The organism is Phenylobacterium sp., assembly GCF_016793285.1.
Lineage (GTDB): Bacteria > Pseudomonadota > Alphaproteobacteria > Caulobacterales > Caulobacteraceae > Phenylobacterium.
On the sequence record NZ_JAEUMO010000207.1, the window covers coordinates 1 to 57,671 of the forward strand.

The 57,671-nt window shown below is 70.4% G+C and carries 44 protein-coding genes and 1 riboswitch (1 of these 45 running past the window's edge); of the genes, 24 read left to right on the top strand and 20 right to left on the bottom strand.

The features are described 5' to 3' along the window. The 3 genes from JNL41_RS17935 to JNL41_RS17945 all read right to left on the bottom strand — a co-directional run. Positions 1 to 2,506 (bottom strand): zinc-dependent metalloprotease (locus JNL41_RS17935; RefSeq protein ID WP_293477323.1); only part of this gene is annotated, 2,506 nt, incomplete at its 3' end. Between the two features lie 24 nt (positions 2,507 to 2,530). Beyond that, a complete protein-coding gene (locus JNL41_RS17940; protein WP_293477325.1) occupies positions 2,531 to 3,847 on the bottom strand; it encodes an MFS transporter in 1,317 nt (438 codons plus the stop codon). A gap of 7 nt (positions 3,848 to 3,854) precedes the next feature. After that, positions 3,855 to 4,595, bottom strand: coding sequence for an SDR family NAD(P)-dependent oxidoreductase (locus JNL41_RS17945; protein ID WP_293477327.1), 741 nt, complete (start codon positions 4,593 to 4,595; stop codon positions 3,855 to 3,857). A gap of 350 nt (positions 4,596 to 4,945) precedes the next feature. Between JNL41_RS17945 and JNL41_RS17950 the strand changes: the two genes are divergently transcribed. Both JNL41_RS17950 and JNL41_RS17955 read left to right on the top strand, forming a co-directional pair. After that, positions 4,946 to 5,695 (top strand): amino acid racemase, encoded by a 750-nt coding sequence (locus tag JNL41_RS17950; protein ID WP_293477329.1) that lies wholly within the window; start codon positions 4,946 to 4,948, stop codon positions 5,693 to 5,695. A 330-nt stretch (positions 5,696 to 6,025) separates the two neighbouring features. Continuing rightward, positions 6,026 to 6,946, top strand: coding sequence for a LysR substrate-binding domain-containing protein (locus JNL41_RS17955; protein ID WP_293477331.1), 921 nt, complete (start codon positions 6,026 to 6,028; stop codon positions 6,944 to 6,946). 39 nt (positions 6,947 to 6,985) lie between these two features. Here the strand turns inward: JNL41_RS17955 and ggt are convergent, their stop codons facing one another. Next, complete coding sequence (gene ggt, locus JNL41_RS17960) at positions 6,986 to 8,740, bottom strand: gamma-glutamyltransferase (protein WP_293477333.1); 1,755 nt, start codon at positions 8,738 to 8,740, stop codon at positions 6,986 to 6,988. A gap of 60 nt (positions 8,741 to 8,800) precedes the next feature. Then, positions 8,801 to 11,860 carry a TonB-dependent receptor gene (locus JNL41_RS17965; RefSeq protein ID WP_293477336.1) on the bottom strand — a complete coding sequence of 1,020 codons (3,060 nt, stop codon included), beginning with the start codon at positions 11,858 to 11,860 and terminating at the stop codon, positions 8,801 to 8,803. Between the two features lie 407 nt (positions 11,861 to 12,267). Between JNL41_RS17965 and JNL41_RS17970 the strand changes: the two genes are divergently transcribed. From JNL41_RS17970 to JNL41_RS17980, 3 genes are read left to right on the top strand one after another with little or no spacing between them, the layout of a single operon-like run. Further along, entirely contained in the window at positions 12,268 to 13,056 is a 789-nt protein-coding gene (locus JNL41_RS17970; RefSeq protein WP_293477338.1) for an IclR family transcriptional regulator, read from the top strand. Next, positions 13,053 to 13,808, top strand: a complete 756-nt coding sequence (locus JNL41_RS17975) for an SDR family NAD(P)-dependent oxidoreductase (RefSeq protein ID WP_293477340.1) — start codon at positions 13,053 to 13,055, stop codon at positions 13,806 to 13,808. Before JNL41_RS17970 ends, JNL41_RS17975 begins: the two co-directional genes overlap by 4 nt. Continuing rightward, a complete protein-coding gene (locus JNL41_RS17980; protein WP_293477342.1) occupies positions 13,808 to 14,728 on the top strand; it encodes a polysaccharide deacetylase in 921 nt (306 codons plus the stop codon). Before JNL41_RS17975 ends, JNL41_RS17980 begins: the two co-directional genes overlap by 1 nt. 89 nt (positions 14,729 to 14,817) lie before the next feature. Here the strand turns inward: JNL41_RS17980 and JNL41_RS17985 are convergent, their stop codons facing one another. The 4 genes from JNL41_RS17985 to JNL41_RS18000 all read right to left on the bottom strand — a co-directional run bounded on the left by JNL41_RS17985 (position 14,818) and on the right by JNL41_RS18000 (position 21,762). Continuing rightward, complete coding sequence (locus JNL41_RS17985; protein WP_293477344.1) at positions 14,818 to 16,299, bottom strand: amidohydrolase; 1,482 nt, start codon at positions 16,297 to 16,299, stop codon at positions 14,818 to 14,820. Between the two features lie 33 nt (positions 16,300 to 16,332). Next, positions 16,333 to 19,059 carry a M14 metallopeptidase family protein gene (locus JNL41_RS17990; RefSeq protein ID WP_293477346.1) on the bottom strand — a complete coding sequence of 909 codons (2,727 nt, stop codon included), beginning with the start codon at positions 19,057 to 19,059 and terminating at the stop codon, positions 16,333 to 16,335. 15 nt (positions 19,060 to 19,074) lie between these two features. Next, positions 19,075 to 20,871, bottom strand: a complete 1,797-nt coding sequence (locus tag JNL41_RS17995) for a CIA30 family protein (protein WP_293477348.1) — start codon at positions 20,869 to 20,871, stop codon at positions 19,075 to 19,077. A 504-nt stretch (positions 20,872 to 21,375) separates the two neighbouring features. Then, positions 21,376 to 21,762, bottom strand: a complete 387-nt coding sequence (locus JNL41_RS18000) for a GreA/GreB family elongation factor (RefSeq protein WP_293477350.1) — start codon at positions 21,760 to 21,762, stop codon at positions 21,376 to 21,378. Between the two features lie 621 nt (positions 21,763 to 22,383). On the opposite strand from JNL41_RS18000, the gene ctaD reads away from it, so the two are divergent. After that, the gene (gene ctaD, locus JNL41_RS18005) at positions 22,384 to 24,039 is read left to right on the top strand and encodes a cytochrome c oxidase subunit I (RefSeq protein ID WP_293477411.1); all 1,656 of its coding nucleotides are present in this window, start codon (positions 22,384 to 22,386) and stop codon (positions 24,037 to 24,039) included. A 13-nt stretch (positions 24,040 to 24,052) separates the two neighbouring features. Here ctaD and JNL41_RS18010 read toward each other — a convergent pair whose 3' ends face one another. Then, entirely contained in the window at positions 24,053 to 24,412 is a 360-nt protein-coding gene (locus JNL41_RS18010) for a plasmid stabilization protein (protein ID WP_293477352.1), read from the bottom strand. After that, positions 24,381 to 24,902 (bottom strand): DUF4142 domain-containing protein, encoded by a 522-nt coding sequence (locus tag JNL41_RS18015; protein WP_293477354.1) that lies wholly within the window; start codon positions 24,900 to 24,902, stop codon positions 24,381 to 24,383. Before JNL41_RS18015 ends, JNL41_RS18010 begins: the two co-directional genes overlap by 32 nt. A gap of 126 nt (positions 24,903 to 25,028) precedes the next feature. Between JNL41_RS18015 and JNL41_RS18020 the strand changes: the two genes are divergently transcribed. After that, positions 25,029 to 25,715: an RNA polymerase sigma factor gene (locus JNL41_RS18020; protein ID WP_293477356.1), complete on the top strand. Its 687-nt coding sequence runs from the start codon at positions 25,029 to 25,031 to the stop codon at positions 25,713 to 25,715. Between the two features lie 139 nt (positions 25,716 to 25,854). Here JNL41_RS18020 and JNL41_RS18025 read toward each other — a convergent pair whose 3' ends face one another. Continuing rightward, on the bottom strand, positions 25,855 to 26,304 hold the full coding sequence (locus JNL41_RS18025; RefSeq protein ID WP_293477358.1) for a MarR family transcriptional regulator: 450 nt from the start codon (positions 26,302 to 26,304) through the stop codon (positions 25,855 to 25,857). A 260-nt stretch (positions 26,305 to 26,564) separates the two neighbouring features. On the opposite strand from JNL41_RS18025, the gene JNL41_RS18030 reads away from it, so the two are divergent. After that, positions 26,565 to 27,212: a superoxide dismutase gene (locus tag JNL41_RS18030; RefSeq protein ID WP_293477359.1), complete on the top strand. Its 648-nt coding sequence runs from the start codon at positions 26,565 to 26,567 to the stop codon at positions 27,210 to 27,212. 37 nt (positions 27,213 to 27,249) lie between these two features. Then, positions 27,250 to 28,743: a nitronate monooxygenase gene (locus JNL41_RS18035; RefSeq protein WP_293477360.1), complete on the top strand. Its 1,494-nt coding sequence runs from the start codon at positions 27,250 to 27,252 to the stop codon at positions 28,741 to 28,743. A 12-nt stretch (positions 28,744 to 28,755) separates the two neighbouring features. Here the strand turns inward: JNL41_RS18035 and JNL41_RS18040 are convergent, their stop codons facing one another. Next, positions 28,756 to 29,268 (bottom strand): PRC-barrel domain-containing protein, encoded by a 513-nt coding sequence (locus JNL41_RS18040; protein ID WP_293477362.1) that lies wholly within the window; start codon positions 29,266 to 29,268, stop codon positions 28,756 to 28,758. A 133-nt stretch (positions 29,269 to 29,401) separates the two neighbouring features. Then, positions 29,402 to 29,881, bottom strand: a complete 480-nt coding sequence (locus tag JNL41_RS18045) for a hypothetical protein (RefSeq protein ID WP_293477364.1) — start codon at positions 29,879 to 29,881, stop codon at positions 29,402 to 29,404. A gap of 57 nt (positions 29,882 to 29,938) precedes the next feature. Here JNL41_RS18045 and JNL41_RS18050 point away from each other — a divergent pair, with 57 nt between their 5' ends. Both JNL41_RS18050 and moaB read left to right on the top strand, forming a co-directional pair. Beyond that, a complete protein-coding gene (locus tag JNL41_RS18050; protein WP_293477366.1) occupies positions 29,939 to 30,226 on the top strand; it encodes a MoaD/ThiS family protein in 288 nt (95 codons plus the stop codon). A gap of 13 nt (positions 30,227 to 30,239) precedes the next feature. Continuing rightward, positions 30,240 to 30,791, top strand: coding sequence for a molybdenum cofactor biosynthesis protein B (moaB, locus tag JNL41_RS18055; protein WP_293477368.1), 552 nt, complete (start codon positions 30,240 to 30,242; stop codon positions 30,789 to 30,791). A gap of 98 nt (positions 30,792 to 30,889) precedes the next feature. Here the strand turns inward: moaB and JNL41_RS18060 are convergent, their stop codons facing one another. Beyond that, a complete protein-coding gene (locus JNL41_RS18060) occupies positions 30,890 to 31,438 on the bottom strand; it encodes a hemerythrin domain-containing protein (protein WP_293477370.1) in 549 nt (182 codons plus the stop codon). 167 nt (positions 31,439 to 31,605) lie between these two features. Here JNL41_RS18060 and JNL41_RS18065 point away from each other — a divergent pair, with 167 nt between their 5' ends. Together JNL41_RS18065 and moaA are read left to right on the top strand one after the other, a co-directional pair. Further along, positions 31,606 to 32,775: an NnrS family protein gene (locus JNL41_RS18065; protein WP_293477372.1), complete on the top strand. Its 1,170-nt coding sequence runs from the start codon at positions 31,606 to 31,608 to the stop codon at positions 32,773 to 32,775. A 58-nt stretch (positions 32,776 to 32,833) separates the two neighbouring features. Continuing rightward, positions 32,834 to 32,972: riboswitch (molybdenum cofactor riboswitch) on the top strand. Next, entirely contained in the window at positions 32,962 to 33,939 is a 978-nt protein-coding gene (gene moaA, locus JNL41_RS18070; RefSeq protein ID WP_293477374.1) for a GTP 3',8-cyclase MoaA, read from the top strand. (Overlaps the previous riboswitch by 11 nt.) A gap of 113 nt (positions 33,940 to 34,052) precedes the next feature. Here the strand turns inward: moaA and JNL41_RS18075 are convergent, their stop codons facing one another. Further along, positions 34,053 to 34,829 carry a cyclic nucleotide-binding domain-containing protein gene (locus JNL41_RS18075; RefSeq protein WP_293477376.1) on the bottom strand — a complete coding sequence of 259 codons (777 nt, stop codon included), beginning with the start codon at positions 34,827 to 34,829 and terminating at the stop codon, positions 34,053 to 34,055. Positions 34,830 to 35,189: 360 nt separating this feature from the next. On the opposite strand from JNL41_RS18075, the gene JNL41_RS18080 reads away from it, so the two are divergent. Genes JNL41_RS18080 through JNL41_RS18125 form a run of 10 tightly spaced genes read left to right on the top strand, consistent with a single transcriptional unit; the run spans position 35,190 to position 48,149 of the window. Further along, on the top strand, positions 35,190 to 36,494 hold the full coding sequence (locus JNL41_RS18080) for a nitrate/nitrite transporter (protein WP_293477378.1): 1,305 nt from the start codon (positions 35,190 to 35,192) through the stop codon (positions 36,492 to 36,494). Positions 36,495 to 36,516: 22 nt separating this feature from the next. Further along, on the top strand, positions 36,517 to 37,935 hold the full coding sequence (locus JNL41_RS18085; protein WP_293477380.1) for an MFS transporter: 1,419 nt from the start codon (positions 36,517 to 36,519) through the stop codon (positions 37,933 to 37,935). Continuing rightward, positions 37,932 to 41,660 (top strand): nitrate reductase subunit alpha, encoded by a 3,729-nt coding sequence (locus JNL41_RS18090; RefSeq protein WP_293477382.1) that lies wholly within the window; start codon positions 37,932 to 37,934, stop codon positions 41,658 to 41,660. Before JNL41_RS18085 ends, JNL41_RS18090 begins: the two co-directional genes overlap by 4 nt. Further along, positions 41,660 to 43,186: a nitrate reductase subunit beta gene (gene narH / locus JNL41_RS18095; protein WP_293477384.1), complete on the top strand. Its 1,527-nt coding sequence runs from the start codon at positions 41,660 to 41,662 to the stop codon at positions 43,184 to 43,186. Before JNL41_RS18090 ends, narH begins: the two co-directional genes overlap by 1 nt. After that, positions 43,187 to 43,894 (top strand): nitrate reductase molybdenum cofactor assembly chaperone, encoded by a 708-nt coding sequence (gene narJ, locus JNL41_RS18100; protein WP_293477386.1) that lies wholly within the window; start codon positions 43,187 to 43,189, stop codon positions 43,892 to 43,894. It abuts the gene before it with no gap. An 11-nt stretch (positions 43,895 to 43,905) separates the two neighbouring features. Next, on the top strand, positions 43,906 to 44,679 hold the full coding sequence (gene narI, locus JNL41_RS18105; RefSeq protein ID WP_293477388.1) for a respiratory nitrate reductase subunit gamma: 774 nt from the start codon (positions 43,906 to 43,908) through the stop codon (positions 44,677 to 44,679). Further along, positions 44,676 to 45,791, top strand: a complete 1,116-nt coding sequence (locus JNL41_RS18110; RefSeq protein WP_293477390.1) for a peptidylprolyl isomerase — start codon at positions 44,676 to 44,678, stop codon at positions 45,789 to 45,791. The genes narI and JNL41_RS18110 overlap by 4 nt, the downstream gene beginning before the upstream one ends. Continuing rightward, positions 45,791 to 46,987 carry a hypothetical protein gene (locus JNL41_RS18115; RefSeq protein ID WP_293477392.1) on the top strand — a complete coding sequence of 399 codons (1,197 nt, stop codon included), beginning with the start codon at positions 45,791 to 45,793 and terminating at the stop codon, positions 46,985 to 46,987. Before JNL41_RS18110 ends, JNL41_RS18115 begins: the two co-directional genes overlap by 1 nt. Positions 46,988 to 47,010: 23 nt before the next feature. Continuing rightward, positions 47,011 to 47,565: a hemerythrin domain-containing protein gene (locus JNL41_RS18120; RefSeq protein ID WP_293477394.1), complete on the top strand. Its 555-nt coding sequence runs from the start codon at positions 47,011 to 47,013 to the stop codon at positions 47,563 to 47,565. Next, positions 47,562 to 48,149 (top strand): molybdenum cofactor guanylyltransferase, encoded by a 588-nt coding sequence (locus JNL41_RS18125; protein WP_293477395.1) that lies wholly within the window; start codon positions 47,562 to 47,564, stop codon positions 48,147 to 48,149. The genes JNL41_RS18120 and JNL41_RS18125 overlap by 4 nt, the downstream gene beginning before the upstream one ends. Positions 48,150 to 48,248: 99 nt before the next feature. Here the strand turns inward: JNL41_RS18125 and JNL41_RS18130 are convergent, their stop codons facing one another. After that, positions 48,249 to 49,520: an acyl-CoA dehydrogenase family protein gene (locus JNL41_RS18130; RefSeq protein ID WP_293477396.1), complete on the bottom strand. Its 1,272-nt coding sequence runs from the start codon at positions 49,518 to 49,520 to the stop codon at positions 48,249 to 48,251. 244 nt (positions 49,521 to 49,764) lie between these two features. On the opposite strand from JNL41_RS18130, the gene glp reads away from it, so the two are divergent. Continuing rightward, the gene (gene glp, locus JNL41_RS18135; RefSeq protein WP_293477397.1) at positions 49,765 to 50,955 is read left to right on the top strand and encodes a gephyrin-like molybdotransferase Glp; all 1,191 of its coding nucleotides are present in this window, start codon (positions 49,765 to 49,767) and stop codon (positions 50,953 to 50,955) included. A 24-nt stretch (positions 50,956 to 50,979) separates the two neighbouring features. Here glp and JNL41_RS18140 read toward each other — a convergent pair whose 3' ends face one another. From JNL41_RS18140 to JNL41_RS18150, 3 genes are all read right to left on the bottom strand, one after another. Further along, positions 50,980 to 54,309 (bottom strand): AAA family ATPase, encoded by a 3,330-nt coding sequence (locus tag JNL41_RS18140; RefSeq protein WP_293477398.1) that lies wholly within the window; start codon positions 54,307 to 54,309, stop codon positions 50,980 to 50,982. 144 nt (positions 54,310 to 54,453) lie between these two features. After that, entirely contained in the window at positions 54,454 to 57,585 is a 3,132-nt protein-coding gene (locus JNL41_RS18145) for a CusA/CzcA family heavy metal efflux RND transporter (protein ID WP_293477400.1), read from the bottom strand. A gap of 13 nt (positions 57,586 to 57,598) precedes the next feature. After that, positions 57,599 to 57,671, bottom strand: the 3' portion of a protein-coding gene (locus JNL41_RS18150) for an HlyD family efflux transporter periplasmic adaptor subunit (protein WP_293477402.1). Its footprint extends 1,187 nt past the window's final position; the window shows 73 of its 1,260 coding nt (coding positions 1,188-1,260); its start codon lies off the right edge, out of view; its stop codon occupies positions 57,599 to 57,601.

A 57,671-nucleotide genomic window follows, 5' to 3' on the forward strand; every position in this document is an offset into this window, starting at 1 on the left:
CGGGGCCGGTTGCGACCGACGCCGCCTGGGGCGCGCAGAACCAGCAATCCTCGCCGATGGGACTGCCCGGCGGGGTCCGCGGGGCCGGCGCGACATCCGAGGCCAGGAGCTTCAGCGCCTCGTGGTCGCCCTTGCCGATCAGGTCCGCCATGCGCCGGTTGAAGGCGACGCTCTCCGGACCGCCCGCTTTGGTGTCCAGGCCAGCGGCGAAGGCGCGAAGGCTGTCCTCGATCAGCCCCGCCGCGGTCGGCGAGAGCGACTTGTCGCCCAGCACGTCCACGAGGTCGCCGACGAGCCGGGCCTGCTGACGCCGGCGCAGCTCCGCGGCGCGCGGCGTGTCGGCAGCCTGCGCCCGCACGCTCGCGAAGATCCACGACAGGAGCTCGTCCACGCCGAGCTGGTCCGCATCGCGCCGGTGCTGCTCCAGCACGCGGTTCAGCCGCGGCGCCTCGACGAGCTGGCGGAGCGTCATGTCGGAGGCCACGACCGCCGCGCCCATGGGATCGAACACCGGACCGCCCAGGGTCTCGAACACCTCGATCTCGAACTGCCGGTCGGGCGTGCCCGACTGGGCCTGCGACAGGAGACCCGCGAGTTCGTCGGAGACGTCCAGGCGCGCGGGCGAAAGCGTCTCGCCCAGCGCCTTCAGGGCGCGGCGTTGAGCTGCGGCCGAGATCGGAACGGCCCGCTCCTGCCCGCCGCCGCTGACGGCGTAGCCGTAGTCGACGCCGCCCACCTGCTTCGCCACCGCGTCGATCTGGTAGCGGTGGAACAGGTAGACCGGCACGAACACCCGGCGCAGGTCGGCGACGGCGGCGCCCTTCGGGATGTTGTTCAGCCCGAACCGCTTCAGCGCGATCTCCCGCACCTCCAGCACATGCGCCAGTTCGGCGACCGGGTCGGCGCCGTTGTCCCACTGGGTGCTGGACGGGTGCTCGTCGTCGGCGATGAAGCGCATGCCCTGGGCCGAGGCCTCGCGGGCGATGCCGTCCAGGTACTTGGCCTCGTCGGCGCCGGGCGGGACCTGGCTGTAGAGCCATCGGACCGAGAACCTGTCCCAGGCGCCCGCGCCGCGGACGTAGGCGTCGCTGAAGTCGAGCCGGCCGTTCCTCACGTGGATCAGCGGCGCGGGATAGTCGAGCGTCGAGGCCCGGCCGAACGTGCTGCCCGCGAAGTTGTGCGAAAAGCCCAGCGCATGACCAGTTTCGTGCATTCCGAGCTGGCGGATGCGGCTGAGCGCGATCTGGACGGGATCGTCCGCGCCGCCCTTGCCCGTCCCGTCGGCGCCGAGGAGGCCCTCGAAGATCAGGCGGTCCTGGCGGACGCGCAGCGAGCCCAGTTGCACGACGCCGCGCACGATCTCGCCGGTGCGCGGATCGACGATCGTCTGGCCGGTGGACCAGCCGCGGGTCTGGCGGTGGATCCAGTTGATGACGTTGTAGCGCGCATCCATCGGATCGGCGCCCTCGGGCAGCACCTCGACGCGGAAGGCGTCGATGAAGCCCGCGGCCTCGAACGCCTGCTTCCACCAGCCGGCGCCCTCGACCAGCGCGCTGCGGATCGGCTCGGGCGCGGCGCGGTCGACATAGAAGACGATCGGCTTCTTCACCCGCGAGCGCGCGGCGGTCGGGTCGACCTTCTCCAGGCGGAAGCGGCGGGCCAGGCGGTAGACCACCGGCTCGTCCAGGGCCGCGCCATAGTCGTTCACCAGCACCTGCACCGACGTGCCGGTCCGGGGATCGTGGCGGCGGGGCGTGAAGCCCGGTCCCGGCAGCTTCACGAACGAGTGGTGGACCGTGAGCGTGACCGCGCGGGGATCCGGCGTCACCGCGCGCACCTCGGCGCCGGGTTCGTCGGTCGTGAAGGTCTGCACCGCCTCGAACTCGAGGTTCTCGGGGAACACCCCCACGTGGCCGGCGTCGGCGTAGCTGAGCGGCGCCGAGGCGCGGTACGTCCCCTGCCGCCGCGCCTTCAGGCGCGCGGCGACGTCGAGCGTGTCCTGGGTGAGGAAGCTGGTGAAGTCGACCAGGACCGATCCATCCGGCCCCTCCGCGACCACGTCGCCCGACCAGAGGTTGGAGACCGCAAACGAATCGCGCACCGCGCGGGCCTCGTCGCGATTGCCGTTGCCGGCACGGAAGGTCGGGTTCTCGGCCTGCAGGATCACCTTCTTCCCCGCGCGACGGAACGCCACGAGCAGCGGGCGCGCGGTCTCGGCCCGGTCCAGTCCGGCCGGCGTCGACCCCAGGCCGGTCGTCAGGCTGGCCTGGTAGATGAAGCGGCCCGAGACACCCTCCGCGTCGGCGCGCGGCAGGCGTAGCTGTATGCGGTTCGCCTTGCGGTCGACGAGGACGCGGATCAGGCCCTCCTGGGCCTCGAAGCCGGCCGTCGCCTTGGACCACGCGTCGCCCGCCGGAGGATCGGCGGCGTGCGCTGCGGGCGCGCCCATGGCCAGGACGGTGGCGAGGACGCTCGCCGCGAGGCGGCGACGGAGCAGAGGACGCATCGGAAATCTCCCGGGCAGGTCGAACTAGTAGGCGTAGGCGTCGCGGCGGCGCGGCCAGGCGAGCACGGCGAGGCTCAGGATCGCGCAGGCGGTGACGTAGAAGCTGGGCGCGATCGTCGAGCCGGTCGCGCGCACGAGGAAGGTCGAAACGAAGGGCGCAAAACCTCCGAAGATCATCACCGCGCCGTTGTAGCCGACCGACAGCGCCGTGTAGCGGACGGAGGTCGGGAACAGCAGGCTGAGCACCGTGGGCGCCGAGCCGTTGTAGATTCCGTAGAGCACGCCGGAGATCACCGCGACGCACACCAGCGAGGCGAACGTCGGCTCCGTCGCGAGCAGCGTGAAGAGCGGGATGCTCAGGACGGCGAAGCCCGACGCCGACAACAGCAGCGGCCCGCGGCCGCCCCAGCGGTCGAGTGCGAGGCCCGAGAGCGGCGCCACGAGCACGTTGACGATCGAGCCGCAGATGACGGCCGAGAGCGCCACGACGGGCGCGATCCCCAGCGACTGCGCTGCGAACGTCGGCATGAAGGTGGTGAACACATAGCTGGAGACCGTCCAGACCATCGTCATGCCGAAGCAGAGGAGGACGGCGTTGCGGTGCGTCGTCAGGGCCGTCCGCAGCGGCGCGACGGGCGGCCCGCCGAGCTTGCGATTGGCGACGTACTCCGGCGACTCCTCGACCCGCGAGCGCAGGTAGTAGCCGATCGGCGCCAGGATGAAGCCGACGAGGAACGGCAGTCGCCAGCCCCACGCCTCGAGGTCCGGCGTGGAGAGCACGCTGTTCAAGAGCAGCGCCGAACCGATCGACAGGATCTGGGCGAGCCCCGTGCTGACCTGCTGCAGGCTGCCGTAGAGGCCGCGGCGCCCGGGCGGCGCATGCTCTACGAGGAAGGTGGTCGCGCCACCCCACTCGCCGCCCGTCGAGAAGCCCTGCAGCAGGCGGCAGACCACCAGCAGCACCGGCGCCCAGAGCCCGATCGCGGCATAGGACGGCACCATGCCGGTGAGCCCCGTCGCGAGCGCCATCAGGGTGATCGTCAGCGCCAGCGCGGCCTTCCGCCCGTGGCGGTCGCCGTAGCTGCCCAGCACCATCGCGCCCACCGGACGCATCAGGAAGCCCACGCCGTAGGTGGCGAAACTCGCCAGGACCGACACCACGGGATCGACCGAGGGGAAGACGGCCTTGCCGATCTGGACTGCGAAGTAACCGTAGACGCCGAAGTCGAAGAGCTCGAAGAGGTTGCCCAGCAGGCACGCCACGATCGCGCGCCGCCGGGTCGCCCGGCTGAGGGGCTCGGGCGCGTCGTGCGGCGGCAGATGCTCGGTGGGCGCGGTCAAGGGCGGGTCAGACCTGGAACTGGAATCCGTCGACGACGAAGTCCTGGCCGGTGATGAAGCATGGTTCGGAAGTCGCCAGGAAGCGAACCAGCTCGGCGATGTCGTCGGGCACGCCGACGCGCGCGAGCGCGATGCCGTTCCTGGCGATCTGGTCGCCGCGCTCGCGGATCACGATGTTGCCGTTCACTTCGGTCTGGATGAGACCGGGGCAGATTGCATTGATCAGGATGTGCGGACCCAACTCCTTGGCGAGCGCGCGCGTCATGCCCAGGATGCCGGCCTTGGCGGAGGCGTAGGCGAAGCGGCTGACCGCGGCCGTGACGCCACCGGAGTGGGCGTTCAGCGACGAGATGCTCACGATGCGCCCGCCACCCTGCGCGATCATGATCGGCGCCGCGGCCTGGATGTAGTTGAAGCAGCCCTTCAGGTTGACGGCGATCGTGCGGTCGAAGTCGGCCTCCCCGATCTCCAGGATGCCCTTCGGCTGCGGCTTGCCCGCGTTGTTGACCAACACATCGAGGCGTCCGAGCGCGTCACGCGCCGCGTCCACCACGGTCTTCGCGCGCGCGTGGTCCGACACGTCGGCGTGGTGCGCGACCACGCGCCGGCCCAGCGCCTCGATCTCCCGCGAGGTGGCCGCCATCTCCGGCTCGAGCAGATCGACGAGACAGATGTCGAGGCCCGCACGCGCCAGCGTGAGCGCACAGGCCCGGCCGATCCCCCGCGCGCCCCCCGTGACCAGCGCCACTCGAGTCCCCTGCACGCCGCTCATGGAAATCCTTGCGCCCAACCCGTCAATACATGAACGATGGAGGAATTGTGCTACAGAAACAACAGATCAACATTCGTTGTTTTCTTAATTAGTCTGAGTTTTGCTTACTACAAATTCTGCTGATGATTGTTGAGCGCTGCGCGGCGAGGTGGGCGTTCGAGGTCACGCCCTGCAGCGGCGCCGCTGCCGCGCGAGCGGGTCGTGTGCTACGACGGCCGTGTCGGGCCGGGATGCTCGCCACTGACGCCGGAGATGATCGAGACCGTGGCGCTCGCCGCCGACTTCGGAGGGATTCTGCACTGCGCCGGCCAGCCGCACTCCTGCCGATGAGCGCGCCGAAGACGGTCGGCATCCTTGGCGGCATGGGCCACGCCGCCGCCATCGACCTGATGGCGCGGATCCACCGGCTCACCCCGCGCACGCGGGAGCAGGACGGGATCCGGCTCATCGTCGACAGCAATCCCGCGACGCCCGACGGCAACGACGCGCTTCTGCGCGGCGGTCCCTCGCCGGCCCCGATGCTTGCCGCGATGGCGCGCGGCCTGGAGACCCGGGGCGCCGAGTTCGTGGCGATGGCCAGCAGCACCGCCCACGCCTTTCAGTTCGACATCGAGCGCGCGATCGGCGTGCCGTTCGTGAGCATGATCGAGGAAGCCGGCGCGGCGCTCGCGGCCCGAGCGCCGGGGCCCGGGACGACGATCGGCCTGCTCGCGGCCGAAGGATGCCTGCACTCCGGGCTCTACCAGAGCGAACTCGCGCGGCGCGGCCTCTCCAGCGTGGTCCCGGAGGGCGCGGCGCGCGACGAGTTCATGGACCTGCTCCACGCGATCGGGGCCGGCGACACCGGCCCACGCAGCACCCGGCGACTGGCTGGGGTCGGAGCGCGTCTGGCGCGCGATGGCGCCACCCTCCTCCTGGCCGCCTGCACGGAGGCCTCCCTCGTGCTGACGCCTGAAACCGCGCCGGCGCCGCTGATCGACGCGATGGAGGTCCTGGCCGTAGCCGTGGTCGACTACGCCCTGGGTCGGCGCGCCCTGCCGCCGCCGTTCGCCTGGACCGAGACCGGTCCGGCCTAGGCCATTCGGCTTCCCACCCCGGACCGACCTCTGCGCCGAGTGAACCAGGCTCCGGCGCCTCAGAATTGGGCGCCGCCCTGCCTCGCCCCGCAGCAACGGAGCACGGTCGCCGCAACGCGACTGGCAGCATCATGGCTGAGTACGCGCCGTTTTTCGACGCAAGATCAGTGCGCTCGTCCCATACCGGATCGTGGGATTCCGCGTCTTCGCCCCGACGATCATGGTCGCGGCGCCACATCAATCGGCGTTCGACAGGGTGAACGATATTCTCTTTGGTGAACGCCGGGGCTTATGTCTACGCTGTGACGAGGGGAAGATGCGGGGTTCATCATGACTCTGGAGCAGCTCAGGATTTTCGTCTGCGTGGCGGAGCGCCTGAACATGACGCGGGCGGCGGAAGCCCTCCACATCACCCAGTCCGGCGTCAGCGCATCGATCAGCGCCCTGGAGAACGCCTACGGCACCGCCCTTTTCGACCGCGTGGGCCGCAGGATCGAACTGTCTGTCGCCGGCGAGGCCTTCCTGGTCGAGGCCGAGAAGGTGCTGCGCCAGGTCCAGCACGCGCAGCAGGCGCTCTCCGATCTCAGCAACCTGCGCCGCGGCACGGTTTCGATCGGCGCGAGTCAGACCATCGGCAACTACTGGCTCCCGGGTCTGATCGCAGATTTCCACACCCGCTTCCCCCGGCTGCGGATCGAGATGCACATCTCCAACACGGCGGGGGTCGCCCGGATGATCCATGGCGGCGAGGCCGAGCTCGGCTTCGTCGAGGGCGCGCACGCCGACGCGGCCCTGACCGGCGCCGACGTCGCGGACGACCGGCTCTGCGTCTTCGTCCGCCCCGACCACGCCTGGGCGCGGCGCGCCCCGAACCTGCGCGAACTCGTGGAAGCCCGCTGGGTGCTGCGTGAGTCGGGCTCCGGGAGCCGGTCCCGGTTCGTGGCGGGCCTGCAGGCGCTGGGGGCCGACGTTCGCGACCTGGAGGTCGGCCTCGAACTGCCGACGAACGAGTCGGTGCGCTCGGCGGTGATCGCCGGCGGCGGACCGGGCGCCCTGTCGGAACTGGTGGTGCGCGACGCCGAAGCGGCCGGCGTGGTGGTGCGCGTGCCGGTGAACCTGCCGCGCCAGGCTTTCCGCATGCTGCGCCACACCGAGCGGAAGCTCAGCCGCGCCGCCGAGATGTTCGTGAAGGGGCTTTCGCAGGCGCCCCGCACCGAGGTCCCGGACCTGCGCCTCGTCGCCAACGCCTGAGGAGTCGGGGCCGCCCGCGCGGCGGCCCGCGACGTCACTTCAGAACTGACGCACGGCGACCGCGCCCGAGTCGGGCCGGCGGGTGTCGGCGGCCCCGTACATCGTGCCATCCGGACCGATCATGATCGATTGCGTGCTGCCGATGATCTGCGAGCGCTCGACCTTGTGGCCCTTGGCGACGAGCCCCGCGACCAGGTCCTCGGGGATCGACTCTTCGAGCTGCAGCGGGCCGTCCACGCCGGCCTGGTAGACCCGCGGACGCTGAGCGGCCTCGGCGATGTTGAGCTTGTGGTCGATGACGTTGCTGATCATCTGGACCATCGTCGCCAGGATGGTGCCGCCGCCCGGCGTGCCGGTGGCCACCCAGGGCTTGCCCTCCTTGAAGATGATGATCGGCGAGATCGTCGATTGCGCCCGCTTCCCAGGCTCGATCTTGTTGCCGAGGCTGGTCGGCCGCGGGTTCCAGTCGAAGTTGCCGAGCGAGTTGTTGAGCAGGAAGCCGGTGCCGGGCGCGACCACGTGCGCACCGAAGGACGCGGTCAGCGTGAAGGTGTTCGACACGACGTTGCCGTTCTTGTCGGCGATCGAGAAGTGGGTCGTGTCGGGCCCCTCGAAGGGGTGCGGATCGAGCCCCGGCAGAGTTTTGGAATCCAGCGACCTGTCCATGGAGATCAGCTTGGCGCGCTCCTTGGCGAACGCCTTGCTGGCGATCCCCTTGGCGGGCGTCGTCCATTGCGGGCCCCCGCCGGAGTAGCGGCGGTCCACCACCGCGATCTTCAGCGCTTCGGATATCAGGTGCATGGAGGCGACGTTGCCCTGCCCGAGCTGTTCCATCGGAAACTGCTCGAGGATGTTCATCGCCTCGGCGACGCTGGACGCGGCCGAGGTCGGCGGCATGTAGGCGATGGTGTAGCCGCGATAGGTCGACCAGATGGGCTCCAGGACGTTGGCCTTGTAGGCCGCGAGGTCGTCCATCGAGACGATGCCGCCGTTGGCCTTCATGGCCGCGACGAGGCGTTCGGCGACCGGACCCTTGTAGAAGCCGTCGGCGCCGCGCGCCTGGATCTGCTTCAGCGTCCAGGCGAGGTCCGGGTTCCTGAACACGTCGCCGGCCTGGTAGGCCGACCCGTCGGCCTTGAAGTAGACCTTCAGCGCGCCCTTGGGGTCCTTCGACATGGCGCTCTTGCGCGACGCCAGGGCGCGGGCCTCGTCGTCGCTCATGACGACGCCCTTCTGCGCCAGGTCGATCGTCGGCTGCACCAGGGCCTTCCAGGGCAGCTTGCCGAAGCGCTTGTGCGCTTCGTACAGGCCCGCGATCGTCCCGGGCACGGTCACGCCCTTGAAGGACTGGACCTTGTCCGGCGACACCCTGTTGTCGGGCCCGAGCAGGAAGTCTGGCGTCACCGCGCGCGGCGCCTCGCCGTAGTATTCGATCGCCGTCGTCTTCTTGCTGGCAGCGTCGTAGACCAGCATGTAGCCGCCGCCGCCGATGTTCCCCGCCCGCGGCAGCGTCAGGGTTTCGGCGATGCCCACCGCGACCGCCGCGTCCACCGCGTTGCCGCCCTTGGCCAGGATGTCGGCCCCGATGCGCGACGCGATCTTGTTCTGCGACACCACCATGCCGTCACGCCCGACCACCGGATGGTGGATCGACGCATAGCCGATGAGATCGCCGCCGGTCCGCTCGAGGCGGCCCGCGCCGGATTCCTCCTGTGCGACCCCCGCGAGCGGCCAGGCCAGCGCAAGCGACAGGGTGAGAACCCCGCTCAGGGCGGTGCGCGCGACTTTACCCATGACTGGCTCCCTGAAAGGAAAACCCCTCCCGCCCGGCGGGAGGGGTCCTGATCACCCGGCTCAGAATTCCTTGCGGATGTTGAAGTAGAGGTAGCGGCCGTAGGGGTTGTAGACGGACGCTTGGTAGCCATCGGCGGTGAGCGGCGGGTCCTTGTCGAACACGTTGCGCGCGCCGATCAGGACACGGGTGTTCTCCAGGTACTTGTTGCCGTCCTCGAAGGTGTACGAGACCGACAGGTTATGCACCCAGGTGTCCGGCACCTTGTAGAACCCTCCCGCCGCGTAGGTCAGGGCGGTCGAGTAGAACTTGCCCGTGTAGGTCGTGAACCAGTTGGCCGTGAAGTTCTTGTAGCGCCAGTTCAGCGAGCCCGAGCCGCGCCACTCCGGCGTGCCGTTCTGGCCGACGAGGTCCTGACCGCCCGTGATGATCGTGCCCGCGTTGATCTGGCCGGCATCGCGGGCGGCGATGAGCAGGGCCAGGCCTTCGGTCGGGGACTGATACAGCTTGTCCAGGCGCGCCACGTTCACGTCGACGCTGAAGTCGCCGAAGCTCTCGGTGCTGAGCCGGTAGTTCACGCCGACGTCGACGCCCTGGGCCACCTGGGGCAGTTGGTTGACGTACTTGTCGTCCGCGTATTCCACGAAACCCACGGGCGTCAGGCCGGTGCCGGCGAAGACGGCGATGTTGTCGGGGGTCGGCGCCAGGCGGTGGACAGCCGGGTTCGAGGAGCCCTGAAGGCGCAGCAGGTAGTCGAGGATGACCGCGTTGCCTTCGCCGAACAGGCCGATGATGCCCTTCTGTTTGATCTTCCAGACATCGACCGTGAAGATCAGGCGACCAATCTCCGGCGGCAGGAATTCCGGCTGGAACACGATGCCGTAGGACAGGCTCTCGGACGTCTCGGGCTTCAGGTCCGGGTTGCCGGCCCGCACGGCGCGCGTGGTCCGCGACTGGGTGCATTGCGTGAAGCTGGTGATACGGCGGGCGCGAAGGTCGGCTTCGCAGAAGTAGTAGTCCTGCCGGTTGTTGGTGCGGCTGACCGTCGTGACGTTGATCTGCTCAAGGTTGGGCGCCTTGAACCCCTGCGACCACGATCCGCGCAGGCGGAAGCCCGGGATGACGTCCCAGGCGGCGGCCACCTTCGGCTTCGCGATGCTGCCGACGTCGCTGTAGTCCTCGGCCCGTCCGGCGAGCTGCACCTCCAGGCGATCCACCAGCGGGATGTTCATCTCGGGCGAGACCAGCGGGATCGCGAGTTCGGCGTAGGCCGACTTGACGGTGCGGTGGCCGCTCACGTCCGGCGACACCGAGGTGCCGGGGATGTTGCTGAGCGCCACGGCGCCGCCCACGATGGGCCCGGTGACGGCGTCGATGTAGGGGACCGTGCCGTCGACGTTCTTGTCGCGGTTGTCCCGGTAGGTCTCGCGTCGCACCTCGACACCGGCGGCGATGCCGATGTCGCCCGCCCACATCGTCAGGAGGTCGGGGCGGTTCACCTTGAAGTCCCACAAGGCCAGCGTGGTCTTGTTCGAGCGCGTGATCGGGATGATGAGCCCGGCGATCGCGGCCGCGCTCGACGGGGTTTGGTCGCCGCCCGTCAGCAGGTTCGTGCCCGCACCGATACCGTTGAAGGGGTTGTAGGCGTCGGGCGTGGTGCGATTGACGGCCGCCGAGAAGGCCGTGCCGTCCACCGCGTAGGAGAGGTCGTCGACCGTCGCTTCGGAGTAGAGGGCGGCGCTTTCCCAGTTGAACCCGAACTTCTTGCCCTTCAGCCCACCCAGGACGCGGTACTGGTCGTTCGTCACGATGACCTGGGACGCGCCCAGATCCAGCAGACCCACCGTGTTGAACGTCAGGCGCAGCCCCCCGGCGGGCACGCCGACGAGGTTCGGAAGGCGATTTGGGTTCGGTTGCCCGTTGGCCAGCGTGGTCGCGCCGAAGGGGTTGTAGTAGGCGTTCGGCCCGATGCTGATCGTCGGCGACGTGCCGATGGCGTTGAAGGCGGCGACGTTGCCCTCGGTACGGGCGTGATAGTAGCCGGCCTCGCCGAAGAACGTGACGTCCTCGGTGATGTCGTAGTGACCGGTCAGGAACAGGTTCTGGCGATCGGCCTGCGGGATGACCGAAGACTTTGTCGAGGCCAGGTTGTCGACCCGGAACGCGCGGTCGGTGGTCGTGTTGATGGCCCCCGGCACGACGCAGAGGCCCGGGCCGACCACGACGGTGCAGCTCACCGACTGCGGCGAGAAGTGGAAGATGCCGGTGGCGCCGGTGATGGCGGTCGTGCCCTGCCGGATCGCCGTGGTGACGCCCGCGGCCTGGAACGCGCCGAAACCCGTCGTCGCCGAACGCGCATCGAGGCTCACGGTGTTGGCGAATTCCGTGCCGGCGAACAGCGGCTGCTTGTTGGACGAGGCCGTGTAGTCCTGGTCCGAGGCCAGCAGGGCCGAGCGCTTGTCCAGCGAACCGAAGAGCGTCAGGTTGCCGCGGCCCTCCTGGAAGTTCTGGCCGATCAGGCCGGTGAGGCGGCCCTCGCGCAGGTTGGTGCCGGTGGCCGTGCCATACTGGAACTCGAGCTGGGCGCCGTCGTAGTCGGTGCGGAGCACGGTGTTGATCACGCCGGCCACGGCGTCGGTGCCGTAGATGGCCGCCGCGCCGTCGCGCAGGACCTCGACGCTCTTCAGACCGGCGATCGGGATGGCGTTGGTGTTGTAGGTGAAGGTGGGAACCAGCGACTCGGCCTGGGTCGTCGGGTGGTAGACCGTCCGCCGGCCGTTGATCAGCACCAGGGTGTTGCCGGCGCCGAGGTTGCGCAGGCTGATCGAGTTCACGTCGCCGCGCGCCGAGTTGGACGAACCCGGCAGGAAGCTCGAGTTGAACGTCACGTTGCCGGCCTGCGGTATGGTCCGGAAGAGCTCGTCGCCCGACCCGGCGGCGGTCGCCTGGATCTGGGTCGCGTCCACCACCGTCACCGGCAGCGCCGCCGTCACCTTGCTCCCCTGGATCTGCGAGCCGACGACCACCAGCTCCGCGACTTCGCCGTCTTTTGCGGCGTCGGTCTGAGCCGCCGCCGGCGCGGCGACCGCGCTGATGGCGCAGAACGCGCTCGTGGCGAGCATGAAGGCGCGCCGGCGGGATGCAGATCCCCTCATCATGACTTGTTGTCCCCTCTGTCTACCCGTCGTGAAGGACGCCGGGCGATTGGGGACTGTGAAGCAGCTAACGCGCTTCGCGTCCAACAACTGTTCTTGGATCGAACAATAAAGCGCAGTGATGGATGAGTTCTGAGGCGCCCGGCCCGTGTCCGGCCTGCGCCCACGCCGCGCCATTCGGTAGCAGGCGGCTGCGCCATGAGCGTTGCGAACCGTCCGCAAGTCTCGGCGGCCGCGCGCCGTTCAGTCTCACGCCGACATCACGCCCGCGCCTTCTCGATACGACAACCAAAAGGCGTTTCTGTCCCGACTTCCGGTTGGCTATATGCAAAGGCCCTGCCGGCGCGCCCGGTGACTGACGGCGGTTCGCGGGCATGACCGACAATGTGCTCTCCGCCGCGCGGGTCCTCGACCTGATCGAGCTGATCGCGGCCGCTTCGGACGGCGTCCTGCTGCGCGAGGCGACGGTGCGGCTGAATGCGCCGAAGAGCAGCACGCTCATGCTGCTGCGGACCCTCGTGAACCGGGGCTACGTCGCGCGCGACCCGCTCAGCGACCGCTATGCGCTGACCGACACGTTCCGCGCGGGCGGGTACGGCTGGCACGTGGACCCGCACGCCGCCCTGGTCGCCGCCGCCCGGCCGATCATGGAGGAACTGGTCGTCGCGCTGGGCGAGTCGACCACCTTCGGGGTCTTCCACGCCGCCGGCCAGGCGAAGGTGGTCGCCCAGGTCGTGGCGGACGTGGAGGTGCGATACGCCGCCGACACCGACCGGCCGATCCCCTTCTACTGCACGGCGATCGGGCGCGTGCTGGTGTCCGGCCGCCCCGAGTCCGACTGGTCGCAGATGATCGGCGACGGCCCTTTGCCGGCGGTGACGCGGCATACCGTGACGGACAAGGGCGCGATCTTGGAGATCCTCGGGCGGGTTCGGCGGCAGGGTCACGCGGTGGTGGTGGAGGAGTTCGCGCTGGGCGGGACCGGCGTCGCCGCCCCGGTCTTCGACCGCGAGGGTCGCGTGGTGGCCGCCCTCAACGCCGGCTGCGTCACCAACCGCTTCGAAGACAAGCGCGACCGCGTGATCGCCGCGGTGAAGGCCGCCGCCGGCGCGGTCAGCGAGCAACTGGGCCACCCCGCGCGCGCACCGGATGCAGTGACGTGAGCCGCAGCTTCGACGGTCGCATCGTCGTCGTCAGCGGGGCGGCCATCGGGTTCGGCCGCGCGATCGCCGAGACGTTCGCCGCCCGCGGAGCCATCGTTCACGGTTGCGACGTGCGCGCCCCGGAGCTGACGGCCCTCGCCGCCGCGACGGGCGCGTGGACCAGTGTCGTCGACCTGACCGACCGCAATGCCGCCCGCGCGTGGATCGCGGGCGTGGAAGCCGATGCCGGGCGCGCCGTGGACGTGCTCGTCAACAACGCCGGCGGGGTCGCCGGCCAGGCGCACGCCCCGATCGAGACCGTCAGCGACGCGGACTGGGACCGGGTCCTGGAGATCAACCTGGGGGCGGCCATGGCGCTCAGCCGCGCCTGTGTCCCAGGCATGAAAGCGGCCGGCGCCGGGGCCATCGTCAACATCGCGTCGGGCGCCGCCTTCAAGGCCTCGCTGACCGGCGTGCAGGCCTACTGCGCGGCCAAGCATGCCGTTCTGGGCCTCACGCGCCAGCTCTGCCACGAGCTCGGGCCCTTCGGAATCCGCGTCAACGCCGTCGCCCCGGGCTTCGTCCGCAGCAACGAGGCCGCCGAGCGGCAGTGGGCCGGCTACAGCCCCGAACGCCAGCGGCAGATCGTGGAGGGCGTCGCGCTGCGGCGCCTGGGCGCCCCGCAAGACATCGCCAACGCCGTCGCGTTCCTGGCTTCGGACAAGGCTTCCTTCATCTCGGGAGAGATCCTGTCGGTCAACGGAGGCCATTGATGGGCGAGGCGCCGGAACCCTGGGAATGGCCCGAAAGCCACTGGCGGGGCCTGGTGCAGCGCGTGCGCGCGGGCCGCAGCCTCGCGCCCGACCAATGGCCGGGCGGCGCGCCGTTCGCGGTAGCGCTGTCGTTCGACAGCGACCACGAGACCAACGACCTGCGTGACGGCGGCGGATCGATCAGCCGCCAGAGCTGGGGCCAGTTCGGCGCGCGCAAGGGCGCGCCGCGGATCATGGACATCCTGGCGCGCCACCAGGCGCCGGCGTCGTTCTACGTACCGGCCGTGTCGGCGCTCCTGCATCCGGAGGAGCAGCGACGCCTCGTCGACGAGGGCCACGAGATCGGCATCCACGGCTGGATCCACGAGTTGAACTCGACGCTGCCCTACGATGCCGAACGCGACCTGATGCTCCGGGCCCGCGACACCCTCGAGCAGGTGTCGCGGCAGCGGCCCGTCGGCATCCGCACGCCGTCCTGGGACTTCAGCCCCAACACCTTGCGGATCATCTGCGAGATGGGCCTCGCCTACGACAGCTCGCTGATGGCCGACGACGACTGCTACGAACTCGAGATGGACGGCCAACCCACGGGGGTGGTCGAGCTGCCGGTCGAATGGATCCGCGACGACGCCGTCTACTTCGGCATGAACCGCTTCTCGGGCCTGCGGCCCTACACCGCCCCCGAAGCCGTGCTCGATATCTTCCGTCGGGAACTCGAGGGCGCGGCGGCGGACGGCGGCCTGTTCCAGCTCACGATGCATCCGCACATCATCGGCGCCCGCTCGCGCATCTGGATCCTGGACGAGGTGATCCGGCTGGCGAAGTCGAAGGGCGCCTGGTTCGCCACCCACGCCCAGGTCGTCGCGCACGTCGCCGCCCGTTGCGGGCTGCAGGGCAAGACCGGCGCCGCGGCGGCCTGAGGCGCGCCGTCAGAACGGCCCGACGGCTGAAGGCGGGCCCGGCGACGCGCGCCGGGCCTGTTCAGCGCCGGCGGCGACGCCGATCCTCCCTACGGCTGGGCCTCACCGGACTTGCGCCGGTAGTCCAGCGGCGGTGGCCGGTCGCCGACCATGGCCTTGTAGGTGAAGTCGGCGCCGCGCTTCTGCTTGAGCTCGGCCTGGGCCTTGGCGATCGTCTTGGGGTCGGTGAACAGGTCGGCGGCGGTGAGCGCCAGGGTCTTGGCCGCCACCACACCGCCCTTCAAGCCGATCGGCGTGCCGCCGGCGGCGACCGCCTGCCAGCTATGCGCGGGCGTGCCCGGCACCCAGGTCGCCGCGGTCATGCCGGCCGTCGGCGTCACCCAGCTCACGTCGGCCACGTCGGTGGAGCCGCCGCTGCCCCGGTCCGTGCGGTAGGGCTGGATCTCCTTGACGCTGTCGAGGGTCAGCTTGGTGGGCGGCAGGTGCGCGCGCATGGCCTCGCCGAACGCGATGTCCTTGGCGTCCCAGGCCTCGCCCCCGACTTCGCGGAGGTTCTGGTCCATCAGCCGCCCCAGCGTGTCGTTGGCGAGCATGTTGTAGACGCCGCCGGTCTGCTCGAACGACACCTTCGTCTCGGTCGCGATGGCGGCGCCTTCCGCGGCTTTCTGCACCCGGGCCATCACGTCGCGCACCACCTGCGGGTCGGTGTGGCGGACGTAGTAGTAGACCTCGGCCTTGTCCGGCACGACGTTGGGCGCGCTGCCGCCGTCGGTCGTCACATAGTGGATGCGCACCCCCATCGGGATGTGCTCGCGCAGGTAGTTCACCGCGACGTTCATGATCTCGACGCCGTCGAGGGCGGAGCGACCTTTCTCGGGCGAGGCCGAAGCGTGGGCGGACAGGCCGGCGAAGCGGAACTTGCCGCTGATGTTGGCGAGCGACACGCCCTGCGAGGCGTCGTTCACGTCGGCCGCGTGCCAGTGGAGCGTCGCCGAAACGTCTTTGAAGAGGCCTTCGCGGACAAGGTAGACCTTGCCCGACCCGCCCTCTTCCGCAGGCGCGCCATAGACGCGGAGCTCGCCCTTGATGTTGTTGGCCGCCATCCAGGCCTTCACGGCCTGCGCGGCGGCCACCGACGCGGCGCCGAAGATGTGGTGGCCACAGCCATGGCCCGCCTCCTGGCCCGCAATCGGGTCGGGCTGCGGCACGGCCCGTTGCGCCAGGCCCGGCAGCGCGTCGAACTCCGCCAGGATCGCGATCACCGGCCCATCGCCATTGCGGAACCGCGCGACGAACGCGGTCGGCATCCCGGCGACGCCGGATTCGACCTCGAAGCCCGAGCGCTTCAGCTCCTGCTGCAGCAAGGCCGAACTCTTCGTCTCCTGGTAGCCCACCTCGGCGAAGCCCCAGATCTGCTGGGCGACCTCGCCCAGATGGGTCGCGCCGCGGTCGACGGTGGCGCGGATCTGCGTGCGCTGCGCGTCGGCGACCCGGGCGTGGGCGACGCCGCCGCCGAGCAGGCAAGCGGCCAGGACGGCGGCGGACACGGGGTTGAGACGTGGACTGGGCATTCAGGACTCCGGACAGGGCGAAGGGGCCCCCTCTCAGGGACGGGCGGCGGGACCATACTGCAGGCCGTTGAAGAGGAAGCGGAAGGCCGCGTGCGACTGCCCGCGCTGGGCGACCTCGGGACCGAGGAGGATCAGCTTGCCCTTGCCAACGTCGGCCTCGACCACCGCGCTCGCGCCCTCGAGCTGATCCTGGCCGACCGCCCAGCCGCTCCGCAGCGGATCGCGCTCGGCGTACCAGGCCGCCCTGCGACCGACCTTCGCCGCGAACGCGGGGCTCCGGTCGAAGAAGACGTTGAGGCGGGACGGCGCGCCGTAGGCCAGCGGCTGGGTGTTGTCGACCGCAACCTCCAGCAACGACCCCGGAATGTAGAAGCTGTTGCGCGACAGCGGCTTTCCGTCCGGCCCGTTGAGCACGTTCATGGCCGGCGTCCCCACCATGTCCGCAAGCGCGGTCGAACTGCCGATGGCGACGACCGAGCCGCCCTCGCGGAGGAACTCGGCGATCCTGGGAGCGGTCTTGTCCCTGGTGATCTCTCCGAGCCAGGGCCGGAACGCGGGCGGGATGTCCTCCGGCTTGGGCTGGCGGTTCTGGGGCGCGTCCGTCCCCTCTTCCATCGCCATGAGGTTGTTGGCGAAGACGAGGACGTCGAAGTCCTTGGCGAGGTTCCCGGCGTCGAGTTGCTTGGGGTAGACCACCTTGTAGTCGAACTCGTACTGCTCCATCAGCCAGCGCGTCCAGCCGGCCGGCATGTTGCCGCCGTACTTGTCTACGATGCCGACGCGGACCGGCTTCAGCTTGATCTGTTCGCCGCCGGGCGCGGCATCCACGGCGTAGACGGTGAGCCCGAGATCGCGCGCCGCCTTCTCGACGATCGCCCGGTTCTCGACGCCGGGGATCCAGATGGCGCCCGGCGCGAATCGGGCGCCCGCCGCGATCGTCTCCGCCTTCTGCCAGTAGACCGCTTGGCCGGCCTTCAGCAGGCGGTTCGTCAGGATGAAGCTGTCGTTGGTTTCGTGACCCAGGAGGAAGCCGGCCTTGCCCTCGCCCACGACCTGTCCGGGCGGCGGCGCCAGCAGATCCGGAACCGCCTCGAACGGGCCGTCGAACCCTTCGATGACGCGGTCGAACTTCACGCCCATCTGCAGCGCCAGCGTGTAGCCGGTGGAGTCGTAGGGCGGGATCGGCGGACCGCCGGGATAGGCGAAGTCGTGCGGATGGTCCTGCGCCTCGAACATGTCCAGCACATGCGGGCGATAGGCCTGGTCAGCCTTCACCACATACGATCCGGCCGGATAGGACTTCCCCGCGACCGTGAACGGCGCGGTGGCCCGCTTCACGTCGACCCCGGTCTTGATGAGGGCGTTCAGGAACTTCACCGCCGTCGGCAGGTCGGCCTGCCCGGCAGGGATGATGTACCCGCGCGGATCGCGGTCGGCAGGATCCTGCAGGACCGCTTTGTAGAGTCCCGGGTCGAGTCCGCGGTTCCGGCCGGCGCCCACCATGGCGGTGCCGTTCGCCGCCTTCTCCAGCGCCGCGATCTTCTGCGGCGTCACGGTCCAACTGTCGCGCCGCCCGCGCTGGATCGAGTTGGTCCCCATCCGCCAGATGTTGAACAAAAGGCGCTCGCGGTTGCGCGACGCGTAGTCCAGCACCGCGTAGTTCATGGTCAGCGAGTAGTCGATCGACTGGCGGAAATGCCACTTCTGCGGCGCGACCGGCGCGGGCAGGTCGTTGCGCGCGATCTGGTTTCTGGCGATCAGCGGCAGGTCGAAGGGCGTCGGATGGCCGATGATCTCGGTCAGCAGGCCCACCTGGTTGTGGAAGTAGGTGATCGACCGCTCCATCCCGTTGTTCCAGGTGGAGTAGGTCGCGCCGCTGCGCATGGTGGAGCCCGGCTTGCCCTCGGCGATCAGGCGGCTGTGCATGGCCGACCCCACCTCGCTCAGCGTGGTCATCACCAGGGGGTCGTAGTTGTAGTTGAACGGATCGCGGAAGGGCGGGACGAAGACGACCGTCCCGGTCGGACCCGTCTGGTGATGGTTGTAGATGACCTGCGGATACCACTCCCGGAAGAAGATCCGATTGACGTTCGTCGTCTCCTTCATCGCCGACATGTAGTAGTCGCGATTGTTGTCATGACCAATATACTTATGGTACAGCCGAGGCAAGCTCTGGAATTCGCGCTTCTTCTCGTCGGTGTTGCGCATGTACCAGTTCGACACCAGCTCCATGCCGTCCGGATTGACCTGTCCGAACAGGATGATCACGTCATCCAGGATCCGTTTCGTCTCGGCGTCGTCCCGGGTGAGCCACTGGTGCAGGGCCGCGATCAGCGTCTGCGGCGCGACGACCTCGGTGGCGTGCAGCCCGCCGTCGATCCAGACCACCGCCTTGCCCTCGGCCGCAAGCGCGCGGGCCTCCTGCTCCGACACGCCCTCGGCCCTGGAGAGCTTGCGCGCGATCTCGCGGTAGCGGTCCAGCCTGGCCAGGTTCGCCGGCGAGGAGACGATGGCCATGTATTCGCTGCGGCCCTCCTCGGTCTTGCCGATCTCGACCAGCTTCATGCGGTCCGACTGGCCGGCGACGGTTTTGAAGTAGGCCTCGAGCTGGGTGTAGTTGGCGAGGAAGTAGTCGTCGCCGATGTCGTGCCCGAAGGCTTCCCTCGGCGAGGTGACCGGCGCCGCCTGCGTCACGGGCCCGGCGGCGAGGCAGAGGGCCAGCGCGGCGGCGGCGCCCCAGGCCGTGCGGTTGCATTTCATGCCCTGGTCCCTCGATCAGTAGAACGTCACGTTGTCGATCTGCAGCCACAGCCGCTGGCCGGCCTCGCGGCCCCCGCTGAAGCCCAGGTCGACGAGGTCGGCGCCGGTCCATGGCCCGGCCGAGGCTCCGCGGCCCGGGACGAGCTTCAGGTCGGCGAACGGAATCTCGACGGTCGTCCATTCCGGGCCGGCCTTGAGCGGCGCCCGCCAGCGCCCGCTGCGCGAGCCGACCGTGAAGTCGTAGGCGCCGCCGTCGCCGCGGACGTCGAAGCGCACGCCCTTGAAGGCGCTGGCGTCGACCGGCTCCACCGACCCGCGGCTGAGCGGCAGCAGGACGCCGGCGCTCGGGTCTTCCTTCTGCGCCATGCGCGCGGCAACGAGCAGGGCATGGTCGGCGCCGTTGCGCACCACCACCTGGCTCACCTGAACCGAGCGGTCGTGGCCGCCGTCCACGTCGTCCAGGCGCAGGGTGTCGGCCTGTGTGCGGCCATCCGCCCGCTCGAAATCGTCGACCAGCGCCTTCGCCTTGATGGCCGGCATCGCCGTCTGGCCGTCGGCCGGCGTGGGCTTGAACCCCGGGCCATACGCGAGCTTGCCGTCGATCCACACGCTGCTGGTCTTGCGGATATCGGCGACGTTGATCCAGGGCGTCCCGTCGATCAGCACGAGATCCGCGCGCTTGCCCTTCTCGATCGTACCGCGGTCGGAGAGCTCGTTCATCGCCTTGGCGCTGTTGGCCGTGCCGGCCATCAGCGCCTCGGTCGGCGTGAGGCCGGCCTGAACCAGCAGTTCCATTTCGCGAAGGGTCGACGCCCCGTGGGGAGTCCCCGGCATCCCGGCGTCGGTGCCCACCGCGATCATGATCCCGGCGTCGTGCAGCGCCTTCACGTTGTGCAGGGCGTAGCCGAACTTCTTCAGCGCGTTCTGCAGGCGCGGATCGTCGCGATTGGCCGGCTGCGGCGCGCCCGGCTTGATCGGTTCGTAGACCGCCAGCGTCGGGGCGTAAGTCGTCCCGTTGGCCTTCATCAGGGCCACGACCTCGTCGTCGACCTCGCGGTCCTGCAGGCTGTGGGCGATGACGTCGACCTTGGCGCGCGCGGCGATCTTTCCGCGCTCGACCGTGACGGTGTGGGTGAGGACCTTCAGGTTGTTCTTGTGGGCCTCGTCCGCGATCGCCGAGAGGGTCCAGTAGTCCATGCTGGTGTTGTCGGGCCCCGCGCCGTACCGCCAGCCGTCGGCGAACGCCTTGATGGCGTCGGGCTTGTACGGGATCAGGCTCCTGACCGCGGCCCGCGCGCCCTCGGCCGTGCTGACCCACTTGGTGGTGGCCTCATCCGCCCAGTCCGCGCCGTGCCCGCCGGGGGTGCTGATCCGGGCCGTGAAGTTGACGTGCGGCGTGGTGAGCGTGGTCGCCCAGCGGCGGCGCGGAACGTATGCCTCCGGCGGCTGGTGGAAATCGTTCACGGTCGTGACGCCGGACGAGACGTAGGCCGCCGCGATGGGCGGGGCGACCGCCGGCTGGCCCCCGGGCGTCCAGTGCGTGTGCAGGTCGAAGAAGCCCGGCAGCAGAGCCTTGCCCCTGGCCTGGATCAACGTGGCGCCGGAGGGCGCCTTCGCCTTGGGCCCGACGTCGGCGATACGGCCGTCGCGGACGATGACGTTGGCGACGTGCGGCGGCGCGCCCGTGGCGTCGAACACGGTGGCGCCCATGATCGCGACCACGGACCCCTTCGGCGCCGCCAGCGCCGGACCGAGGCTCAGGGCCGCGCCCAAAACCAGCCCCAAGGTCGCCGCCCGCAATCTGTTCGTCATGGGATCCCCACCGCAGGCCCGGCCGCACCCCGGTTCAGATCAGGGGGCCGGACATCCAATTCGGAGTACTGAATTATTGCCTGCGTATTGCAATTGTCGCGCGCAATATAGATGCGAAATTCAAGTATAATTTGAGATAATTGATACGATCAGATCGATTTGTGAAACCGGAGCTTTACGCCCCGCGCCTGCACCGCATGAGCCACCCGCGAGGACGTTCCGGGTCTGCGCCGGAGCCCCCGCGGATGGCCGCCCCGCGCGCCGCGCCCCAGTGGGCCGGGGGTGTGCGCGCCCGGCCCATTCCTGCGGCGCACAAGAACGCGCTGCCTGCGGACGCCCGACAGGCGGGTCGGCCGCGACGACGGTACGGCGGTCCGGCCGCGGATAGGGGGATACGTCCGGACCGCCTCGCTCGGGGCACCCGGGGGATGCGCCAGAGTGACTCACATATCCATCGTTTCACGATATAATAAAGGCGCGGTGGCGCGCAAGGCCGCTCTTTCGTCAGACCGCGCCGGCAGCCTCCCCGGCCTCGACCGCCTCGACCCGCAGGACGTGGGACCGTCCGGCTTCCGTGCTCATGGCGATGGAATCGCCGGCGGTCAGTCCCAGTAGGGCCGCGCCGACGGGCGTCAGGACGGACAGCCGGCCACGGTCGATGTCGGCGTCATCCGGCAGCACGACCTGCACGCGCCGCGTGCGCGCGGTCATGAGGTCCGTGAAGGCGACGACCGAGCCCAGACGCACGACCGAGCCCGGAACCGCATCGTCCTTGAGGACGGCGGCGCGGGCGAGTTCGTCGCCCAGCAGCGCGGCGCCCCGGCTCGTGTTCGACGCCGCCAGGTTGGCAAGGCGTTCGTACTCGGATTCCGCCACCTGGACGGGCGGCATTCGGAATTGATGGCTTCGCAGGGACATCTCGGGCGCCTTCGGATTCGCGGCCGCCCGGTCGACGGCCGCAGAGGTCAATGGGGTCGACGCGCCGCCGCGACCGCGTCGACGACGGACGCGGTCTCGGACGGGGTTGCGACGGAACGGGAAGCCGCCGAGCCGGCTTCGCGGCGCGGGGACTGAGGTCGAGATCACGCAGAAGGAGGCTACGCCCCGAGCCCGAAGCGCCTTGGCATTCGGGACCCGGGGTCAGTCGCCTGCGACGAGGCGACCCGCGTGGTGCTGTCGGCGCGCGAATGCAGCGGAATGGCACATGACGGCTCCAACGTGGGGGTCCGGCCCGCCGGAGTCAAATCCCGGGCGAGGGCTGAATCGTCCACGGTGGCGTTTACTTATATCGTGCCACGATATATATATTCGGAGCCTGTCAGATCGCATCGGCCGCGCCGCGCGGGCCGGCCGATGGACCAGGCGCCGACACCGCACCGGCCCGCCGACCCCGAGAAGGAGCCACCGCCATGTCCGAGGTCCACGCCCCTCTCCCGGGACCCACCGACCTCTTCCACGTCCTGCTCATGGCGCTCTCCGGCAAGCGGCGCTGAGGTCGGCCACATGTCCTCCATGCAGCGCACCGCTTCGGCCCCCCACGTCGAACATGCCGCAGCCCACCGGCCCGGCTTCTTCGCCCGCTGGTTCTTCTCGACGAACCACAAGGATATCGGCCGCCTCTACCTGATCTTCGCGTTGCTCGCCGGCGTGGTCGGCGGCGTGCTGTCCGGCCTGATGCGCTGGGAACTCTACGAGCCCGGCGTGCAGTTGTTCGCAGAGGGCTCCTGGCTGTCGGGCCTGGGCGCGCTGCAGGGCAGGCACGGGTTCAACGTCGCCGTCACGGCGCACGCGCTCATCATGATCTTCTTCACGATCATGCCCGCGCAGATGGGGGCCTTCGGGAACTTCTTCGCCCCGATCATGATCGGAGCCCCCGACATGGCGTTCCCGCGGATGAACAACATCTCGTTCTGGCTGCTGACCGGCGCGTTCGGGCTCCTTACCCTGTCGCTGTTCGTGGACGGCGGTCCCGGTCCCGGCGCGGGCACGGGCTGGACGCTCTACCCGCCGCTCTCGACCAGCGGACATACCGGGCCGTCCGTCGACCTGGTGATCCTCTCGATCCACCTGGCCGGCGCGTCGTCCATCCTGGGCGCCATCAACTTCATCACCACCATCTTCAACATGCGCGCGCCCGGGATGACGCTGATGCGCATGCCCCTGTTCGTGTGGTCGGTGCTCGTGACGGCGATCCTGCTGCTGCTGACGCTGCCGGTGCTCGCCGGGGCCGTCACCATGATGCTGACCGACCGCAACTTCGGAACGTCGTTCTTCGCCGCAGCCGGCGGCGGCGACCCGGTGATGTATCAGCACCTCTTCTGGTTCTTCGGTCACCCGGAGGTCTACATCATGATCCTGCCGGGCTTCGGCATCATCAGCCATGTGGTGGCGACGTTCTCGAGGAAGCCGATCTTCGGCTACCTGGGGATGGTCATGGCGATGGCGGCGATCGGCATCCTGGGCTCGGCCGTCTGGGCCCACCACATGTTCACCGTGGGCATGAACCTGGAACTGACCGCCTATTTCCAGGCCGCGTCCATGGTCATCGCCGTGCCCACGGGCATCAAGGTGTTCTCCTGGATCGCGACCATGTGGGGCGGGTCGCTCGACTTCCGCACCCCGATGCTGTGGGCCTTCGGCTTCATCGCCGTGTTCACGATCGGCGGCGTCACCGGCGTCGCCCTGGCCGGCGCCGCCTTCGACCAGAGCGTACACGACACCTACTACGTGGTCGCCCACTTCCACTACGTGCTGTCGCTGGGCGCGATCTTCTCGATCTTCGCGGGCTTCTACTACTGGTTCGAGAAGATCTTCGGCGTGAAGTACAACGAGGTGCTCGGCAAGCTGCACTTCTGGATCTTCTTCGCCGGCACGAACCTGATCTTCTTCCCGCAGCACTTCCTGGGCCTGCAGGGCATGCCGCGGCGGGTCGTGGACTACCCGGAGGGCTTCGCCTTCTGGAACAAGGTTTCGTCGATCGGCTACGCGATCATGGCCGTCAGCATGGGCGTGTTCGCCGTCCTGCTCATCGAGGCCGCGCTTCGCCGCCGCAAGGGCGAGCCCAATCCCTGGGGGGAAGGCGCCACGACGCTGGAGTGGACCCTCCCCTCGCCGCCGCCCTTCCATCAGTTCGATGAACTGCCCCAGATCACGTCGGACCGGCCCTGAGCGGCCGAGGTCGCTACTTCGCGACCTCGAGGACCCCCGTCATGCCCGGGTGGAACCGGCAGTAGAACGCCACGACGCCCGGTTGTCGCAGCACCGTGCGGGCTCTCGCCCTCGGGACGAGATCGACGTCGAACGCCTTGTTCCGCGCCGTCGCCGTGTGGCGGAAGAGGTCGAGGTTGACCCACTCGACGATATCGCCCACCCGCAGCCCGGTCGGGACCGCGCCGAACGCCATGTCGCGCATCGTCACCGTGACGACCCGCGGCGCGGCAGAGACCGGGGCGGCGATCGCCGCCCCGGCCAACGCGAGGACTGCCCGGCGGGGGTAGGCCGGGCCGCGCTCAGGGTCGCCCATCGGCCAGGTGCTCGGCATGGGTCTGATGTTCGGTGAAGAGCTTGAGGCCGGTCTGCAGGAGGGCCTTCAGTTCGCCATTCCGGGCGCTCGGGATGAGGGTCGACGCCAGGGCGTCGTTGACGGTGCGGTGGTAGGCGATCTCGTTGGCCATGTAGGCCTTGTCGAAGGCGGCGCCGTCCAGCGCGGCCAGGGCCTTCAGCTTGTCGGCGCCGCCGCTGGCGAGCGCCTGGCTGGTGGGGTTGTCCTGCGGCGTGACGCCCAGCTTCTTCACGAGGGCCAGGGCCTGCTCGTTCACCGCCTTGTGGTCGCGGACCATGGATTCGGCGAACGCGCGGACGGCCTTGTCGCGCGACTTTCGCAGCGCCTGCTCGCCGGCGGCGACGTCGACCGCGCCGGCGGTGTAGGCGATGTGGGCGATCTGTGCGTCGCTGGGTCCGGCCGCCTGGGCCAGGACAGCGAGCGGCGCGGCGAGCGCCAGGGCGGCGGCGAGGCCGAGGGCCTTCAGCATGAGGGGTTCTCCGTTCCCAGCCGGCCTGGAGCGGACGGCTTCGGGCATTGGATGGCACAGGGCGGCGGAGGTTCCCGGGAACCTTCGCGGCGCCGCGCCATCCAATGGCGTAGGCTGGAGATCCCCATGCGCGCCGCAACCCTCGACCCTGCACAACTGCCGGAAGCCGACCTGGTGACCCTCGCCCGGCGCGGCGACCGCGCGGCGTTCCGCGAGATCATGCGGCGCTGCAACCAGCGTCTGTTCCGCGTCGCGCGCGCCGTGGTGCGCAGCGAGTCCGAGGCCGAGGACGTCCTCCAGGAGGCCTACACACGGGCCTTCGCCGCGATCGGCGGCTTCCGGGGCGAGGCGGGCATCGCGACCTGGCTGACGCGCATCGTCCTCAACGAGGCGCACGGCCGCCTGCGCGGCCGCCGCGCGACAGTCGGACTCGACCTGCTCGACACGCCGGCCGGGGCACAGGTCGTCGCCTTCCCTGGCCGGGGTCCGGAGACGCCGGAGGCCGACGCGGCCCGCGCCCAGATCCGCCGGCTGCTCGAGCAGGCCGTCGACCAGCTCCCCGAGCCCTTCCGGCTGGTCTTCGTGCTGCGGGAGGTGGAGGAGCTCAGCATCGACGAGACGGCCGATCACCTGGGGCTCAAGCCGCAGACGGTGAAGACGCGCCTGCATCGGGCCCGCCAGCGGCTGCGCGACGCGCTCGACGCCAAGCTCGCGGACGTGATGGTGGGCGCCTATCCGTTCCTGGGCGCGCGCTGCGAGCGCATCACCGCGAACGTGCTGGACCGTCTGTTCGGCGCGTCCCCGGCGGGCTGACGGATCAGCCGCGCACGCCCCGCCCGCCGTGATGTGGGCGGCGCCGACCACGGTCCCACGGCCGCGGAGGTGGCAGTCCGGGAGTCGATCAATGTCGTTCCGCGATATCTTAAGATCGCAGCACGATGCAATCTGGCAGTCAGGCCTCCGTGAGCTTGTCCACCTGGTCGAGGAGGCCGGCGAACGCGGGCGCGATGAGCCGTAGTTCCCGCAGGTTGCTCACCGACAACGCCGCCAGGACGTCCTCGCCGGCCGGCGTCAGGGACACCTGGACCTTGCGCCGGTCCTCGTCGTCGACCAGACGCCTGGCGAAGCCGGCCTTCTCCAGCCGACCGACGAGTTCGACGGTGCTGTGGTGCTTCAGGAGGAGTTCCGCGGCCAGATCGCCGACCGACATCGGGCGGGTGGCCGTGCGCACCTTGATGGCGAGCAGGGCCTGGTGCTGCTGCGAGGTGAGGCCCACCGACCGCGCGTTCGCCTCGGCGAAGGCGAGGTAGCGCCGGACCCCGTAGCGAAACGAGGCCAGCGTCTCGTAGTCGCCGGCCGTCAGCCGGGCCTTCTTCGGCGCGGCGCGCTTTGCGGACGTCATCGCTTCTCCTGATCCCTGGGCCGGCGTGGCGCCAGCATAGTCCAAGCCGGCGGACGGCCCATCGATTCCTGCGGATCGCGCATCCGGAGAGCGGGAGCAGAGGGCCGATCCTTCGGACCTCGCCCGGATTGCGGGCCTTCGCGTTCGCGACATTGCATTATATCGCTTCACGACATATTTTGTCGTGCATGGGAGGAAGGGGACGGCGGTCGGCCTGCATGACCCGGCTGCCGGCTCTCTCCCGAGTCCGGAGCCCACCTATGATCGTCCTGCCCGCCCTGCCCTACGCCTACGACGCGCTGCAGCCCGTCGTCTCCGAAACGACGATGCGGACTCACCACGACAAGCACCACGCACGCTACGTCGAGGTGACGAACCAGATGCTGGCGGACACGCCCGGCGAACAGGGTCCCCTGGAACAGGTCGTGACCCGCGCCTGGCACCGTGGCGCACGCAAGCTGTTCAACAACGCCGCCCAGGCGCTGAACCACGGGTTCTTCTGGGATTGCATGTCGCCCCACCTCGCCCCGCCATCGGGCGACCTCGCCCAGGCGCTGGGCCGGGCCTTCGGCGGCGACGCCCGGGCCGAGTTCATCGCCCAGGGCCTGGGCCACTTCGGCTCCGGCTGGGTGTGGCTCACCGCCGAACGCGGCGTACTGTCGATCGTCACGACGCACGACGGCGACACGGTCCTGCGCCACGAAGGCGTGACGCCGCTGCTCGTCTGCGACCTGTGGGAACACGCCTACTATCTCGACTACAGGAACGACCGCGGAGCCTACCTGTCGGGATGGTGGGACGGCGCGGCGAACTGGGCCTTCGCCCAGCGCCAGTACGAGGCCTCGCTCGGCCGGGCCGAGGGGTGGGCCTATCCCGCCGTCCCCGTCGCCGCGACGGCGAGCGCCTGAACCGCGACCGCCGCGAACGTCACCCGGGAGAGTTCGGATGGATCTGCATACACCGGTCTGCGACCTGCTCTGCTGCGATTATCCCGTCGTGCTGGCTGGGATGGGGGGCGTGGCGCGGTCCGAACTGGTGGCGGCGGTGACCGAGGCCGGCGGCTTCGGCTTCCTGGGCATGGTCCGCGAGCGTCCGGAGCTCGTGGCCGCGGAGATCGCGGCGGTCCGCGCCCGCACCGACCGGCCGTTCGGCGTCAACCTGATCCCCGCCGCGACCAGGCCCGCGCTGCTGGAGGCGGAGGTGCAGGCCTGCATCGACGGCGGCGTGCATGCGGTGACGCTGTTCTGGGACCTGTCCGCCGAGACGGTGAAGCGCCTGCGGGGCGAAGGCGTCCTCGTCGCGTGCCAGGTCGGCGCGCTGGACGAAGCGATCGCTGCGCAGGAGGCGGGCGCCGACATCCTCATCGCCCAGGGCTGGGAGGCCGGCGGCCACGTCCGCGGCCGCAGCGGCCTGCACGCGCTGGTGGCCAGCGTCCTGGGCGCCGCCGACGTCCCGGTCCTGGCCGCCGGCGGGATCACCGACGGCGAGGATCTCGCCGCCGTCATGATGCTGGGCGCGCAGGGCGCCGTGCTGGGCACGGCGTTCCTGGCGACCCGGGAGTCCTTTGCCCACGACTATCACAAGCGCCGGATCGTCGAGGCCGCCCCCGGTGAGACCGTCCACACCGAAGACTTCCACATCAACTGGCCGCCGAACGCCGCGGTCCGGGTCCTGCCCAACAGCGTGACGCGTGGAGCGCGGGGCGACCCTCATGCCCAGCCGCGCCAGGTCATCGGGGCCGAAGGGGCGCGCTCGATCTACCTGTTCAGCACCGACTCGCCGCTGCGCTCCATGACCGGGGACTTCGAGGCCATGGCGCTGTACGCCGGCCAGGGCGCCGGGCGGATCCACGAGATCGTGCCGGCCGGCGAGCGCCTGCGCGCCATCGTCGCGGCGGCCAGGCACTGCCTGCCAGCCGAACGTCGGCTCCGCGCGCCCGCGGAACCCGACGAGCGCGAGCCCGCCTCCCCCGTCTGCTACGCCGGCCAGGCCGACGAGGCCTACATGGGCTTCGCGCCCGTCGACGAGCTCGTGGCGGAACTGAACGTCCTGCTCGAAGCCGAGCGGGCCGGCGCGCGAGTGGCCGCGCGGATCGCCACCGAGACCGACGATCCGGAACTGAAGGCGCTGGCCCGGGTGATCCATGCCGACGAGGTCAGGTGGTGCAAGGCGCTGTTCCAGGCCCTGCTCGCGCTCGGCGCCGAACCCTCGACCAGGGTCGGGGACTTCTATGGGAACGCGATGGCGATCGCAGGCGTCGAGGCGCGGCTGGCGTTCGTGAACCGCGGCCAGGGCTGGGTCGCGCGCAAGCTGCGCACGCTGGGGCCGCGGGTGCGCGACGCGGGTCTCCACGCGACGCTGCGGGAGATGCTGGATGCGCACGTGCGCAACATCGACGAGGCCAACGCCGCCCTCGCGGCGCGCAGCGCCTCCGCCTGAGCGCCGAAGGGGCTAGAGCAACGGCGGGTCGATGTAGGGCGGCGCCTCCGCGCGATCGAACGGGGAGCGGTAGCCGCCGCCGAACCGTTCGAGCTGGTCCGCCCGCATCGCCGGCACGGTCTCGATCTCCGCCCGCGTCATCGGCAGCACATAGGCTCGCAGGTCCGGCGCGTAGCTGAAGATCTCCCACGGCAGCGCCCGATAGCGGCGACCGAGCCCCAGGATCCCGCCCGTGGCCACCAGGACGTGGATCGCCGCGCCCGTCCGCTTGTCCAGGGAGATGTCGAAGATCTGTCCGACCCGCACGCCGGCGATGTCGAACACCGCGCGCCCGCCTATCCGTCCGGCGGTCACCAGCAGATGCCCCGGATGCTCTAAGCCCCGGAAGTCGAGACTGGCCTCCGGGGCCGGCGTCGGCGCCCTGTACCAGGAGCTGCCGACCGTCCGCGACCATCGACGGTTAGCCGCGACGAAATCGCTGCCGGTCAGCCCGTTGGAGGCGAGCCATTCCGAGATGTTCTTCATCACCCTTCCTCCATATATATCGTGTTACGATATATATGGAGCGGATCCGGAGTTCAATCTCGGCCGGCCGCCTTCAGGCGGCGCCCGCAGGTTTCATCGAAGGATGAGCCTGTCGCGCCGCCGGCCCGAGCGCCTAGCGGACAGCCAGGATGATCTGCGAGCCCGCGGCCAGCGCGGTCGCGTTGTGCTTGACGATACTTGCGTAGCGCGCGAGGGCGCGGACCTCGGTCGCGTGGCTGCACCAATCCGCCTCATAGAGCGCGAGTTCGCGGTTGGTGATGGCGTTGCGGCAGACGACCCCGGACGCCGTCCGGATCTCTTGCTTCACAGCGACAGCCGGCTTGCCGGCGAGCGCGATGCGCACCTCGGTCGGCGCGCGTCCGTCGACCTGCAGCGGCGTCACGTCTTGCGCCGTCGCGGCGGCCGGAAGCGCCAGCGCCGCGACGGCGGCGAGCGCACTGAACGTCTTCACGCTGAACATGGAATGTCTCCTTGCGATCTTGCCGCAGGCTAGGCCGGCGCAGCGCGAACGCGATTGCCGCCCGTCAAGCTGAGCCTTGATCGTTGCACCGCGCTGCGGCGTCCTGTCCGGCAGGGGCTTGATCTTCGACAAACGCGGCGCGGCGCGCAGCCGTTAGGGCTTGGACGTACGTTCTCCGCCGGACCCCGCATGACCACGCCAGCGATCCTCGACTGCCCCGACACCGCGAATGTCCGCCTCCTGTTCTTCGGCAAGCTCGCCGACCGCTTCGGGCGCCTGCGGAGCATCGCGATCCCATCTGCGGGCTGCACGATCGCCGACCTCAGGCGCCGGCTGGTGGCGGAGACCGAGGGCGGCGACATCCTCGCCGAGCCGAGCGTGCGCGCGGCCGTGGACCAGAACCTGGCGGTGGACGACGCCGCGCCGGTTCGGGGCGGCCAGGAAGTGGCGTTCCTTCCCGCGTTTTCCGGAGGCTGAGATGGACGGAAGCATGGCTCCCAAGACCAAGGCGCGCATCGACCCGTCGCTGCCCTTCTATCCGCTCAACATCGCCGTCCTGACGATATCCGACACGCGAACCCTGCAGACGGACACGTCCGGGGGACTGCTGGCCGACCGGCTCGCGGCCGCGGGCCATGTGCTCGCCGGCCGGTCGATCGTGTCCGACGACGTACCGGCCATCCAGGCGCAGATCCGCGCATGGGCCGCCGACCCCGCGGTCGACGTCATCGTGACGACCGGCGGCACGGGCTTTGCGCCGCGTGACGTGACCCCGGAAGCCGTGCGGCCGCTGCTGCGCCGCGAAATGGACGGCTTCGCGGTGGTGTTCCACCAGGCCAGCCTTGGCACCGTCGGCGTCTCCACGTTGCAGTCGCGCGCCCTGGCCGGCCAGGTCGACGAGACGTTCGTGTTCTGCGTGCCGGGCTCCACCGGGGCTTGCCGCGACGCATGGGACCTCGTTCTCGCGCAGGAGTTCGACAGCCGCTTCAAGCCCTGCTCGCTCGTCGGGCAGATCCCGCGCTATCGCGGCGTCTGCGCCTGAACGTCGACGGCGGCGGACCCGAAGCCCGCCGCCGTCCCTGGCGTCCGCGCTGCGACTGCCGGCGGGGTGTGCGCGCCGGCCGCCGCTTCCCCTGGACGTCAGGAGAGGAAGGGCGCGAAGAGGACGTCGTTCTCGAGCCGCATATGCTCGTGCAGGTCGAGATCCAGCTTGCGGCAGGCGTTGACCAGGGTCCGCCACGTCGCACACGCTCCGGGCGGCGCGCTGTGGTCGCGCGTCAGCGCGCGCAGGCGCACCAGTTGTTCCTCGACGTCCTTGTGCTCGGCCATCATCCGTCCGATCGGGAAACGGATCATCGGGCTGCCCCCGCCGAGGATCATCGGAAACAGCACCTGCTCCTCACGCTGCTGGTGGCTCTCCAGGTCATCGGCCATGAAGGCGAGGTGGTCGGCCAGGCTCCGGGGACAGTCGGCGTCACCGGCGTGGACCGCCTCGACCTTGCGCGCGAGCGCGATGGCCTGCGGGAACTCGCGGCGATGCGTCTCGTGGTAGCGCGTCAGGATCAGGTCGATGAGGCCCTTCACCTCCACAGAGGCGCCGTGGGCCGGCGACGGGGGAAAGAGGGCGCAGCGGATCACCGGGCCGGCGGCCACCGCGGTCGGGGCGGAAACGGATGTCTGGTCGAACACGGGAAAGCTCCTTGCGCGCCGTGATAGCCCACCGCGCGCCCCGACGCCTTGAGGCCCGCCGGGTCCACGCTTGATGTTCGGCAAGCGCCGCACGGGATCGCCGGACTCCGGCGCGCGCTTGACCACCATCAAGGCGAGGTCCGGGCCTGCGGTGATATTCGAGCGCCATGTCCACCGCCGCCGCCCGCCGCGCCTATACGGGGCCGACCATCTTCAGCTTCGGCTTCCGCCCGTTCTTCCTGATGGGCGCAGCCTGGGCCGCCCTGACCGTACCGCTCTGGGTCTGGAGCCTGCATTCGCCGCTGGCCGCCGGCGTGCATCGCGACTGGCACGTCCACGAGATGCTGTTCGGCTTCCTGGCGGCCGTGATCGCGGGCTTCCTCACCACCGCCGTTCCGAACTGGACCGGCCGCATGCCGGTGATCGGCGGCCCGCTGGCGGCGCTCGCGGGCCTGTGGCTGGCGGGGCGCCTGGCGGTCCCCTTCGCCTACGTGCTCGGGCCGATCAGCGCGGTCGTGGATTGCGCATTCCTGGTGGTCTTCGCCGGCGTCGTGTGGCGCGAGGTGCTGGCGGGGCGCAACTGGCGCAACCTGCCGGTGGCCGCGCTCGTCTCGTTGATGGCGCTCGGCAACATCGCCTTCCATCTCGACGCCCGCCTCTGGAGTTCCGGCCTGGGCGAGCGCCTCGCCCTCGGCGTCGCAGCGGTCCTGATGACGCTCATCGGCGGACGCATCACCCCGAGCTTCACGCGGAACTGGATGCGCGCGCGGCGGCTGGCGCCGGAACCGGCCGTCAGCGGGCGGGTGGACCAGGTGGCGCTCGGCCTCACCGGGCTCGGCGCGCTGCTCTGGGTCCTCATGCCGGACGCGCCCGCCACGGGCGTGGCCCTCCTGGCGGCCGGAGCGGCCAATGTCGTGCGCCTCGTCCGCTGGCGCGGCTGGGCGGCCCGTTCCGAGCCGCTCGTCTGGATCCTGCACGTCGGCTACGCCTGGCTGGCGAGCGGCCTCGGACTGCTCGGCGCCTCTCGGCTCTGGATCGAGATTCCGCGGAGCGCCGGCGTACATGCCCTGACGGCCGGCGCCGTGGGCGTGATGACCCTCGCCGTCATGACCCGCGCGACCCGCGGCCACACCGGGCGCGCGCTCGCCGCGGGGGTCGGCACGACCGCGATCTACGTCCTGATCAACCTGGGCGCCCTGGCGCGCGTCGCCGCGCCGTTTGCGGGCGGCCTGCAACCCGGCCTGCTGATCGCCTCGGCCGTGTTCTGGTCGGCGGCCTTCGGCGGCTTCGTCATCGCCTACGCCCCGATGCTGACCCGGCCACGCGCCGCGGCTTGATCGACGTCAAGGGCCACACGCCGGCGCCGAGCTAGACGATCCTGCGTGCGGCCGATCGCGCCGCACGCCGCTCCGAGCGTCTCCGCCTACCGCGCATCCGCGCCACGGCTGCGGCGCCGCGCCGGACAATCCGGCAAGGGCGCCGGGGGAAACGCCGCCGCCTCCCGTGCTTGGAAAGGAGCCAGCTTGGGCGTTCTCGTCGACGGCTTCGGCCGCCGTTTCCGCTATCTGCGCCTCTCGATCACCGAGGTGTGCAACTTCCGCTGCACCTATTGCCTGCCCGACGGCTACCGCAAGACGGGCGCGGAGAGCTTCCTGACGCCGGACCAGTGCGAACGCGTCGTGCGCGCCTTCGCCGGTCTCGGCGTCGGCAAGGTGCGCCTGACCGGCGGCGAACCCAGCGTGCGGCGCGACGTCGCCGAGATCATCGCCCGCACCGCCGGCGTCCCGGGCGTCGACAAGGTCTGCATGACCACCAACGGCTGGAACCTCGAACGCCAGGTCGGCGCCTGGCGCGCGGCGGGGCTGACCAACCTGAACGTCAGCATCGACTCGCTCGACCCCGAGGGCTTTCGCCGCATCACGGGGCATGACCGGCTCGCCTCGGTCGTCCGCGGGATCGACGCGGCGTGCGCGCTCGGGATGCCGAGCGTGAAGGTGAACGGCGTGCTGCTGCGCGACGGCGTCGGGCAGGGCTTCGACGCCTTCGCCGAGTTCGTGCGCCACCGTCCTGTGGCCGTCCGCTTCATCGAGCTGATGCGCACCAACGACACCGCCGCCTTCTTCGCCGAACAGCACGTTCCGGGCACGGTGCTCACGACCTGGCTGGCCGAGCGGGGCTGGACGGCGCACGCCCGCGGCCTCGACGACGGCCCGGCGCAGGAGTTCAGCCACCCCGACTATGCGGGCCGGATCGGCCTGATCGCGCCCTATGCGCCGGGCTTCTGCGATGGCTGCAACCGGCTGCGGGTCACCGCGAGGGGCCAACTGCGGCTCTGCCTGTTCGGCGAGCTGGGCGTCGACCTGCGCGACCTGCTGGAGGCCGACGCGCCCGAAGCCCTGCAGGCCCGCATCGTCCGCGCGCTGATCGGGAAGCCTGCCGGCCACCGGCTGCACGAGGCCGACAGCGGCGACACCCGTCAACTGGCGCAGTTCGGCGGTTAGCCCCCAGAGCGCCAGAGCGCGCTGCGTGATTCGGGAATCAGGCGGCGCGCTCCAGGTTTTTGATTGCGCATCGTTGTCGCCGAAAACCGGCGGCCACTTTTCGGCACGATGCTCTAGGCGGCTTCGCCCCGGCCGGCCGGCGCCGGCCAGCGCTCCCGCTGCGCCTTGCCCGTCGGGCCGCCGCGGACCGGCTGGTGGTTGTCGATGAGCGGCGTCGGCTTGGCCAGACGCTCCAGCACCGCCGGCCGGCCGATCGTCACCTCGGCCCCCTTGGTCTGGACCCCGTAGTCGGCCAGGGTCGCGAAGGCGCGCGACAGGTTCTCGGGGGTCATGCCGAGCAGGGAGGCCAGCACCCGCTTCTCGTGCGGCAGGGTGAAGGTGGGCTCGCCGCCCAGCCGGATCTTCTGCGTGATGAGATAGTTGGCCAGCCGCTCGACGCCGCCGCGCAGCTTCTGGTTCTTCAGGGTGCGGACGAGGCCGCGGTAGCAGCCGGACAGTTCCTCGGCGACCGCGAAGGCGAGTCCGGGATCGGACTTCATGGCGCGGCGCAACGCCTCGCCCGACAGCATCAGGATGTCCGACCGCTCGAGGGTCCGCGCGCTCATCAGGCCGTCCGCATCGAGGACCACCGCCGCCAGGATGAACGTCGAGACGGGACGCAGAACCGAAAGCGTCGTCTCCTTGTCGTTCCAGGTGCCCTCCAGTTCGACGATGCCGTCGAGCAGGACGTACAGGAAGTCCACCCGGTCGCCCTCCAGCAGCAGGGTCGTGCCGGGCGGAAAACGCTGCAGGAAGGCGCCTGCGGTGACGTCCCGGAACACGGCGTCGGAGCACTCCGCGAAGAGCGGCAGGGCTCGCACCCGCTCGAGGTCCGCCGGTCGCATAGGCATGGTCGTGGGCCCTCACACAAGACGTGGGCCGCAGCAGGCTCCGGGCGGGCCGGCGTCGCCTTGATTTCCATCAATCGGGGCGTTGCGCCGCGGTCAAAGGGCTTGATGTTCATCAAGTGAACGATTGATCCGAGTCCAGTCGTCAGTAGATCGAGGACAAACGCGCGCTATTGCCGCACCTATTCGTGCGCCCATCAGTCAATAACGGCGCAGGGTTGATGCTGATCAAAGATCGTTGCGGCGCACTACAGCAAGTCTCGGCGACAAGCGGGAAACGTGTGGTTTCCCGAGAGGCTTCGAGGGGTCGCCGTGACCGCCACCACCGCTTCAGCCCAACCCGGCGCCCGAGTCGCGCTCGGCATGAGCACCTTCGCCTTCACCGCGTGCTTCGCGGTGTGGACGATCTTCTCGATCATCGGAATCCGCATCAAGCAGGAGCTCGGGCTCAGCGAAGCCGAGTTCGGACTGCTGGCGGGCACGCCGATCCTGACGGGTTCGCTGATCAGGGTTCCCCTGGGCGTGTGGACCGACCAGGTCGGCGGCCGTCTCGTCAGCCTGCTGGTGATGCTGTCGGCGGCGGTCGCGACGTTCCTGCTGTCCCACGCGCAGACCTATCCGCAGTTCCTGCTGGCCGCGCTGGGCGTCGGCCTCGCCGGCGGCTGTTTCTCGGTGGGCGTCGCCTACGTCTCCAAGTTCTTCCCGAAGAAGACCCAGGGCACGGCGCTGGGCATCTTCGGCGCCGGCAACGTCGGCGCGGCCGTGACCAAGTTCGCCGCCCCGTTCGTCATGCTGGCCTTCGGCTGGCAGACGGTGGCGCAGGTCTGGGCCGGCGCGCTGGCGGTCGTCGCCGTCGTCGCGTTCCTCGTGACGCGTGACGACCCGGAACTGGTGGAGCGGCGCCGCACCGGCGCCAAGCCGACCCCCGCCCTGATGCAGCTTTCGCCCCTCAAGAAGCTGCAGGTCTGGCGCTTCGCCCTCTACTACTTCTTCGTCTTCGGCGCGTTCGTGGCGCTCTCGCTGTGGCTGCCCCACTACCTGGTGGCGGTCTACCACCTGAACATCGCGGCGGCCGGCATGCTGGCGGCGGCCTACTCGATCCCGGGCTCGCTCTTCCGGGTGTTCGGCGGCTGGCTGTCCGACCGGATCGGGGCGCGCAAGGTGATGTACATCACCTTCGGCGTCAGCGTGCTCTGCACCTTCCTGCTCTCCTACCCCGCGACGACCTACATCGTGGACGGGATCCAGGGGCCGATCACCTTCCGTCTCGCGACCGGGCTGATCCCGTTCGTCGTCATCCTGTTCTGCCTCGGCTTCGCGATGAGCCTCGGCAAGGCGGCGGTCTACAAGCACATCCCCGTCTACTACCCCGACCACATCGGCTCGGTCGGAGGCCTGGTGGGCATGATCGGCGGCCTGGGCGGCTTCGTCCTGCCCATCGCCTTCGGCGCGCTGAACGACCTGACCCACGTCTGGACGAGCTGCTTCATGCTGCTGTTCGTCCTGGTCGCCGCCGCGCTGGCGTGGATGCACTTCGCCATCCGCCGCATGGAGCGGGCGCGCACGCCGCAGCTCGCCGACCTGCCCGAACTGCCCGAGATGGCCGGCCTTCAACCCAGCTTCCAAACCCCCGCGGCGCCGGCTCCCGCGCGCCCCGCCGCCGCATAGCCCGCAAGAGGACACTCGACCCATGGGCAAACCCCGTCACGTGCTCACCGACTGGCGTCCCGAGGACGACGCGTTCTGGGCGTCCACCGGAAAGCCGATCGCCAACCGCAACCTGTGGATCTCGATCCCGAACCTGACCCTGGCTTTCGCGGTCTGGATGGTCTGGTCGATGGTCGTGGCCAAGCTGAAGCTGATCGGCTTCAAGTTCACGACCGATCAGTTGTTCTGGCTCACCGCGCTGCCGGCGCTCTCGGGCGCGACGCTGCGGGTGTTCTACAGCTTCATGGTGCCGATCTTCGGCGGCCGGCTCTGGACGACCCTGTCGACCCTGTCGCTGCTGGTCCCGGCCATCGGCATCGGCCTGGCCGTGCAGAACCCGGACACGCCCTACTGGACCTTCGTGATGCTCTCGCTGCTCTGCGGCCTGGGCGGCGGGAACTTCGCCTCCTCGATGGGCAACATCTCGTTCTTCTTCCCGAAGGCCCAGAAGGGCAACGCGCTCGCCATGAACGCCGGGTTCGGCAACCTCGGCGTCAGCCTCATGCAGTTCCTGGTGCCGGTGGTGACGGGCATCGCGCTCCTGCCGATCGCCGGGCCGTCGCAACTGTCGGTCGACAAGGGCCTGGGCGTCACCGCCCCCGTCTGGATGCAGAACGCCGGCTACGTCTGGGTCCCGTTCATCCTCGTCGCGGCGGTCGCCGCCTGGTTCGGCATGAACGACATCGCCTCGGCGAAGGCCTCCTTCTCCAGCCAGGCCGTGGTGTTCAAGCGCCGCCACAACTGGATCATGTGCTGGCTCTACCTCGGCACGTTCGGTTCGTTCCTCGGCTTCTCGGCCGCCTTCCCGCTCCTGTCGAAGACGCTGTTCCCCCACATCGTGGTGCTGAAGCTGGTCTTCCTCGGCCCGCTCGTGGGCGCCGGCTCGCGCGCCCTGACCGGCTGGGTCTCCGACAGGTTCGGCGGCGAGCGGGTCACGCACTACGCCTTCCTGGCCATGGCCCTGGGCGTCCTGGGCGTGCTGCACGGCGTCGGCGCCTTCAGCGGCGCCCCCTCGTTCGCGATCTTCTTCGCCAGCTTCCTGTGGCTGTTCTTCTGGACCGGCGTGGGCAACGCCTCGACCTTCCAGATGATCCCCGCGATCGTCCGCTCCGACATGCCGCGCCTGATGCCGAAAGCCTCGGCGGACGAGCGCCTGAAGGCCGCGGAGATGGAAGCGGCGGCCATCGTGGGGTTCACCTCGGCGGTCGGCGCCTTCGGCGGCTTCTTCATCCCCAAGGCGTTCGGCGACTCGCTGAAAGCGACCGGCGGGCCCGAAACCGCCCTCTACATCTTCCTCGCCTTCTACGTGAGCTGCGTCCTCGTGAACTGGGCCGTCTACGGCCGGCGCGGATCGCTGCTGCACGCCCCGAAAACCGACGCGACCAAGGTCCCCGCAGAATGAGCAACACCCTCGACCGCCTCGCGTTCTTCACGCGCAAGACGGAACTCTTCTCCGACGGCCACGGCGTGATGAACGACGAGGACCGCGCCTGGGAAGAGGCCTACCGCTCGCGCTGGCGCCACGACAAGATCGTGCGCTCGACCCACGGCGTGAACTGCACGGGCTCCTGCTCGTGGAAGATCTACGTCAAGGGCGGGATCGTCACCTGGGAAACCCAGCAGACCGACTATCCGCGCACCCGGCCCGAACTGCCGAACCACGAGCCGCGCGGCTGCGCGCGCGGCGCCAGCTACAGTTGGTATCTCTACTCGGCAAACCGGGTGAAGTACCCGCTGGTCCGCTCGCGGCTGCTGAAGCTGTGGCGCGAGGCCCGGGCCGCCCACGCACCGGTGGCGGCCTGGGCCTCGATCCAGGCCGACGCCGCCAAGCGCGCCTCCTACACCTCCATGCGCGGCTCGGGCGGCTTCGTGCGCGCCACCTGGGACGAGGTCACCGAGATCGTCGCCGCCGCCAACGCGCACACGGTCAAGCAGTGGGGCCCGGACCGCGTGTTCGGCTTTTCCCCGATCCCGGCCATGTCGATGGTCAGCTATGCGGCGGGCGCGCGCTACCTGCAGCTCCTGGGCGGCGTGTGCGGCTCGTTTTACGACTGGTACTGCGACCTGCCCCCGTCGTCGCCGCAGACCTGGGGCGAACAGACCGACGTCGCCGAGAGCGCCGACTGGTACAACTCGGGGTTCCTGATGCTGTGGGGCTCGAACGTCCCGCAGACCCGCACGCCCGACGCCCACTTCTACACCGAGGCCCGCTATCGCGGCGCCAAGTCGGTGGTGATCTGCCCCGACTACTCCGAAGCCTCGAAGTTCTCGGACCTGTGGCTGCCGGTGAAGCAGGGGACGGACGCCGCGCTGGCCATGGCCTTCGGCCACGTCATCCTGAAGGAATTCCACGTCGAGCGGCAGGTCCCCTACTTCCGCGACTACATCCGCAAGTACTCCGACCTTCCGATGCTGGTGCGGCTGGTCCCCCAGGACGGCGGCTACGTCTCCGAGCGGCTGCTGCGCGCGGCCGACTTCGACGGCGCGCTCGACCAGGCCAACAATCCCGAGTGGAAGACCGTCGCCGTCGACGAGGCGACCGGCCAGGTGGTCGTGCCCAACGGCTCCATCGGCTTCCGCTGGGGCGAGGACGGCAAGTGGAACCTCGAGGAGAAGGACGCAGGCGGCCATGACACCGCGCTGCGGCTCGGCCTGAAGGGCGCCCACGACGACGTCGTCGGGGTCCGCTTCCCCTACTTCGCCAACACCGCCTCGAACGGCTTCGCCTCGACCGACCACCCCGACGTGCTGGTCCGCAACGTGCCCGTGAAGCGGATGCGGCTGAAGGACGGGGACGCGCTGGTCGCCTGCGTCTACGACCTGTTCCTCGCCAACTACGGCGTCGACCAGGGCTTCGGCGGCGAGCACATGCCGGCGAGCTTCGACGATCCGGAGCCCTACTCCCCGGCCTGGGCCGAGCAGATCACCACCGTCCCCCGCGACCAGATCGTCGCGGTCGCCCGCGGCTTCGCCACCAACGCCGAAAAGACCAACGGCCGGTCCATGGTGATCATCGGCGCGGCGATGAACCACTGGTTCCACATGGACATGAACTACCGCGGCGTCATCAACATGCTGGTGATGTGCGGTTGCGTCGGCCAGTCCGGCGGCGGCTGGAGCCACTACGTCGGCCAGGAGAAGCTGCGTCCGCAGACGGGCTGGGCGCCCCTGGCCTTCGCCACCGACTGGATCCGCCCCCCGCGGCAGCAGAACTCCACCTCGTTCTTCTACGCGCACACAGATCAGTACCGCTACGAGACGGTGAGCGCCGCCGAGATCCTGTCGCCCACGGCCCCGAGCGGGCCCTGGGATGCGTCGCTGATCGACTTCAACGTGCGCGCCGAGCGCATGGGCTGGCTGCCGTCGGCGCCGGCGCTGAAGACCAACCCGCTGGCCGTGGCCCGCGCCGCCGAGGCGGCCGGCGTCGACCCCAAGGCCTACACGGTGCGCGAGCTGAAGGCCCGCACCCTCGAACTCTCCTGCCACGACCCGGACGACCCGGCCAACTGGCCGCGCAACATGTTCGTCTGGCGCTCGAACCTGCTGGGCTCGTCCGGCAAGGGCCACGAGTACTTCCTGAAGCACCTTCTGGGCGCCGCCCACGGCGTCCAGGGCAAGGACCTCGGCGAGATGGGCCGCCAGAAGCCCCGCGACGTGGTGTGGCGCGACGAGGCTCCGGAAGGGAAGCTGGACCTCCTGGTCACCCTCGATTTCCGGATGTCCACGACGGCGGTCTACTCCGACATCGTGCTGCCGACGGCCACCTGGTACGAGAAGAACGACCTCAACACCTCGGACATGCACCCGTTCATCCACCCGCTCTCGGCGGCCGTGGACCCGGCGTGGGAGTCGAAGTCGGACTGGGAGATCTTCAAGGCGATCGCCCGGAAGTTCTCCGAGGTCGCGCCCGAGGTGCTGGGCGTCGAGAAGGACGTGGTGCTGACACCGATCCAGCACGACAGCGCCGGCGAACTGGCCCAGCCGTTCGACGTCCAGGACTGGTATCTCGGCGAATGCGAGCCGATCCCCGGCAAGACCATGCCGCAGATCACCGTCGTCGAGCGCGACTATCCCAACCTCTACAAGCAGTTCACCTCCCTGGGCCCGCTGATGGCCAAGGTCGGCAACGGCGGCAAGGGGATGGCCTGGAACACCGAGCACGAGGTCGGCCTCCTGGGCGACCTCAACGGCCATGTGTCCGAGCCCGGCGTCAGCGAGGGCCTGCCGCGGATCGATAGCGACATCGATGCGTGCGAAACGATCCTGACGCTCGCGCCGGAGACCAACGGCGAGGTTGCGGTCAAGGCCTGGGCGGCGCTCGGCAAGCAGACCGGCCGCGAGCACACCCATCTGGCGCGGCCGAAGGAAGACGAGAAGATCCGCTACCGCGATCTCGTCGCGCAGCCGCGGAAGATCATCTCCTCGCCGATCTGGTCCGGCCTGGAGAGCGAGCACGTCTGCTACAACGCCGGCTACACCAACGTCCACGAGCTGATCCCGTGGCGGACCCTGACCGGCCGCCAGCAGCTCTACCAGGACCACCTGTGGATGCGGGCGTTCGGCGAGGCGCTGTGCGTCTACCGTCCGCCGGTCGACCTCAAGACCACCTGGGTCAAGGGCAAGACGCCCAACGGCGAGACCGAGATCGTCCTCAACTTCATCACGCCGCACCAGAAGTGGGGCATCCACTCCACCTATTCCGACAACCTGCTGATGCTGACGCTGAACCGCGGCGGACCGGTGGTGTGGATCTCGGAGGCGGACGCCCGCAGGGCCGGCATCGAGGACAACGACTGGATCGAAGCCTTCAACGCCAACGGAGCGCTGACCGCGCGCGCCGTGGTCTCCCAGCGCATCCGCGAAGGCACGACCTTCATGTACCACGCGCAGGAGAAGATCGTGAACACGCCGGGGTCGCAGATCACCGGCAAGCGCGGCGGCATCCACAATAGCTGCACCCGCGCCGTGCCCAAGCCGACGCACATGATCGGCGGCTACGTCCAGCTCGCCTACGGCTTCAACTACTACGGCACCGTGGGCTCCAACCGGGACGAGTTCGTCGTCGTCCGCAAGATGAACAAGGTCGACTGGCTCGAAGAGCCGCTCGCCACCGGAGTTTCCCGCTGATGAAAGTGCGCGCCCAGATCGGGATGGTGCTGAACCTCGACAAGTGCATCGGGTGTCACACCTGCTCGGTGACCTGCAAGAACGTGTGGACCACCCGCCAGGGTGTCGAATACGCGTGGTTCAACAACGTCGAGACCAAGCCCGGCGTCGGCTATCCCAAGGACTGGGAGAACCAGAAGCGCTGGAACGGCGGCTGGGTCCGCAAGGCCAACGGCCGGATCGAACCCAGGATGGGCGCCAAGTGGCGCATCCTGGCGAAGATCTTCGCCAACCCCGACCTGCCCGAGATCGACGACTACTACGAGCCCTTCGACTTCGACTACGGCCACCTGCAGACCGCCCCGGAGATGAAGGCGTTCCCGACGGCGCGCCCCCGTTCGAAGATCACCGGCGAGCGGATGGAGAAGATCGAGTGGGGCCCGAACTGGGAGGAGATCCTGGGCGGCGAATTCAAGAAGCGCTCGGCCGACTACAACTTCGAGGGGGTCGAGAAGGAGATCTACGGCCAGTTCGAACAGACCTTCATGATGTACCTGCCCAGGCTGTGCGAGCACTGCCTGAACCCCGCGTGCGTCGCCGCCTGCCCCTCGGGCGCGATCTACAAGCGCGAGGAGGACGGCATCGTCCTGATCGACCAGGACAAGTGCCGCGGCTGGCGGATGTGCGTCTCGGCCTGCCCGTACAAGAAGATCTACTACAACTGGGAGAGCGGGAAGTCCGAGAAGTGTACCTTCTGCTTCCCCCGCATCGAGGTGGGCCAGCCGACGGTCTGTTCCGAGACCTGCGTCGGGCGCATCCGCTACCTGGGCGTCCTGCTCTACGACGCCGACCGCATCGAGGCGGCCGCGGCCGAACCCGACGAGAAGGAACTCTACCAGGCGCAGCTCGACGTCTTCCTCGACCCCTTTGATCCGGCGGTCATCGACCAGGCGCGCCGCGACGGCGTGCCCGAGGCCTGGCTGGAGGCCGCGCGCCGCAGCCCCGTCTACAAGATGGCCATCGACTGGAAGATCGCCTTCCCGCTGCACCCGGAATACCGGACGCTGCCGATGGTCTGGTACGTGCCGCCGCTGTCGCCGATCCAGTCGGCGGCGTCGGCCGGCGCGCTCGAGATGGACGGCGAGATGCCGGACGTCCGGTCGCTGCGGATCCCGGTCCGCTACCTGGCCAACCTGCTGACCGCCGGCAACGAACCGCCGGTCGTGCTGGCGCTGGAACGCATGCTGGCGATGCGCAGCTACATGCGCGCCAAGACGGTCGACGGGCGCATCGACCACGGGATCGCCGAGCGCGTGGGCCTCACCGCCGCCCAGGTGGACGAGATGTACCGCTACATGGCGATCGCCAACTACGAGGATCGCTTCGTCATCCCGACCACGCATCGGGAGGCCGCGGAGGACGCCTACGACCTGAAGGGCTCCTGCGGCTTCACCTTCGGCAACGGCTGCTCTGGCGGCCGGACGGAACTGGGCCTGTTCGGCCCCAACAAGCGCTCGCGGGCGCCCACCACGGCGGAGGTCGAATAGATGTCGCTGTCCTATCGCGCGCTCGCGCTCGTCCTCAGCTATCCGACCGAGGCGACCCGGGCCCTGTTGCCGGCCGCCGCCGAGGTTCTGGAGAAGGACGCCCGCATCCCCGCCCCGATCCGCCGCGCGGTCGCGCGGCTGGCCGAGGACGTCGCCACCGACGACCTCTACGAGGCCCAGGAACGGTATGTGTGGCTGTTCGACCGCACGCGCTCGCTGTCGCTGAACCTCTACGAGCACGTCCACGGCGAAAGCCGGGACCGCGGCCAGGCGATGGTGGCGCTCCTGGAGCTCTATCGCAGCAAGGGTCTCGAGCTCTCCGCGAACGAGTTGCCGGACCACCTGCCGGTGTTCCTGGAGTTCCTGTCCACCCTGCCGGACGCCGAGGCCGGTTCCCTGCTGGGCGAAGCCGCCCACGTGCTCTCGGCGCTGGGCCAGCGGCTGCACAAGCGCCAGAGCCCGTACCGCGCGGCCTTCGGCGCGCTCAGCGCCCTGGCGCAGGACCGGGCCGACGCCGCGGCGCTCGCCGCGCTGATGGCCGAGCCCGACGACAATCCCGACGATCTCGAAGCCATGGACAAGCTGTGGGCCGAGACCGCCGTCACCTTCGGCCCATCCGACGTCGGCTGCCCCAAGGCGGACGCGCTGGTGAAGACCATGCGGAGCGGCCCCGCCCCCACCCCCCGGCGCGTGCGCCCGGCCGCCTGAGGAAGAGACCCATGGACCTCAATCAGCTCCTCTTCGGCGTCTATCCCTACATCGCGCTCGCCGTGCTGGCGGTGGGCTCGGTCGTCCGCTTCGACCGCGAGCCCTACACCTGGCGCACCGGATCCTCGCAGCTTCTGCGTCGCCGCCAGTTGATGACCGGCTCGGTGCTGTTCCATCTCGGCGTGCTGATGATCTTCGCCGGCCACTTCGTGGGCCTGCTGACGCCCATCTGGATCTGGGACGCGCTCGGCGTCCCCCATGCCGCCAAGCAGATGCTGGCGATGGTCGCGGGCGGCGTCGCCGGGCTGTTCGCCCTGGTGGGGGGCAGTCTGCTCCTGCACCGCCGCCTGTTCGATCCGCGGATCCGCGCCAACTCCAGCTTCGGAGACACCGCGATCCTCGTCCTCCTGATGCTGCAGCTCCTGCTCGGGCTCTCCACGATCCCGGTCTCCTTCCAGCATCGGGACGGAGCCGAGATGCTGAAGTTCATGAACTGGGCGCAGGGGGTCTTCCTCTTCCGCCCGCACGTGGCCGACTTCGTCGCCGACACCCAGTTCGTGTTCAAGGCGCACCTGACGCTCGGCATGACCATCCTGCTGGTCTTCCCGTTCACGCGCCTGGTCCACATGCTTTCGGCCCCGGTCTGGTACTTGAACCGCCGCGGATGGCAGCTCGTGCGCACGCGCCGCACCCTGCCGCGCCGCCCGGCGGCTCTCGCCCCCACCTACGCCACCATTCCCGCGGCGCGCCCGGCGCCCGTCACACGCGAGGAGGCGGCGAAATGAGCCTGCGCACTGTTGTCTTCGACGGCGTCGAGATCCCCGAGAGCCTGCTGGCCCAGGAGGTGCAGAACCACCCCGGCGCCTCGGCGGCCGAAGCGCGCGCGGCCGCAGGCCACGCGCTGGCGATCCGCGCGCTGCTGCTGAACCGCGCCCACGTCCTGCGGCTCGAACCCGAACCCGAACGCGACGCCCAGGGCCGCGAAGAGACCGCCGACGAGGCGCTCGTGCGGGCCGTGCTCGATCTCGAGGTCGACGCGGCCGCGCCCACCGAGGCCGAATGCCTGCGCGTCTACGGCGCCGACCCTGCGCGCTTCTGCTCGCCGACCCTGCACGAGGCCGCGCACATCCTGATCGAGCCTGCCGACGCCTCGCCCGAGGCCGACGCGGCGGCGCGGACCCGGGCGCTGCGGATCGCGGACGCGGTGCGGTCCGGCGCCTGCACCTTCGCGGAGATGGCCCGCGATCACTCGGATTGTCCGTCGGGCGCCACCGGCGGATCGCTGGGCCAGTTGCAGCCCGGAGACCTCGTTCCCGAGGTCGAGAGCGTGCTCTACGCGCTGAAGCCGGGCGCGGTCGCCGGCGAACCGGTCCGCTCGCGCTTCGGCTGGCATGTGCTCAAGCTCGACCGCCGCATCGAGGGCCGCAAGCTGCCCTTCGAGGTGGTCGAGGACCGGATCCGGCTGAACCTGGAGGCTCGCGCCTGGTCGGCCGCGGCCACCCGCTATGTCGCGACCCTCGCCGCGGAGGCCCGGGCCCACGGCGTGGCGCTCAGCCTCACCGACGAGGGCGAGGTCCGCGAGGGCTCGGCGACGCTCGGGGACTTCCTGGGCGACGCCGCGGCGTCCGAGCGCCTCCTCCCCTGGCTGCAGGCGGTCGACGGCGACCTGGCGCAACGGGTTCAGGCAGCCGCGGAAGCCGCCGGCGAGCGGCCCGCCGAATTCGCCCGCACGGCCATGGCCGACTTCGTCGCCGACGCGAACGACGAGCGCTGGACCAACCTGGTCTCGGCCGCCCGCGACGCCGCCGACCCGGCGCTCGCCTGCCTGGCGGCGGTGCTGCGCTCGAAGCTGGTTCCCGCCAAGCAAACCTTCACCGTCATTCGCAGAGTCGCCTAGTGGCCCATCTCCGTTCCCTCCTGGCTTCCGGCGCCGCGCTCGCCGTCCTGACCGCACCGACCGTCACGCTCGCGCAGGATATCCCTGGCAAGGTCATCCTCGAGATGCGGTTGAGGAACGAAACCGTCGACCAGGACGGGTTCCGCAAGGACGCCGAGGCGCTGACCCTGCGCACGCGCTTCGGGTACGAGACGCCCGCCTGGCACGGGTTCAAGGCGCTGGCCGAGGGCGAGAACGTCACCGCCCTCGTCGAGCGCTACAACAGCACCACGAACGGCAAGGTCCTCTACCCGGGCGTCAGCGATCCCGAGGGTACGGAACTCAACCGGGCCCAGGTGTCCTGGACGGGGGCCGAGGGCGACGCCGTCGTGGGCCGCCAGCGGCTGGTCCTCGGCAACGCCCGTTTCGTCGGCAACGTGGGATTCCGGCAGAACGAGCAGACCTTCGACGCCGCCAAGGCGTCGTTCAAGGCGACCAAGGATCTCACCTTCACCTACGCCTACGTCGACAAGGTGCATCGCATCTTCGGGCGGCACAGCCCCCAGGGCGAATGGGACAGCGACAGCCACCTGATGCAGGTCGACGCGAAGACCGCCTGGGGCCAACTGACCGGTTACGGCTACCTGCTCGAGTTCAAGAACGCCGCGGCGCAATCGAACGCGACCTGGGGCGCCCGCTTCGCCGGGTCCCGGCCGCTGCGCAAGGACCTGGCCGTCACCTACGAAGCCGAGTTCGCGCACCAGACGGACAACGCCAACAGCCCGACCGACTTCTCGCTCGACTACCTTGACCTCGGCGTGGGCCTGAAGGGGCCGGCCGCCTGGGCCTCGGTCGGGCTGGAGCGCCTGGACGGCGACGGCCGGCGCGGATTCGCCACGCCGCTCGCCACCCTGCACGCGTTCCAGGGCTGGGCCGACGTCTTCCTGACCACCCCGGCGGCCGGGGTGCGCGACCTCAACCTGCGCGCCGGAGGCGTCGTCAAGGTCGGGACGACCCCGCTCAAGCTGCAGGCCGCCGCCCACACGTTCTCGGACGACGACGGCTCGCGCCGCTACGGCCGCGAACTCGACCTGCTGGCCTCCCTGCCCCTGACGCCCAAGCTTTCCGGCGAGGTGAAGGCGGCCTTCTTCGACGGGGCGCGGCCCGGGTTCGCCGACCGCACGAAGCTCTGGCTCACGCTGGAGTACCGGTACTAAGCGCCACCCGAAGGAGGCCGGTCATGACCGCAGCCGACGACGACGCCATCGCCCCCGCGCCGCTGGAGCACCTGGCCCGGCCGCTGGAGTGGTTCACGGCCGAGCACCGGCGTCATCGCGAATTCTGCCGGCGGCTGACCGACGCGGCCAGGACGGTCACGTTCGACGGCCCGGCGCTCGCCGCGCTGGCGGGCTTCATCCGGCATGACCTGACGCTGCATGTGCTCGAGGAGGAGGAGGACCTGTTTCCCTTCCTTCGCCGCCGCGCCCGCCCCGAGGACGCCATAGACGAGGCGCTCGACCGCCTTTCGGCGGAGCATCGCGCGGACGAAGTCTCCGCGCAGGTCGTGCTGGCCCACCTGGACGCCTGCCTGGAGGCGAGAACGGCCCCGGGCGCGGGCGCCGGCGCGCGTCAGGCGCTTGTGGACTTCGCCAGCCGGGAACTGCGCCACCTGGCGCTGGAGAACGCGGTCGTGCTGCCGATCGCGCGCCTGCGCCTGTCGCCGGGCGACCTGCGCAAGCTGAGCCGCAAGCTGGCGGCGCGGCGCGGTGTTCGCCTCGACGCCGTGGGCGCGTGACGCCGCCGCGGGTCGTCATCCTCGCCGGCGGAGAGGGCCGGCGCATGGGCGGCGACAAGGCCGGACAGCGCTACGGCGAGATCACCTTGCTGGACCGGGCGGTCGAACTGGCGCGTGGCTGGTCGACCGACGTCGCCGTAGCCGTTCGCGTTCCGGCCCAGGTCCCCGCCGGACTTGCCGTGGACACGCTCCTCGACCGTGCGGACATCGAGGGTCCGCTCGCGGGCCTTGCCGCCGCGCTGGCCCAGGCGCGGGCGCGCGGTTGCGACCTGTTGCTGACGCTGCCCTGCGACGCGCCGCGCCTGCCCGCCGATCTCCTCGCGCGTCTCCAGGCCGCCCTGCGTCCCGAGATGCTCTGTGCGGTCGCGACCAGCGGGGGACGGCGGCACCCGACCTGCGCCCTCTGGCGCCCGGCGGCGCACGAACTCCTGGCGGCCTACCTCGCCACGGGGCGGCGGTCGCTGACCGGTTTCGCGGAGGCCTGCGCGGCCGTGGAGGTCGCCTGGCCAGACCGCCCCGACGACCCGTTCGCCAACGCCAATACGCCGCAGGAACTCGCGCGCCTGCAGCCCGGGGCCTCATGAAATCGGCCCTGCGGCGAGAACGCCACAGGGCCGACGCGAAGGATTGGCATGTGGACGCTTCTATCCGGGGCGATCACCTCCCTTCCGTTGTGGGCGCCGTCAGGCCGACGCCGTGGGCTGGCCTTCCCGCCAGGCCCGCAGCCGCTCGCCGTGACGCCCGATCTCCAGCCGCGCGATGGCGCGCAGGTGGACTTCGTCGGGGCCGTCGGCCAGCCGCAGCGTCCGCATGCCGGCGTAGAGGCGCGCCAGACCGAAGTCCTCGGACACCCCGGCGCCGCCGTGCGCCTGGATCGCGTCGTCGATCACCTTCAGAGCCGTGCGCGGGGCGGCGACCTTGATCATGGCGATTTCCATCTGGGCGGCCTTGTTGCCGACGCGGTCCATCATGTCGGCCGCCTTCAGGCACAGCAGGCGGGTCATCTCGATGTCCATGCGCGCTTCGCCGAGGCGCTGTTCCCACACGGACTGGTCGGCGAGCCGCTTGCCGAAGGCGACGCGAGACAGCAGGCGGTCGACCATCTTCTCGAGCGCCACCTCGGCGGCGCCGATCGTGCGCATGCAGTGGTGGATGCGGCCCGGCCCCAGCCGCCCCTGGGCGATCTCGAATCCGCGCCCCTCGCCGAGGACCAGGTTCTCGACCGGAACCCGCACGTCGCGCAGCACCACCTCGGCATGTCCGTGCGGCGCGTCGTCGTAGCCGAACACCGGCAGCATTCGCACCACCTCGATGCCGGGAGTGTCCATCGGCACCAGAAGCTGGGACTGCTGGGCGTGCCGCGGCCCCTCGGGGTCGGTCTTGCCCATCACGATGGCCAGCTTGCAGCGCGGATCCCCGACGCCGGACGACCACCACTTGCGGCCGTTGACGACATAGTGGTCGCCATCCCGGCGGATCACCGTCTGGATGTTGGTGGCGTCGGAGGAGGCCACATCCGGTTCCGTCATCAGGAAGGCCGAGCGGATCTCGCCGTCCATCAGCGGCCCGAGCCAGGCGGCCTTCTGCGCCGCCGTACCGTAGCGGTGCAGGATCTCCATGTTGCCGGTGTCGGGCGCCGAGCAGTTGAAGACCTCTGACGCGAAGCCGACGCGGCCCATCTCCTCGGCGCAAAGCGCATATTCGAGGTTGCTGAGGCCGGCGCCGCGATAGTCGTCGTCGTCGTGTTCGGACGGCGGCAGGAAGAGGTTCCAGAGCCCTTCCGAGAAGGCCCGGGCCTTGAGCGCCTCGACGACGGGGATCACCGCCCAGCGTGCGGCGCCCTCCCTCTGCGTCTGCGCCTGGTAGGTGGCGATCGAGGGATAGACGTGGGCCGCCATGAACGCGGCCACCCGGTCGCGCCATTGCGTCTGTCGCGGGCTGAAGTCGAAGTCCATGGAAGCGCTCCCTGGCGTGACGGCAGGCATCGTCGCCCGCCTCCGAACCGAGGAGAATGACGCGCGGCGCCTCTCGCCTTGACCCTCGTCAAGCGCGGCCCGCGCACACGGCCGGCCCTTGATCTCCGACAATTCGCCGGCATCGCGTCGGCGCTAGGGAAGGGCCCTGGCCAACGCGCCCGCAGCGCGGCGTCGCCCGACCGGGGTGGGGCCGCGCTGGCCACGCGCCAGACGGAGTTCCGCCTTGATCGATTTCGACGAAGCCTGCCGCCGCACGGTCGAGTTTGCCCGCCCGCTTCCCCGCCAGACCCTGCCGCTCGCCGAAGCGGCGGGACGGGTCCTGGCCGCGCCGGTGGCCGCACGCCGCACCGCCCCGCCCCACGACACCTCGGCGATGGACGGCTATGCGGTGCGCAGCAGCGACCTCGCCTGCGGACCGGTGCGACTGCGGATCGTCGCTGAGGCGTTCGCCGGCGACGCCGCGGGGCCGCGCGCGCTGGGTCCCGGCGACTGCGCCCGGATCTTCACCGGCGCCCCCATTCCGGCCGGCGCGGACCGGGTCGTGATCCAGGAGATCGTCCGGCGCGAAGGCGCCGTGGCCCTGCTCGAGCGGCCTGCGGGCGAGGCGCGCCATGTCCGGCGCGCCGGCAGCGATTTCCACGCCGGCGACATCCTGCTGGACGTCGGCGCCGTGCTGACGCCCCAGGCGATCGTGGCGGCCGCAGCGGCGGACCTGGCAAGCGTCGAGGTCATTCCCCGGCCGCGCGTCTCGCTCATCAGCACGGGGGACGAACTCGCCGAGCCCGGCTCCGCGTCGGACCGCCCGGGCGCCGTTCCGGACAGCGTGTCGCTGGGCGTCGCGGCGATGGCGACCGCCTGGGGCGCGGCCGTCTCGGCGCGTCGGCGCGTCGCGGACGACCTGTCTCGACTGGAGGCCGCCGCACAGGCCGCGCTGGACGAAGCCGACGTCGTGGTGATGACCGGCGGCGCGTCGGTCGGCGAGCGGGACATGGCGAAGGCGGCCTTCGAGCCCCTCGGTCTCGACCTGGTGTTCGCGAAGGTCGCGATCAAGCCCGGCAAGCCGGTGTGGCTGGGCCGCGTCGGGGACAAGCTGGTCCTGGGCCTGCCGGGCAATCCGTCGGCCGCTCTGGTGACGGCGCGGCTGTTCCTCGCCCCGCTGCTGGCAGGCCTCGGCGGCGGACGCCCTAACGACGCGCTGTACTGGCGGCTCGCTCCGCTGGCCGGCCCCGTACACGCCTGCGCGGAGCGGGAGGTGTTCCATCGCGGACGGACCCTGCCCGAGGGGGTCGCGCCCCTGGGCAACCAGGACTCCAGCGCGCAGCGGGACCTGGCCGCCGCCGACGTCCTGATCCGCCGCCGCGCCGGCGCCCGCGCCGCGTCGGCAGGCGACACCGCGGAGGTGCTGGCGTTCTAGACGAGCCGGCCCGGCCTCGTCGCTTCACCTCGCGGCGAGATGTGCCGCGAGGCCGGCGCCGGCGCGTCGTTCGTAGGCCAGAGCGCCCGTCGCCCGGGCCTCGGCGATCGCATCCTGGAAGTCGGCCGCCGCGGCCTCGGACTGGCCGATGCGCGCCCGCAACTCGCCGCGAAGGACGAGGGTGTGCGACCGCTCGGTCCGCTCCTGCGGCGAGACCGCCAGCGCGTCCGCCAGCGTGGCGAAGGCGGCGTCGACGGCGCCCTCCAGCGCCTGCGCCTCGGCCAGCAGGTTCATGAAGAGCGGCAGGCTCACGCGGTAGTTGATGCCGACAAACCCGTCGATGGCCGCCTGGATCAGCCTCGCGCCCTCGTCCGGGGCGCCGCGGCGCGCGCGGGCCGCCCCGATCGCCACGCGCGCCCATCCCCCGATGTGGGGAACGCCCAGCCCGTCGGCCGCCTCCGCGCCGGCCGTTCCCAGGCGCTCTGCTGCGGCGTCGTCCCCGAGGGCCAGGTGGAGCAACGCCCTGAGCGCGTCGGCGAACGCCATTTCGTAGGCGACGCCCGTGCCGGCGGCCCACGCGGCCGCGCGCTCCCCGCGTTCGCGCGCAACGTCCGGGCGCCCCTGAAGGCTGGCGAGGATGGCCGCGTTGCACAACGCCGGCGTGGTGGTGAGCCGCTGGTCGAAGTCTTCCCCTTCGTGGCACGCCAGCCACCGCAGGAAGTGGCTCTCGGCTTCGGTGAGACGGCCGCAATAGTAGGCCACCTGGAACGGGGCGAAGTGCGACATCGCCGTGGCGTAGAGCCGGCCCTTGGCCTCGGCGCGGGGCCCCAAACCCTCTGCGAAGACGCGCAACTGTTCGGCCTGGGCTGCCGCCTGGACCCAGTCGGCCGAAATTATCGAGTGGCTGAACGCCATGCTCCGCATGCCGGTCATCGCGCCCACGAACTGGCCGCCTTCCGCCAGTTGGTGGTTGCGCGCCACCACTTCCGCGGTCGCCGGCGCGACGTGTCCCTGGCTGGCCGTGAGGACCACGACCAGGGCCAGCCCGAGGTCCAGCTCGTGCTGGTCCCGCGCCGGGCCCTCGGGTTTCGACGCGAGCACTTCGAGAGCCCGGCGATAGTGGGTCTCGGCCTCGACGAAGGCGTGCCGGGCCACTGCCGCCTCCGCGGCCCGGGTCCAGGCGGCGATCGCGCGGTCTTCTTCGCCGGCTTCGGTCCAGTGCCGCGCCAGGACCTCGGGCCGCGCTTCCGGCGCGTCGCCGCGCGCCGAGATGGCCCGGGCCGCCCGGGCGTGCAGGTCGCGCCTGTCCGGCTTCAGGAGGGTCGCGTAGGCCGCGTCATGGATCAGCGCGTGCTTGAACTGATACGTCGCCTCGGGCGCCATGCCGCGCACATAGATCAGTTCCGCATCGGCGAGCCGCGCCAGCCCGGCGGCCAGGTCCGGTTCGGGCAGCCCCGAGACCTCGTGCAGCAGGGCGTGGGAGAAGGTGCGCCCCAGCACCGACGCCCGCTGCGCCACCTCCTTGCCGAGCGACAGGCTGTCCAGGCGCGCGGCCAGCGAGTCGCGCAGGGTCGCCGGGATATGGCCCGCGCCGAAGGGACCGGGCGCGCGGTTCCCCGCGCCATCGAGCACCAGACGCGTGAGCTCCTCGGCGAACAGCGGCACCCCGTCGGCGCGCTCGGCCACCACGGCGGCCACCTCGTCGGGCAGGCCCGCGCGCCCGACCAGACCGTCCACCATCGCGCGCATCGGCCGTGACGGCAGGCCGGCAAGGGTGATGCGGGTGTGATGCGACCGGGGCGACCACCGGGGCTCCGACTCCGGTCGCGCCGTGCCGAGGAGCATCATCGGCGTGGTCGCGCCCTGCTCGGCCAGCACATGGAACAGCTCGAGCGACGACGGGTCGACCCAGTGCAGGTCCTCCACCACGAGCAGCAGCGGCGCCCCTGCGGCGAGGGCGAACACCCACTCCGCGAGCGCCGCCAGGAGCCGCCGGCGTCCCTCGTCCGGCGCCAGCATCGCCGGTGCGCGGCCGGGCGGAAGCGGCAGGCCGAGCAGGTCGGCGATCAGCGGCACGGCGTCCTGCGTGCGCAGGCCCGCGGCAGCGACGGCCTGCTCCAGGCGCGTGAACCGGTCGGCCGGCGTCTCGCCGGCGGGCGAGCCGAGGCCCTGGTCGAGCATCTGCCGCACCGCATGGAAGGGTGTGGCGGCGAAGAGCGGCGCGCCGGCGCACGCGATCGCGCGAACGCCCTCGCCCCGCAGTTCGTCCCTGAACTCCTCGACGAGCCGGGTCTTGCCGATGCCCGGCTCGCCCACCACGAGGACCAGTTGGCCCTGGCCTTCACGGACCCGCGCCCATCGCCCGGCCAGCAGCCGCACCTCGTCCTCGCGGCCGACGAAGGGGGTCCGCTCCCGGGGTGCGAAGCCGCGGCGGCTCGCCGCCGCCGCCGAGACCGCGCGGTAGAGGCGCACCGCCGCCCCGGCGCCGTCCCCCGGCAGCGAGGCCAGGGGGTGCGCCGTCACGAGGCCCGACACGACATCGTAGACGGGGCCGGTGATCACCGTCGCGCCCGCCGGGGCGGCGTCCTGCGCCCGGGCCGCCAGATCGGGGGCCTCGCCGAACATCTCGATGTCGCCGGCCTCGTCGTGGCCGACCACGACCGTCCCGGCATGCACGCCGGCCCGCACCGACGCGCCCTCCGGCCTGATCCTGCCGATCGCCAGGGCGGCGCGCACGGCCCGTTCGGCGGCGTCCTCCTGTCCGCCCGGATAGCCGAAGTAGGCCACCAGGCGCTCGCCGCGGGCCCGCTCGACATGCGCGCCGAACCCTCGCGCCGCCTCGGACGCCCGCCGCCGCCATTCCCGGCTGACCGCGTACCAGGCCTCCGGTTCGAACGGCGCACCCGGCTCGCGCGTCAGGCCGCAGGACAGCACCGTCACATGCCGGCGCTCGTCGCTGGCCGCCCTCGCGGCCGGAGCGCTCGCGTCCGGCGCCGCCCCGACCGGGGCGGAGCCTGCCGAAGCGGCCTCGTCCAGCCGGAAACCCACGCCCCTGACGGTCAGGATGGAGAAGCCGCCCCGCGTGTCGGCCAGCCGCCGGAGCGCCTGGATGCAGCGGTTGACGGCGTCGTCGCCCACCGCGACCCCGCCCCAGCAGGCGGCGATCAACTCGGCCCGCGAAACCACCTGACCGCGTCGATGGGCCAGGGTGACGAGCACCTGCATGACCCGTGGTTCCAGCACCTCGCCGTCGCCGGGGGTTCCGATCTCGCGCGTGGCGGGACGCACGATCTGGCCGCCCAGCGCGAACGCCGGTTCGTCCGCCAGCCGGCCTGTCCCCCCTGTCGTCGTCACTGGAAACTCATGCCCCGTCCACGCGATCGCCGACACCCGGTCCGTGGCGCCGAAATCGACGACCCTCTTCGATTAGCGGGGCCGAGGCGCTGCGCCAAGAACCACGTTTTCCCGGCGCGGTCAGCCGTGGCCGAACCAGGACGCTCAAGCCTCCCCGCCCGCCCGGTCGCGTCCATGCATCAGGCTGTAGAGCGCCGGCAGCACCAGGAGCGTCAGCAGCGTCGAGGAGATGATCCCGCCGATGACGACGGTGGCCAGCGGTCGCTGCACCTCGGCCCCTGCCCCCACGTTGAGCGCCATGGGCACGAACCCGAGACTCGCCACCAGCGCCGTCATCAGCACGGGACGCAGCCGGGTGAGCGCGCCCTCGCGGATCGCGTCTGCGAGCGGCTTGCCGGCGTCGGTCAGCGCGCGGATGAAGCTCACCAGCACAACCCCGTTCAGCACCGCCACGCCCGAGAGCGCGATGAAGCCCACCGCCGCCGAGATCGAGAGCGGCATCCCGCGCAGCACCAGCGCCGCGATGCCTCCCGTCAGCGCCAGGGGGACGCCCGAGAAGACGACGGCGCTGTCGCGCCAGGAGCGGAAGAGCACGAACAGCAGGACGAAGATCAGCGCCAGGACGGCCGGCACGACGAGCTGCAGCCGCTTCGCCGCCGAGATCAACTGTTCGAACGCGCCCCCGTAGCTGACCCAGTAGCCCGCCGGGATCTCCACGTCCGCGCCCACCTTGGCCTGCGCCTCGGCGATGAACGAGCCCAGGTCGCGGCCCCGGACGTTGGCGGTGACCACCACGCGGCGCTTGCCGTTTTCGCGGCTTATCTGGTTCGGCCCGGTCTCGCGCGTGATCGTCGCGATCTCCTCCAGCGGCACGAACGAGCGCCCGCCGGCCGACGGTACGGGGATCTGCAACCGGCCCAGCGCGTCGGTGTTCTGCCGCACGGCCTCGGGCAGCCGGACGACGACGTCGAACCGGCGGTCACCCTCGAAGATCTGCCCCGCGACGACGCCGCCCACCGAGGCCTGCACCACCGCCTGCACGTCGGCCATGGAGAGGCCGAGGCGCGCGAGCGCAGCGCGGTCGGGCGCGATCTGCAGCACCGGCAGGCCGGTCACCTGCTCGACGCTGACGTCCTGGGCGCCTTCGATCCCCGCAACCACGCTCTCGATCCGTCCGCCGAGGGCGAGCAACTGTTCCAGATCGTCTCCGAACACCTTGACGGCGACATCGGCCCGCACGCCCGAGAGCAGCTCGTTGAACCGCATCTGGATCGGCTGGGTGAACTCGTAGTTGTTGCCGGGAACCCGCGCGACGGCGGCCTGCATCTCGGCCACGAGCTGCGCCCGCGGCTTGCGCGGATCGGGCCAGTCCTTGCGGCCCTTCAGCATCACGAAGGTGTCGGCCACCGACGGCGGCATCGGGTCGGTCGCCACCTCGGCGGTGCCGATCTTGGCCACGACCCGCTCGACCTCCGGAAACTGCCCGATCCGTCTCTCCAGCGCAGCCTGCATCCGGACCGCCTGGGTCAGGCTGGTCCCCGGGATGCGCAGCGCGTGCAATGCGACGTCGCCCTCGTCCAGGTTCGGAATGAACTCCGACCCCATCCGGCTGGCCGCGACGCCCGAGACCAGCACGAGCAGCGCCGCGGCCGCCACGAAGGCCCCGCGCCGCCGCAGGGCGGCCTCCAGCGCCGGCGCGTAGACGCGGCGCGCCCCGCGCATCAGGAAGCTGTCCTTCTCCTCGACCCGGCCCGAGACGAAGAGCGCCACCGCGGCCGGTACGAACGTCAGCGACAGGACGAGCGCGACGCTCAGGGCCATGACGACCGTCACCGCCATGGGGTGGAACATCTTCCCCTCCACGCCGGTCAGCGCGAAGATCGGCACGTAGACGAGGGTGATGATCAGCACGCCGAACAGCGACGGCCGGATCACCTCGCCCGAGGCCGCCGCCGCCAGCTCGAAGCGCTCGTCGCGGGTGAGCAGCCGGCCAAGCCTGTGCTGGGCCTCCCCGAACCGGCGCAGGCAGTTCTCGACGATGATCACGGCCCCGTCGACGATCAGGCCGAAGTCGAGCGCCCCCAGGCTCATGAGGTTGCCCGAGACCCCCGCCCGCACCATGCCGGTGATGGTCATCAGCATGGTGACCGGAATGACCGCCGCCGTGATCAGGGCTGCGCGGATGTTGCCGAGCAGCAGGAACAGCACGGCGATCACCAGCAGCGCGCCCTCGACCAGATTGGTCTCGACCGTCCCGATCGCACGCTCGACGAGGTCGGTGCGGTCGTAGATCGGCTCGGCCACGACGCCCGCCGGCAGCGCCTCGGCCGCCTCCTCCAGCCGCCGGGCGGCGGCGCGGGCCACCGTGCGGGAGTTCTCGCCGACCAGCATGAAGACCGTGCCCAGCACCACCTCCTGCCCGTCCTTGGTGGCCGCCCCGGTACGCAGCTCCGCGCCCATCACGACGTCGGCGACGTCGGCGATCCGCACCGGAACGCCGCGCCGGCTCGCGATCACGATCGCGCCCAGGTCCCCGCGCGTCGCGGCCTGCCCGGGCACGCGGACGAGATACTGCTCGCCGTAGCGCTCGACGTAGCCGGCGCCGACGTTGGCGTTGTTGCGCTCCAGGGCCTCGATCACCTCGGACATGCTGACGTCGTAGGCCGCCAGCCGCTCCGGGATGGGCGTGACGTGATACTGTCGCTCGAAGCCGCCGATGGTGTTGACCTCGGTGACGCCGGGCGTGCTGCGGAGTTGCGGCCGGATCACCCAGTCCTGGAGCGTGCGCAGGTCCTCGGACGTGTAGGCGCCGCCGTCCGGCCTGCGGGCGCCGGGCCGGGCCTCCACGGTGTACATGAAGATCTCACCCAGGCCGGTGGAGATCGGCCCGAGTTCGGGCGCGAGGCCTTCCGGAAGCTGGCTGCGCGCCGCTTGCAGCCGTTCGTTCACGAGCTGGCGCGCAAAGTAGATGTCCGTCCCGTCCCTGAAGACGACGGTGACCTGCGAGAGCCCGTAGCGGGAGATCGAGCGCGTGTACTCCAGGCCCGGCAGGCCGGCGATCGCCGTCTCCACCGGGAAGGTGATCCGCTGTTCGGACTCCAGCGGCGAGAATCCGGGCGCCTCGGTGTTGATCTGGACCTGGACGTTGGTGATGTCCGGCGTGGCGTCGATCGGCAGGCGCTGAAAGCTCCAGACGCCGATGGCGCACGACACCAGGACCAGCGCCAGAACGACCCAGCGGAACCGGATCGCGTGCGCGACGATGCGTTCGAGCATGGCCGTCTCCCGCCTAGTGGTCATGGCTCGCGCCGGACTTTTCGATGTCCGCGCGGATCAGGAAGGCGCCATCGACGACGTACTCG

Coding starts and splice junctions, on each gene's coding strand:
- JNL41_RS17990 (WP_293477346.1), bottom strand. CDS start 19,059: ATGAAATGCAACCGCACGGCCTGGGGCGCCGCCGCCGCGCTGGCCCTC.
- narI (WP_293477388.1), top strand. CDS start 43,906: ATGGACCTCAATCAGCTCCTCTTCGGCGTCTATCCCTACATCGCGCTC.
- JNL41_RS18130 (WP_293477396.1), bottom strand. CDS start 49,520: ATGGACTTCGACTTCAGCCCGCGACAGACGCAATGGCGCGACCGGGTG.
- JNL41_RS17980 (WP_293477342.1), top strand. CDS start 13,808: ATGGGCGAGGCGCCGGAACCCTGGGAATGGCCCGAAAGCCACTGGCGG.
- JNL41_RS17985 (WP_293477344.1), bottom strand. CDS start 16,299: ATGCCCAGTCCACGTCTCAACCCCGTGTCCGCCGCCGTCCTGGCCGCT.
- JNL41_RS18050 (WP_293477366.1), top strand. CDS start 29,939: ATGACCACGCCAGCGATCCTCGACTGCCCCGACACCGCGAATGTCCGC.
- JNL41_RS17970 (WP_293477338.1), top strand. CDS start 12,268: ATGACCGACAATGTGCTCTCCGCCGCGCGGGTCCTCGACCTGATCGAG.
- JNL41_RS18000 (WP_293477350.1), bottom strand. CDS start 21,762: ATGCCGCCCGTCCAGGTGGCGGAATCCGAGTACGAACGCCTTGCCAAC.
- JNL41_RS18085 (WP_293477380.1), top strand. CDS start 36,517: ATGGGCAAACCCCGTCACGTGCTCACCGACTGGCGTCCCGAGGACGAC.
- JNL41_RS17955 (WP_293477331.1), top strand. CDS start 6,026: ATGACTCTGGAGCAGCTCAGGATTTTCGTCTGCGTGGCGGAGCGCCTG.
- JNL41_RS18010 (WP_293477352.1), bottom strand. CDS start 24,412: ATGCCGAGCACCTGGCCGATGGGCGACCCTGAGCGCGGCCCGGCCTAC.
- JNL41_RS18035 (WP_293477360.1), top strand. CDS start 27,250: ATGGATCTGCATACACCGGTCTGCGACCTGCTCTGCTGCGATTATCCC.
- JNL41_RS18145 (WP_293477400.1), bottom strand. CDS start 57,585: ATGCTCGAACGCATCGTCGCGCACGCGATCCGGTTCCGCTGGGTCGTT.
- JNL41_RS18065 (WP_293477372.1), top strand. CDS start 31,606: ATGTCCACCGCCGCCGCCCGCCGCGCCTATACGGGGCCGACCATCTTC.
- JNL41_RS18040 (WP_293477362.1), bottom strand. CDS start 29,268: ATGAAGAACATCTCGGAATGGCTCGCCTCCAACGGGCTGACCGGCAGC.
- JNL41_RS17950 (WP_293477329.1), top strand. CDS start 4,946: ATGAGCGCGCCGAAGACGGTCGGCATCCTTGGCGGCATGGGCCACGCC.
- narH (WP_293477384.1), top strand. CDS start 41,660: ATGAAAGTGCGCGCCCAGATCGGGATGGTGCTGAACCTCGACAAGTGC.
- JNL41_RS17995 (WP_293477348.1), bottom strand. CDS start 20,871: ATGACGAACAGATTGCGGGCGGCGACCTTGGGGCTGGTTTTGGGCGCG.
- JNL41_RS18025 (WP_293477358.1), bottom strand. CDS start 26,304: ATGACGTCCGCAAAGCGCGCCGCGCCGAAGAAGGCCCGGCTGACGGCC.
- JNL41_RS18080 (WP_293477378.1), top strand. CDS start 35,190: ATGAGCACCTTCGCCTTCACCGCGTGCTTCGCGGTGTGGACGATCTTC.
- JNL41_RS18120 (WP_293477394.1), top strand. CDS start 47,011: ATGACCGCAGCCGACGACGACGCCATCGCCCCCGCGCCGCTGGAGCAC.
- ctaD (WP_293477411.1), top strand. CDS start 22,384: ATGCAGCGCACCGCTTCGGCCCCCCACGTCGAACATGCCGCAGCCCAC.
- JNL41_RS18110 (WP_293477390.1), top strand. CDS start 44,676: ATGAGCCTGCGCACTGTTGTCTTCGACGGCGTCGAGATCCCCGAGAGC.
- JNL41_RS17965 (WP_293477336.1), bottom strand. CDS start 11,860: ATGCTCGCCACGAGCGCGTTCTGCGCCATCAGCGCGGTCGCCGCGCCG.
- JNL41_RS18075 (WP_293477376.1), bottom strand. CDS start 34,829: ATGCCTATGCGACCGGCGGACCTCGAGCGGGTGCGAGCCCTGCCGCTC.
- JNL41_RS18030 (WP_293477359.1), top strand. CDS start 26,565: ATGATCGTCCTGCCCGCCCTGCCCTACGCCTACGACGCGCTGCAGCCC.
- moaB (WP_293477368.1), top strand. CDS start 30,240: ATGGCTCCCAAGACCAAGGCGCGCATCGACCCGTCGCTGCCCTTCTAT.
- narJ (WP_293477386.1), top strand. CDS start 43,187: ATGTCGCTGTCCTATCGCGCGCTCGCGCTCGTCCTCAGCTATCCGACC.
- JNL41_RS18015 (WP_293477354.1), bottom strand. CDS start 24,902: ATGCTGAAGGCCCTCGGCCTCGCCGCCGCCCTGGCGCTCGCCGCGCCG.
- JNL41_RS18020 (WP_293477356.1), top strand. CDS start 25,029: ATGCGCGCCGCAACCCTCGACCCTGCACAACTGCCGGAAGCCGACCTG.
- JNL41_RS18090 (WP_293477382.1), top strand. CDS start 37,932: ATGAGCAACACCCTCGACCGCCTCGCGTTCTTCACGCGCAAGACGGAA.
- ggt (WP_293477333.1), bottom strand. CDS start 8,740: ATGGGTAAAGTCGCGCGCACCGCCCTGAGCGGGGTTCTCACCCTGTCG.